Genomic DNA, 57,259 nt, shown 5'->3' on the forward strand with positions numbered 1-57,259 from the left:
GGAGCGAAGCTTTCTGGGGTGGGGTGGGTTGCCCCCCGCTTGGTTTTTGCTCCCCCCCCCGCTCCCGCACTTGCGTAGAGTGCTCGCAGCCGGATTGGCGACCGAGTTTCCCGGGAGGGAGAGCCAGGGATGAGTTCGACAGGCGGGACCGAAGGGGAGAAGGAGCACATCGACTTCGTGTCAGCGGAGGCGAAGTCCCTGTATCTCCAGGTCATTGCCGCCGGCGGGAGTATCGAGGTCGACGAGGCGGACCGCACTGGCCCCTACACGGAACTCGCCGAACTCGGTCTATTGGTTCTCAACCAAGGAAAACCGTCGATCGTGACGGCCACCGATCCGCACCGGCTGGCCAAGCGGCTTAGTTCCGCATGGCAGAAGCAGGCCCTTTCACTGCTGACTCAGGCAGTGTCCATGCCCACCGCTATACAGGAACTGAGTCACGCCTATCAGTCGCTGGATCAGCAATCCCACCCAGGTGGGCCGGTGGAGCACATCCATGGCGTGGTGGAGATCAGCCAGCGGGTAGGGATGCTGGTCGAGGGCGCCCAGCTGGAGATCCTGACCGCACAACCGGGCGGCAGCCGACGCCAGATACACGTCAACGATGCCGCCCTGCAGAGTGATCTGTCACTCCTGCGCCGAGGCGTCTCCCGCCGGATCGTCTACCACCCGAGCTCACGGTACTCCGCGCCCGCGAGGCATTATGTGGAGCAGATAACCGAAAAGGGCGGCGAGGTCCGGACGTTGGAGGAGCCGTTCACCCGGCTGTTCATCATCGACCGGCGAATCGCCGTGATACCTGTCCAGGGAGACCTGGAGAAGGCCGCTTTCATCAGCGACAAAGCCATCGTGGCCTACATGCTGGATTCATACGAGCGGCTCTGGGAGCGGTCCAGCCCGTTCCTCGGCGTCACCGAGGTACCGCCGGAGGTCATCTCCCGCATGCGCGCCAACATCCTGCGCATGATGATCCAGGGCATCGGGCACCGAGTCATCGCCCGTAACCTCGGTATCAGCGAACGGACACTGGCCCGGCACATCGCCGACTTCCGCGAGGAGTACGGCTCCGAGACGCTCTTCCAGCTCGGCTGGCGGATGGCGCTGAACGCCCCCAGCGGCCTCTACCACGAGGAAGGTGAGACCCCGTTCGGGGAGGAGCACCCGCTGCCCCCCGACGCGTCCGCGCACTGAACGACACCGCCGGCACCGGTACGTGACTCGGCTTGGCTCATGCGCAGTTCACTGCGTCACATGACGGCGCCGTTGTGCCAGATAGTGTCAGCAGGCGAGGCGACGGACTTCCCCTGCGCGTTCCATATGGTGTCATTGGGGCTTGAGACCGTGTGAGTCAAAGCAACACCTGGCACCAGCAGAGCTGCGCCGACAGCGACAGCTGTCACCAGCGCGCGGATCCCGGATCGGGGTGCACGACGCATGTGGTGCCTCCTTGTCATGAACCTGATATATCGTCCATTTGCACTCTCGTGCCCGCACTGCCACTAGCGGGCAGGTCCGAACAAGTGTTTATCAAAGCCTCATTCCGACTCCGGAGCAAGCGCGTACAGCCGACGGCGCCTGTCATCGTGCTGCCAGGCAGGAATATGACACCTCTTTGTCAGGGCGCCGACATGCGCTTCCTGCACCGTGTCATCCGAATGCCAGTCAGGGAGATGACACCCCGACTCGGTGGACGCCTCGTGCTGTGAGCAGTGACGATCAATGGGCATGGTCGGTTCCCAAATCCCCGACCCGCTTCTCGCCGGCAGGCATCACACCTTCTACCGGACGCGAAGTCGGTCTTCAGCAACTGACCAGCACCGCAGTGTGCTTGACCAGCAGAGACACCACACTCCGCTGGACCGACCCCTTCCCCGGAGCCATCGACATGAGTGAGCCCTACATGCGCCAGCACGCAGCCCAGGCCCCCGAAGGTCGCCGGGCCCGTGTCTTCCTCGCCGCACCGCTCATGCGGCTGACCGGGCCGGCTGACAGCGTGGTCACGCTGGCAAGCCGGACCCGGCTGACCGCACTGCGCAGTTCGCTGCTGCGCAGCGGCGCCGCCGTCTTCAGCGCGCACCACAGCGACGCCTGGACGGTGGACGGCCGGGCTCCCGAGCCGCGGGTGCCGTCCGACTTCCGCGCGATGCAGACCGCCGACCTGGTCTTCGCGTACGTCGGCTCGCCGCTCTCGGCCGGAGTCTCGCTGGAGCTCGGCTGGGGCTCCGCGCTGCGCAAGCCGATCGTGCTGCTGGTCGACGAGGCGATCACGCACAACCCGCTGATAGCCACGATCGAGCAGGTCGCGCCGGTGCTGCCGCTGGTCTACGACGACAGCTGGTCGCAGGAGAGCCTGCGGCACATCGTGGAGACCGCGCTGGACTGGGCCGGCATGGCGCTCTCGCTGCGCGAGGGCTTCTGGACCGCGCCCGGCGAGCAGTTCAAGTCCTCCGCGCCGCGGGTCGCGCACGCCGAGCCGTACAGCGCCTGGCCGAACACCGGCGCGGCCACCGGCTGACCGGCCGACCGCTGCCGCCGGGCCCCCGACCGGCGGCAGCCCCTTGACCGACGGGCCGTCCGACCGACGGACCGTCCCGGCTGACCGGCAGTTCCCCCGCTGCCGGTCAGCCGTCCCCTCATTCCGCACTTGATCGGCGGACCGCGGTCGACCGGCAGACCACAGTCGATCAGTCACGTGCGGCCGCCTGGAGCTGCCAGCCCAGCTGGAACAGCGTCTGCGCGTCGTAGCGCTCGCGGAGCGCGGCGATCTGCGCCGCGACCGTGCGTTCGCTCAGGCCCAGCCGCGCCGCGATCGAACGCTGGGTCAGGCCCTGCACCAGCAGCGCGAGGAGCAGGCTGTCCGGCTCGCCAGACGGTGCGTCCCAGCGCACCCGCTCGGCGCGCTCCCACGCCCGCTCGAACCCGTTCACCAGGACGTCCACCAGCACCGGGTCCTCGACGAACGCCGCATCCCGGTCGCGGGTGTCGGCGGCCACCACCGCGACCTCGCGGTCGAAGACCATCATCCGACGGAAGTCCTCGTCCAGGACCCGGAGCCGCACACCGAGGCCGGTCGCGTAGGCCGCGTAGGCCGCCGTCCCAGGATCGGCGCGGGCGTCGCTGTGGTAGATCACGCGCTGCGCGACTCCGCGCTGCACCAGATTGCGGACGTACGGATACGCCTGCGCCAGGGAGCGCTCCGGACGGGCGCCGCCCGGCTGCATGACCAGTACCTCCGTCGTGCAGTCCTGGGACAGCTGTTGCACCCGCTGCTGGATCTCGATACCCGCGATACTCGCGTCAGCCCGCTCGATCGCCCGGCGGCCCCGCGGTGCGGGCTGCCGGTCGAAGGCGTCCGCCAGCTCCGCCAGTTCGGCCACCGGCTGTGCCGCGCGCTCGAACATCGCCAGACCCGCAGCTCGCAAATCGGCCGTCAACCGCTCAGCCGCCGTACGCGGGTTCACCACCGTCCACAGCCCGCCATCGATCCAGGTGACCAGACCGGCCGCCTGCAACTGCTCGACGCCTGGAAGGTCGGCGGGATCCAGATCGGTGAGGCGGAACACGCCGCCCTCCCGCAGCAACGCCAGGTACAACTCACGCGCCCGGCCGTCCAATACGACGTCGGGTGTCACGCCTGCCGCTCCTCGCCCGCCGCTGCCCGCATCAGCCAGCCCAGCTGGAACTGCGTCTGCGCGTCGTAACGCTCGCGGAGCGCGGCTATCTGCGCCGCGACCGTGCGCTCGCTCAGGCCCAGCCGCGCCGCGATCGAACGCTGGGTCAGGCCCTGCGAGAGAAGCGCGAGGAGCAGGCCGTCCGGCTCAGCCGAGGGCGCGTCCCAGCGAACCCGCTCGGCCCGCTCCCAGGCACGCTCGAAGGTGTTCAGCACGACGTCCACCAGCACCGGATCCTCGACGAACGACGCCTCCAGGTCACCCGAGTAGCCGGCCACCACCGCGACCTCGCGGTCGAAGACCAGCATCCGCCGGAAGTCCTCGCCCAACACCCGGATCCGCGCACCGAGGCCGGTCGCGTAGGCCGCGTAGGCCGCCGTCCCATGATCGGCGCGGGCGTCGCTGTGGTAGATCACACGCTGCGCGACGCCGCGCTCCGCCAACTTGTGGACATACGGATACGCCTTCGCCAGGGCGAGCTCCGAACGTGCGCCGCCCGGCTGCATCATCAGAATCTCCGTCGTGCAGTCCTGGACCAGCTGTTGCACCCGCTGCAGGATCTGGACACTCGCCTCCGACTGTTCGATTGCCCGGCGGCCCCGCGGTGCGGGCTGCCGATCGAAGGCGGTCGCCAGCTCGGCCAGTTCGGCCACCGGCTGCTGCGCCCGCTCGAACATCGCCAGCCCCGCCGACCGCAGCTCGGCAGTCAACCGCTCGGCAGCCGTACGTGGATTCGCCACCGTCCACAGCCCGCCACCGATCCGGGTGATCAGGCCGGCCGCCTGCAACTGCTCGACCTGTAAGAGGTCGGCCGGGTCCAGATCGGTGAGGCGGAACAGGCCGCCCTCGCGCAGCAGTGCCAGGTACAACTCACGCGCCCGGCCGTCCGGTATGACGGCCGATGTGACGACACCTGTCACCCCTGGCGCCCCTCTCCCGCCGCGGCCCGCATCAGCCAGCCCAGCTGGAACAGCGTCTGTGCGTCGTACAGCTCGCGCAGCCGCGAGATGTGGCCGGCGACCGTGCGCTCGCTCAGACCCAGCCGGGCCGCGATCGAACGCTGGGTCAGACCCTGCGAGAGCATCCGGCCGACCTGGGCGTGCACCGGGAGGGCGGCGGTGTCCGGGGTGGTGGTGGTCCACGGGACGGGCTCGGCGCGCTGCCAGTCGCGTTCGAACATGCCGACCAGGAAGGAGACCACGGCCGGGTCCTCGACGAAGGCCGCACTGCTGTAGTTGCCGCCGGGGATCACCACCACGCGCCGGTCGATGATCGTCATCCGCTTGAAGGACTCGCCGAGCACCCGGAACCGGGCGCCGAGTTCGGTGGCGGCGAGCACGTACTCGGCGGTCGGGGCGTCCGAGCGGGCGGCCGGTTCGAAGAGCATCCGGCCGGCGCCGCCGCGTTGCAGGAAGGTCCGGGTCCGCTTGGCCGACTCCTCCAGCAGGGCTCCCGGGAAGGAGCTGCCGGGCTGGGCGGAGAGGATCTCGTCGACGGCCTCGGCGAACAGCGTGTCCAGGCGGCGGCGGATCTCGACGCCGCCCTGCACGTGCTGCACCTCGCCGGAACAGTCGACCTTGCGGGGTGTCTGGTCGTACGCCCTGGTCAGGTCCTCCAGCAGGGCGGGCATCTCCTGGGCCTGGACCAGCAGCCGGGTGCCGGCCGAGCGCAGCTCCTCGCTGATCCGGCCGCCGACGGCACGCGGGTTGACGGTGGTGTACACGCCCTCGCCGGGGTCGAGCACGAGCAGGCCGATCTCGACCAGTTCGGCGACGGTGTCCTGCTCGCCGGGCGCGATCTCGGACGGGTGCAGCCGGCCGCCGTCCCCGAGCACGGCGAGGTAGAACGCCCGTCCCCGCTCGCCGGGCAGCGGCAGCGCGCCGCCGTCCGCGAAGCCGTGCTCCACAGCGCCCTGAGCTGCAGCGCTCTGAGCTGGCGCGCCTTGGACGACACCGCTCTGGCCTGTAGCGCCTGGAACCATGCTGCCTTGACCCGCAGCTCCCTGATCCGGCCCGTCCACCTCGGTCACCGCACGCTCTCCCCGTACTCGTCGTCCGCCCGCTCGGCCACCGGATCGGGCTCGGCACCGCGCATCAGCCAGCCCAGTTGGAAGAGTGTCCGCGCACCGTAGCGGTTCCGCAGCCGGGCGATGTGCCCCGCCACCGTACGCTCACTCAGGCCGAGCCGTCGGGCCACACCCTGCTGGGTGAGACCGTGGGCGAGCAGTGAGCCGACCCGCGCGCCCGCCGGGGCCGAGCCCTCGCCGGTGCGGATGTCGCCCCAGCGCACGCTCTCGGCCCGTTCCCAGTCCCGCTCGAAGACCCGAACCAGGTGGCCGACCACCGCCGGGTCGTCGATGACGACCGCGACGGCGGGGTCCTCCGGGTCCGGGATCACGGCGATCCTGCGGTCCAGGATGAAGGTGCGCTGGAACGGCTCGTCGAGGATCCGGACGCAGCCGCCTGCCTTGGTCACCTCGGCGGCGTAACAGACCGTCGCTGGAGCCGCGAGTGCGCAGGGCTGGTAGATCGTGCGCAGGGTGCCGCCGCGTTGCAGGAACGGGATGTCGCGACCCAGTGCGGTGTCCAGCAGCTCCGCGGGCCGGTGACCCGGCTGGATGCAGAACAGTTCGTCGCGGCTCTCGGCGAGCAGTTGCCGGATCCGCGTGCGGACGTTCTCCGGGCCGTGTATCCGCTCCGCCGTCGGCAATCCCGCCGGCGGCACCGGAGACTCCAGCTCCGGCACGGACGGCGTCACCTGTATCGGCAGCGGCGCCGGCATCAGCGTCGGCTCACCGGACGGGATCGCACGGCGGTAGGCAGTGGCCAGGTCCTCGTACTCGGTGTCCACCTGCTCGGAGCCGAGCAGCAAGCGGACCGCCTCGGCCCGCATCTCGGCGCCGATCCGCCGGGTGACCGTGCTCGGGCTCGCGGCGGCGTAGTGCGCGCCGTCCGGCTGCGGCACCAGCAGGCCGAGCTGCACGAGTTCGTCGAATGCCGGCCGGCGGGCCGCGTCCACCCCTGCGGCCGTGACCCGGCCGCCGGTGTGCAGCACCGCCAGGTACAGCTCACGGGCGGCCCAGCCGAGCGCCGTCGGGCGAGAACCCGTCGGATCGACGCGGTCCGCACCTTCGGCGCCGGCCGGCGCCCTTCCCCCGGTGTCGGCCGCCACCTCATCCCCAGTGTCGGCCAACACCTCACCCCCCAGCACCGGGCTGCGGCCACCGTCCCCACGGCGGCCACTTCATGCCGTCCATAACTACCGCATGGTCCTGGGGCAGCGGATCCGGCCCGGAGGCAGGGACGAGACGTCACCTGCGCCCCGGGCGGATCCACCTACTGACGCCAAATCCAAGGTGCTTCCAGCGAGGCGGAGCAGCAACGCCTCGCTGGTACCGGGCCCGGTCGCCATCACCACATATGGCAGACCACCCGACGTCCGCCGGTTCGTCGCACAGATACTTCTGCCCCTGTGCGACGAGGGAGGACGAGTCACCACCATCGGGCTGCGGTTGCCCGGGCGGCTTGGCGTAACCCAAGCCTCACAGCGCGCGGACGGCCGGACAAGGGCACCCCTCCTTCAAGTTCCCGCAACTGCACGAACTTGCAGAATGCCCGTCCAGAAGCTCCGTTTACACACGGGTTGAGCTGGGACAATGACAGAACGTTCGGTCTTGGTAGCGGCACTGCGGGGGAACCGGATCCGCTTGTGCAGGGGCTGCGAAGGGCGCTCGCGGCGACATCGTCCTACCGGCCACCGACCTGCGCCGTCAACCGTCAGGGGGCTGATGACAGGCGGGGGATGACAGCTGACAGATTTCATCATCTGTCAGCTGTCATCTGTCAGCGGTCATCCCTCGCGGCCGCAGTCGCGGCCGCGCCCCCGGATCAGCCAGCCGAGCTGGAAGAGCGTCTCCGCCTCGTACTCCTCGCGCAGCCGCGCGATGTGCCCGGCGACCGTGCGCTCGCTCAGCCCGAGCCGACCGGCGACCACCCGCTGGGTCAGCCCGCCGGCGAGCAGCCGGGCCACCGCCTCGCGCACCGCTCCGGACTCGCCACCACCGTCCGCACCGTCCACCCCGTCCGCGCCGTCCAAGCCGGTCACGGCGGCCAGCGCCTCCCACTGCACCCGCTCGGCCCGGCGCCAGTCCCGTTCGAAGAGGCCGACCAGGACCGCGACCGCCGCCGGGTCCTCGACGAACGCCGCCGAGCGGTTGTCACCGGCGGCCGGGATCACCGCGACCGAACGGTCGAAGATCAGCAGCCGCTGGAAGTCCTCGTCCAGCACCCGGAACCGCGCCCCGACGGCCGTCATCGCGGCGCAGTAGCCGGCGGTTGCGGCATCGGTGCGTGCGCCCGGCTGGTAGAGCGTGCGGCGGACGCCGCCGCGGGCCGTGAAGGCCAGGTCGGCTTCGAGGCCGGCGGCCAGGATCTCGGCCGGGCGGGCCCCGCCGGGCTGCGCGGCCAGCACCTCGTGGGTCGTCTCGGCGGCCAGCTGGAGCATCCGGTGCCGGATCTGCTCCAGGCCGTGCACGTGCTGCACCCGGCTGGGGCGGCTGACCGGGTGCTGCGTCTCGTCGTAGGCGCGGGCCAACTCGTCGAAACCGCTCTGCACCTGCCGGGCCCGGCGCAGCGCAGCGTTCGCCTCGGTCCGCAGCGCGGCGGCCGCGGTGCCGACGGCGGCGCGCGGGTTCACTGCGCTGTACGAGGCGTCCGGGGGGTTCGAGACGACCAGGCCGAGTGCGACCAGCCGATCCAGCGGGTCGCGCAGGTCGGATTCGACCTGGTCCGCAGGCAGCCGACCGCCCTGGCGCAGGATCGCCAGGTAGAGCTCGCGCGCACGGTCGTCGAGCGGCAGCACAGCGAGCCTCCAGTCATCGGTCCGACTGGAGGCCACTCTGTCACGCGCGGACCGCTCACCGCGCTACGGCTGCCGCCCGCTCGGCCGGGCGTCCCAACTGCCGGACGTCCCGGCGCACCGGCCGATGGCATCCGCTCAGCGCATCGACTCCGCGCCCCGATTCAGTCCACCGGCTCCGCGCACCGGCTCAGTGCATCGCCACCCGGCCGTTCGAGCCGCGGACCGCACCGTCCAGCGCCTCGATCCCCTTCACCCGCACGTACGGCGACAGCCTGGTGGCCGCCAGCGCCCGGTGGGTGAGCGAGTAGTCGTCCGCCCAGACCTCGGAGCCCAGCTCGACGAGTCTGGCCAGCTCGGGTATCGCGTCCGAGACGGCCGCGAAGACGCCGTCCTCGACCAGGTAGAGGATCACCCGGTCACCGGCCTCGGCCAGCGTGACGGCCTCCCGCAGGAACCGGTCCGCCTCCGGCTTCCCCCAGACCGCCTGACTCTCCACCAGGACATGCGAACGTCCCGTCATGGTCCACTCCTCCCCGTAGTGCCCGCCGGGAAGGCCGCGTGTTGTTCGCTTGCCCCCGATTCGCCGCCCCGGCAGGTGAGATGACCAACCATCAGATTGACTCAGGCACGGGCGCGCGACAAGGACCCTGCCGCTGCACCTTCGCGCAACTGCGGGTTCGCGCAGCGTTCTTGCTACGCCCCGGGGTCAACTCGGTCGTCTCTCAGCTCGGTCGGCCGCCCCCGCTCCTGCTCCCGTTCCCACTCCGCCCCTGACCCTGACCTTGGCCCTGATCCTGGCTCTGACCAGTGCCGGTGCCAGTGCCGATGCCAGAGCCGGTGCCGGTGCCAGTGCCGGCGCTCTCGCCCTGGCTGCGCATCACCCAGCCGAGCTGGAAGAGCGTCTCCGCCTCGTACTCGGCCCGCAGCCGCGCGATGTGTCCGGCCACCGTCCGCTCGCTCAGGCCCAGCCGGGCCGCGATCCCGCGCCGGCTGTGCCCGCAGGCCAGCATCCGGGCGACCCGGTCGGCGACCGCGCCCGCGTCGGGCACGGTGTGTGCCGAGCCCCACGGCACCCGCTCGGCCCGCCGCCAGTCACGGTCGAACAGCTCGACCAGCAGCTCGACCGCCGTCTGGTCCTCGACGAACGCGGCGCTGCCCATGTCCGCCGAGGCCGGGATCACCGCGACCGAGCGGTCGAAGATCAGCATCCGCTGGAAGTCCTCGTCCAGCACCCGGATCCGCGCGCCGTACGGGGTGACGGCGGCCGCGTACGAGCTGGTCGCCGGATCGGTACGGGCCACCGGCTGGTAGAGCGTGCGCATCGCGCCGCCGGCCCGCAGGAACGGGATGTCCTGGGCCAGCGCCCAGGCCAGGTGGTCCGGCGGGCGGTCGCCACCGGGCTGGGCGGTGAGGATCTCGTGCTCGGTGTCGGCCACCAGCTGGGCGATCCGGTGCCTGATGCTGTCCCGGTCCCGGACGGTCTGCACCGCTCCGGTGCGGTCGAACCGGCGCGGAGCGCTGTCCCACGCCTGGGCCAGCTCCTCCAGCGCGGGGTGCACCTCGTCGGCCGCCCGGAGCAGTCCGGTGGCCCGGGCCCGCAGCGCACCGGCCGCCCGGCCGAGGAAGGCCCGCGGGCTGACCGCGGAGTAGAACGTGCCGCCGGGCAGGCCGCGCACCAGACCCAGCTCCAGCAGCCGGGCCAGCGCGGCGGCGTCGGCGGGTCGCAGCTCGGCGGACTTCACCCAGCCGCCACCGCTCACCACATCCAGGTAGAAGCGCTGGGTGGCCGGGTCGAGGGCGAGGTCCTGCGGCAGACCGCCGGGCTCCCCGTGCACCATCAACGCCCCCTGACCGCGCCCCGAGTTGACTGCTCGCGGCCATCCTGCCAGCCGGGCCCGGCCCGCGCGAGACCGGGTGACGCCCCGTCAAGCACAAGGGCCTGTCGTCAGAACCCCTTCGTCGCCCGCAGGGCGGCTCGGCGGCGTCAGGTGCGCTCCCCCAGCCTTCGGCCGGGAGGTGCCCCCATTCGGCGTGCCGGGCGCAGACCCTCGTACTGGACGTACTTGGGCCTGTGCCCGGTACGGCGAGAGTGCGTGCATGGCGTCGCCGAGCAGAAGGGGGTCTGACGACAGGCCCTGGGGCCCGCTGAGCTCGGCGAACGTGAGCTCAGCGGGCCCGGAAGGCTCGGCAGCAGCAGGCCCAGCAGCCTCAGCAAGCCCGACAGGCGCAGCAGCAGCCTCAGCGGGCCGCCCGGAGCAGCTGCCCGCCCATCAGCGCGGCCACCGTGCGCAGGCTCGCCACACCCCAGGCGGCGAGCAGCAGCACGTACAGCGCCACCGAGAGCCACCCGAAGCCGGCGAAGCCGGTGTGCCGCTCCAGCCCGGCCGCGCCGGTCACGCAGGTCCCGACCGGGAAGGTGAACGCCCACCAGGTCAGCGCGAACGGCATCCCCTCGCGCAGCTTCGCCCGCAGGTTGGCGGCCAGCGCGATCAGCAGCCACAGCACCGCGAACCCGATCGCCGCCACGCCGTACAGCACCGCGAACCCGAACGCCGGGCCGGCCAGCACCGGGGCCACCGACTTCGCGGCGTCCGCGAGCTGGTTGACGGCGGTGGTGGACTGCCCGAGCGGCCCGAGCACCAGGAAGAGCGAGGGGGTCAGCACGACCGCGGGCAGCTTGCTGTGCACCAGGCCGGCGAAGACCACCGGCATGATCACCGCCACCGCCAGCAGGCTGGCCCCGAAGAGCCCGTAGCAGCCGTAGAAGAGCGCCGGGCGCTGCGCGGCCGGCAGGTGCGGGATCAGCGCCGGGCCGAGCGCGGCGGCCACCATCGGCGCGACGACCGGCAGCAGCCAGGTCGGGTTGGCGCGCAGCACCGAGAGCTCGTGCCGGGTGATCATCAGGTAGGGGATGCCGGCCGCGACCAGCACCGCGTACAGCGTGCCGACGCCCCACAGCACCCAGTCGATGGTGACCGCCGGACCGGTGCCGATCAGCCGGGAGCCGATCACCAGCGTCCCGTAGCCGACCGCGAGCAGCGCCATCGGCGGGCAGCCGTAGAACACCGCGGTCGCCGGGTTCTCCAGCAGCTGTTCGCGGGCCTGCGCCCGGTGCCGGGTCAGGTGCACCGCCCGGGCGGCCAGCAGTGTCAGCAGCGTGGCCAGGCCGAGCGCCCAGACCACCTCGGCGAAGACCAGCTGCCCCGGCACCCGGTACGGCAGCGCGGCCGCGCCGTTCGCGACGATCGCGGTGCCCATCACGGCGGCGTACCAGTTGGGCCCCAGCTGCCCGAGGTCGAAGCGCGCGGCGCGCAACTGCTCGGTCAGCTGGGGGCTGGGCGAGGTGGAGAGAGTGGTCATGCCTCCACCCTCCGTCCCGGGCCCCCGCACCGGTAGCCACCGGCGCCCTATGAGGGCATAACCTGGACCTATGGCTCTCTCTCCACGCGTACCCGAGCTCGGCGCCCTCGAACTGCTGCTCGCGGTCGCCAGACACGGCAGTGTCAGCCGGGCCGCCGCCGAGCTGGGGATCAGCCAGCCGGCCGCCAGCGCGCGGGTCAAGGGCATGGAGCAGCAGCTCGGCGTCGCGCTGCTGGACCGCTCGCCGCAGGGCTCCCGGCCGACCGCGGCGGGCCTGCTGGTCGTCGAGTGGGCCCGGCAGGTGGTCGAGGCCGCCCAGGCGCTGGACGCCGGCATCGACGCGCTGCGCGAGCGCCGGGACGCCCGGCTGCGGGTGGTGGCGAGCCTGACCGTGGCCGAGTACCTGATGCCCGGCTGGCTGCTCGCGCTGGCCGCCGCCCGCCCGGGCACCGCGGTGACACTGCGCACCGCGAACTCCGCCGCCGTCGCCGAGCAGGTGCTGACCGGTCAGGCGGATCTCGGCTTCGTCGAGGGCGCCCGCACCCCGCCCGGCCTGGCCGGCGTCGTGGTGGCGGCCGACCGGCTGGTCGTCGTGGTGGCCCCGAGCCACCGCTGGGCCCGGCGCACCGCGCCGCTGACCGCCGGCGAGCTGGCCGCCACCCCGCTGGTGCTGCGCGAGCCCGGCTCGGGCACCCGGGAGATCCTGGACCGCGCGCTGGCCGCGCACGGCGGCACCGCCACCCCGCTGCTGGAGCTGGCCTCCACCACCGCGCTGAAGGCCGCCGCGATGACCGGCGCCGGTCCGGTCTGCCTGAGCGAGCTCGCGGTCGCCGACGAGCTCGGCACCGGCCGGCTGGTCGAGGTCGCGGTGCGCGGCCTGGACCTGCGCCGACCGCTGCGCGCCGTCTGGCCGGCGGGGCAGCGCCCGGCCGGACCGGCCCGGGAACTGCTGGCTTTCACCCGGAAAGCTCGCACAAACCGAACTTGAGCGTAGTAAGCTCAACTTAGCTACGAAGACGGCATCAACTCTGGAGGAGTACCAAGCAGTGGACGCGAGCAAGTTCACCACCAAGACCCAGGACGCCCTGTCGGCCGCGATCCGGCAGGCCGGCGGCGCGGGGAATCCCGACGTCAGGCCGGTGCACATCCTGCTCGCGCTGCTGGAGCAGCCCGAGGGGATCGCCCGGCCGCTGCTGGAGGCGGTCGGCGCGGACGTCGCGCAGACCACCGCCGCCGCCCGCCGGCAGCTGGCCGCCCTGCCCAGCGCGCAGGGCTCCACGGTGGCCGCCCCGCAGCTCGGCCGGGACACCCTGGCCGTGCTGACCGAGGCCGCCAAGCAGGCCGAGAAGCTGGACGACGCGTACGTCTCGACCGAGCACCTGCTGGTCGGCCTCGCCGCCGAGGGCGGCGCCGTCGCCGAGCTGCTGACCCGCGAGGGCGCGACGCCCAAGGCGCTGCTCGCCGCGTTCAAGGACGTCCGGGGCAGCGGCCGGGTCACCTCGCCGGACCCGGAGGGCACCTACAAGGCGCTGGAGAAGTACGGCACCGACCTGACCCAGGCCGCCCGGGACGGCAAGCTCGACCCGGTGATCGGCCGCGACCAGGAGATCCGCCGGGTGGTCCAGGTGCTCTCCCGGCGCACCAAGAACAACCCCGTGCTGATCGGCGAGCCCGGCGTCGGCAAGACCGCCGTGGTCGAGGGCCTGGCGCAGCGGATCGTCGCGGGCGACGTGCCCGAGTCGCTGCGCGGCAAGCGGCTGGTCTCGCTGGACCTGAGCGCGATGGTGGCCGGCGCGAAGTTCCGCGGCGAGTTCGAGGAGCGGCTGAAGGCCGTCCTGAACGACATCAAGCAGAGCGACGGCCAGGTCGTCACCTTCATCGACGAGCTGCACACCATGGTCGGCGCGGGCGCCGGCGGCGACTCCGCGATGGACGCCGGCAACATGCTCAAGCCGATGCTGGCCCGCGGCGAGCTGCGGATGGTCGGCGCCACCACGCTGGACGAGTACCGCGAGCGGATCGAGAAGGACCCGGCGCTGGAGCGGCGGTTCCAGCAGGTGCTGGTCGGCGAGCCGAGCGTGGAGGACTCGATCGCGATCCTGCGCGGTCTGAAGGGCCGCTACGAGGCGCACCACAAGGTGCAGATCGCGGACGCCGCGCTGGTCGCCGCCGCGACGCTCTCCAACCGGTACATCACCTCGCGGTTCCTGCCCGACAAGGCGATCGACCTGATCGACGAGGCGGCCTCCCGGCTGCGGATGGAGATCGACTCCTCCCCGGTCGAGATCGACGAACTCCAGCGCGCCGTGGACCGGTTGCGGATGGAGGAGCTCGCGCTGGAGAAGGAGTCGGACCCGGCCTCAGTGGAGCGGCTGAGCCGGCTGCGCCGCGATCTGGCCGACAAGCAGGAGCAGTTGAGCGGTCTGACGGCCCGCTGGGAGCAGGAGAAGAAGAGCCTGAACCGGGTCGGCGAGCTCAAGGAGCGGCTCGACAACCTGCAGAGCTCCCTCGAACGCGCCCAGCGGGACGGCGAGTTCGAGCTCGCCTCGAAGCTGATGTACGCCGAGATCCCGGCCGCCGAGCAGGAGCTGGCCGAGGCCCAGCAGAAGGCCGCGGACGAGGACGCCTCGGCCTCGATGGTCAAGGAGGAGGTCGGCCCGGACGACGTGGCCGACGTGGTCGCCTCCTGGACCGGCATCCCGGCCGGCCGGCTGCTGGAGGGCGAGAGCGCCAAGCTGCTGCGGATGGAGGAGGAGCTCGGCCGGCGGCTGATCGGCCAGAAGGCCGCCGTGCAGGCCGTCTCGGACGCCGTGCGGCGCACCCGCGCGGGCATCGCCGACCCGGACCGCCCGACCGGCTCGTTCCTCTTCCTCGGCCCGACCGGCGTCGGCAAGACCGAGCTGGCGAAGGCGCTCGCCGACTTCCTCTTCGACGACGAGCACGCCATGGTCCGGATCGACATGAGCGAGTACGGCGAGAAGCACTCGGTCTCCCGGCTGGTCGGCGCCCCGCCCGGGTACATCGGCTACGAGGAGGGCGGCCAGCTGACCGAGGCGGTGCGCCGCCGGCCGTACAGCGTGGTGCTGCTCGACGAGGTCGAGAAGGCCCACCCGGAGGTCTTCGACGTGCTGCTCCAGGTGCTCGACGACGGTCGGCTCACCGACGGCCAGGGCCGCACGGTGGACTTCCGCAACGCGATCCTGATCCTCACCTCGAACCTGGGCTCGCAGTACCTGGTGGATCCGGCGATCGCGGAGGAGGCGAAGAAGGAGCTGGTGCTGGAGACCGTCCGGTCGGCCTTCAAGCCCGAGTTCCTCAACCGGCTGGACGACATCGTGGTCTTCGACCCGCTCGGCTCGGCCGAGCTGAGCCGGATCGTCGACCTCCAGGTGGCCAAGCTGGCCGAGCGGCTGCGCGACCGCCGGCTCACCCTGGACGTCACCCCGGCCGCCCGCGACTGGCTCTCGCTGACCGGCTACGACCCGGCGTACGGCGCGCGCCCGCTGCGCCGCCTGGTGCAGTCGGCCGTCGGCGACCAGCTGGCGAAGGCGATCCTGTCCGGGCAGGTGCACGACGGCGACACCGTCCGGGTCGAGCGGGACGAGGCGGGCGACCGCCTGCTGGTCACCCGCGCCTGAGCCGCATGTGGGCCGCGTCCGGGCCAGGGCACCGGGACTCCCAGGAGTACCTGTGCCCTGGCCCCTCGATGAGGCAGGATGGAGTCATGGAAGGGCGGCCCCGCATCGCAGCCACCCTCGTGCACTGTGAAGGGACCCCCCGTGAGCATTGACCCGTCGTCGATCCCGTCCTTCGGCCTGCCGCAGCAGCCCCCGCCGGGTGGGCAGCCGGCTGGTCCGCCGCCGATCGTGATGCCGAACCAGGACCTGGTGAAGCAGCTCCTGGAGCGCATGGAGCTCAAGCACGTGGTGGACGAGGAGGGCGACCTCACCGCCCCCTGGGAGGGCTTCCGGGTCTACTACATGTTCCGCGGCGAGCAGAAGGAGCTCTTCGCGGTGCGGTCCTTCTACGACCGCTCCTACCCGCTGGAGCGCAAGGGCGAGATCCTCGACCTGATCGACGAGTGGAACCGCGAGACGCTCTGGCCCAAGGTCTACACGCACACGCACGAGGACGGCGTGGTCCGGCTGATCGGCGAGTGCCAGATGATCCTGGGCAACGGGATCAACCTGGACTACTTCGTCACCACCACCGCCAACTGGACCCAGGCGGCGGTCGGCTTCGAGCAGTGGATCGTCGAGCGCCTCGGCCTGCAGCAGGAGGTCGAGGGCGAGGCCCCGGCCGCCGACGACAAGGACGAGGAGGAGGGCGAGGAGGGCTGAGCCCACTCCCCCGCCGTCCCCGGACGTGATTCGGCCCGGCTCGCCAGTGGCGAGCCGGGCCGAGTCACGTCCGCATTGCTCCGCGGTCCCCCGCGGTGGCCGGGTCAGACCGGCGGCAGCGCGTACACCTTGGAGCCCTGGGCGGCGACCAGCGTCTTGCCGTCGGTGTCGAAGAGCCAGGCGGTGCCGGCCAGCGCGGTGCCGGGCAGGAACCGCCAGAGGATCTTCTTCGCCTTGATGTCGACCGCGAGGATCCCGTTGTTGTCGGTGGAGATGAACAGCGTGTTCTGCACCAGGCACGGGTTGGAGTCCATCGACACCTCGTACGGCAGCTGCAGCCGCCACTGCTCCTGGCCGTTCGAGGCCTGGTACGCGATCAGGGTCGGCGGCGCGCTGGGCGTCGCGGTGCCCAGGGTCGTCGACTCCAGCGTCATGCCGCCGAGGACCGTGTAGAGCACACCGTCGGCGACGGTCGGCCCGGCGTACCAGAGGTCGTGGCTGCCGGCCGGCGGCGTCTTCTGCCAGGCCTGCGAGTGGTCGCTCAGGTTGACCGCCTGGAGGCCGCGCCCGGTGGTCGAGCAGTAGATCCGGTCGCTGTCCGCGACGACCTGGTAGAGCGCCGCCTCGTCGGTGTTGACGAACCAGAGCTGCTCGCCGGTGGTGGTGCTGCGGGCGACCAGGTTCTTGTTGCTGTCGGTGTAGATCAGCAGGTTCTTGGCCAGCAGCGCGGTCATGCTGAGGCCGGTGTCCGCGCCCTGCGCACGGTGCTGGCTCCAGATCACCGAGCCGTCCTTCTGCGAGAGGGCCCACAGACCGGGGACGTTCGGCTTGCTCATGTCGATGAAACCGTCGGAGCCGAGCGCCGCGAAGCTGCACTGCGCGTAAATCGCGTGGTCGTCGGCGGCCAGCACGTCGCCCGGCAGGACCTGCTCCGTCGCACCGGGCTTGGTCTGCTGGTTGGTGTCGTACTTCCAGATGGTGTTGCCGGTGCCCTGGTCAACACTGACGAAGTCGCCGCCCTTGTAGGCGATCGTGGTGCCGTCCGCCACCATCCGGTTCGTCGAGTCGCTGGCCGCGTTCCAGACAGCGGAGCCGTCGGTCAGCTTCACCGCGTTGATGCCGCCGCTGCTGTACAGGAACACCCTGCCGTTGACGACGAGCGGGTTGACCGTGCCGACGAAGCCCGGCGGGTTGCTCGTCCAGATCGGCTGCGGTGCCACGCCGGGGGCGTGGGTCGCGGGCGCCGAGGCACTGGCACTGGCCGAGCCGGCGGCGGACGGCGAGGCGGAGCCGCTCGCCAGCGGCTTGCTCGGCTGCGGGGGCGGCTTGGGTGTCTTCTTGTCGCGGGTCAGCGCCCAGGTCGCACCGCCGCCGAGCGCGACGACCAGCGCCGCACCGCCGCCGGCCAGCAGCCCGCGCCGCGAGGGCTTCGCGGGCTGCGGCAGGGCGTTCAGCTCGGTCGTCCCCACACCCACCGGAGGGCCGAAGCTCGCACCCGCACCACCGAGCTGCATGGTCCGCTCCACGGTCGGCGCCTGGGCCGGCGCCACCCGCGGGTCGGTCGGCGCGGCGGCGTTGCCGCGGGCCGGCGTCTCCATGTCCATCACGCTCGCCGCGTGCGAGGCGATGTCGGAGGCGACCGGCGCCGGCAGCCAGCGGCCGCGCAGCAGCGCCTCCTTGCCGCCGAGCAGCGCGGACAGCTCGGCGGGCGTCGGGCGGTCGGCCGGCTCCTTCGCCAGGCAGGCCGCGATCACCGGCCAGAGCTCCTCCGGCACCCGGCTCAGGTCCGGCTCGTCGTGGATCACCCGGTAGAGCAGTGCGGCCGCCGAGTCGCTGTGCTGGCTGAACGGCCCGGCGCCGCTGGCCGCGAAGGCCAGCACCGAGCCGAGCGAGAAGACGTCACCGGGCGGGCCCATCGGCGCGCCGCTGGCCTGCTCCGGGCACATGAAGCCGGGCGAGCCGACCACCAGGCCGGTGCTGGTCAGCTTGTCGCCCTCCAGCGCCCTGGCGATACCGAAGTCGATCACCCGCGGCCCGTCGGCCGCGAGCAGCACGTTCGACGGCTTGAGGTCGCGGTGCACCAGACCGGCCCCGTGGATCACCGACAGCGCGTCGGCCAGGCCGGCGCCGAGCGCCCGTACCGTGTCCACCGGCAGCGCCCCGTGCGCGGCCACCGCCTCGGTCAGCGAGGGACCGAGCACGTACGCGGTGGCCAGCCAGGCCACCGGCCCGTCCGGATCGGCCTCCACCACCGGCGCGGTGTACGCGCCGCTGACCGCCTGCGCGGCCGCGACCTCGCGCCGGAAACGCTCGCGGAACTCCTGGTCCTCGGCGAGCTCCGCACGCACCACCTTGACCGCCACCGTGCGCCCGCCGGAGGAGCGGGCCAGATAGACCCGCCCCATCCCACCGGCGCCGAGCCGGCCGAGCAGCCGGTACGGTCCGACTGCCTCGGGATCACTGCTCTCGAGCGGCTGAATCGGCATAAGGTCTACTCTCCCCGTCCTCGACTGACCGGGTGATCGTAGAACCTCTCTTCCGCTTGTCTCCAGCTGGCTCCTCGTCACGTGCGCCCGGGCGGCGGGGAGCTCACCCGTAGGGATGTCAGCCGGCGCTCCAGCAGTGCGCGTTCGGCGGCGTTCCGGGTGCGGGCGAGCGCCGCCCGGAGGGCGTCGGCGGCTTCGTCGTACCGGCCCGACTTCGCCAGCAGGTCGGCCCGCAAGGCGTGGAACAGGTGGTACCCGTCCAGGTCGAGGCGGTCGACGAGAGCCAGCGCCGCGCTCGGTCCCGCGACCTCGGCCACCGCGACCGCGCGGTGCAGGGCGACCACCGGGGTGGGCGCCAGCTCCATCTGCCGGTCGTACAGTCGCACGATCTGCCGCCAGTCGGTGGCGGCGGCGGTCGGCGCGTCACTGTGCACGGCGTTGATCGCCGCCTGGATCTGGTACGGACCCGGCCGGTCGCGCCGAAGGCACCACCGGACGATCGCCTGCCCCTCGGCGATGAGTTCGCGGTCCCACCGCCCGCGGTCCTGGTCGGCCAGCAGCACCAGCGCGCCGTCCGTGGTGGTGCGGGCCGGCCGGCGGGCTTCGATCAGCAGCATCAGCGCGAGCAGGCCCAGGACTTCGGGTTCGTCCGGCATCAGCTCGGCGAGCAGGCGACCCAGCCGGATCGCCTCCGCGCAGAGCTCGGCGCGCAGCGGTTCGTCGCCCCCGCCGGTGAGATAGCCCTCGTTGAAGACCAAGTAGACCACGGCGAGCACCGGGCGCAGACGCCCCGGCAGGTCGGCGCCGGCGGGCACCCGGTACGGGATCCGCGCGTCGCGGATCTTGCCCTTCGCCCGGACGATCCGCTGGGCCATGGTCGACTCGCTCACCAGGAACGCGCGCGCGATCTCGGCGGTGCTCAGCCCGCCCAGCAGCCGCAGGGTCAGCGCCACTTGGGCGGTGTCGGCGAGCGCCGGGTGGCAGCAGGTGAAGATCAGCCGCAGCCGGTCGTCGTGCACGGGTCCCTCCTCCCCCGGTTCGTCCCGCTCGTAGAGCCGGGTCGCCTCGACCTGGCGGCCGTGCCGGGACGCCTCCCGGCGCTGCCGGTCGATCGCCTTGTTCCTGGCCGTGGTGATGATCCAGCCCGCCGCGCTGGGCGGCAGTCCCTCGGCCGGCCAGCGCCGCACCGCCGCCGTGAACGCGTCCTGGACCGCCTCCTCGGCGGCGTCGATGTCACCGGTGAGGCGGACCAGGACGGCGACGGCCCGTCCGTACTCCTGACGGAAGACCCGCTCGATCTCCGCGGCGGGCAGCGGCTGCGGTCCGGCCACCGGCTCAGTCCTGCGCCTCGCCGCGCAGCGGCCGCACCTCGACCGGCAGCGTGGTGGCCAGTGCGTACCGGCGGCCCCACTCCAACGCGGCGTCCAGGTCGGGGGCCCTGATGACGGTGATCCCGCCGAGGTACTCCTTGCCCTCGGCGAACGGCCCGTCGGTGATCAGCACCTCGCCCTCGCGCGGCCGCAGCACCGTGGCCGTGCTCGGATCGTGCAGGCCCTGCCCGAAGACCCACGAGCCGGTGGACTCCAGCTCCCGGCGCAGCACGCCGAGCTCGGCCATCACCTGCTCCAGGAACTCCGGCGCCGGGACCCCGCCCTGCGGCTGGTACATGCTGAGCAGATACTGCTTCACTGCCGTCACCCTCTCTCTCCGCCCGCGTCCTCTCGGCCCGCGTCCACCGCGTCATAGGTCGCGATCACGACGCCGGTGCCGGTCACCGCGCTGTCCACCAGCCGCAGCCCGGCGGGCGGACCGTCATCGGGGAAGAGCCGCCGCCCGGTCCCCAGCACCAGCGGGTGGACCGACAGCACGAGCCGGTCGACGAGCCCGGCCGCGAGCAGCGCCCGGACCAGCTCACCGCTGCCGAGCACCGCGATGTCGCGGTCCAGCTCCTCCTTGAGCAGCCGCACGGCGCCGGCCGGTCCCTCGGCCGGCCCGCCGACCAGCAGGCTGGAATTCTGCCAGCGCAGCGGCTGCGTCAGCGTCCGGGACGCGACGTACTTGGGCGTGTCGTTCAGCTTCGCCGTGAACGGGTTGCCGTCGGTGCGCTCGGCCCAGGCCGCGTGGAAGTCCTGGTACGTCCGGCGGCCGAAGAGCAGCGCTCCGGTGCCCGCCATCCCCTTGCCCATCACCTCCATCATCGTCCGGTCCAGGTACGGCGTCCCCCAGCCGCCGTGCCGGAACCCGCCCCGGGTGTCCTCGTCCGCCCGGCCCGGTCCCTGCATCACCCCGTCCAGCGTCACGCTCTCGGTCACCACGATCCTGGCCATCACCGGCTCCTCTCGGTTCGATCGCTGTCACCTCCTACACGAACGGGCCGGCGCGATATCGACACCGGGCGCCGGGGAGCGGGCTTGTCGTCGCTCACCGCAGCCCGGAGGATGGTCCCCACGACGAGGCGTGAGGAGCCGACATGGGTGCGAGGCCACTGCTGAACCGCCAGCTCGCGGGGATGGGGACGACGATCTTCGCCGAGATGTCGGCACTCGCCACCGCGACCGGCTCGATCAACCTCGGCCAGGGCTTCCCCGACACCGACGGGCCCGCCTCGATCGCCCAGGCCGCCGCCGACGCGGTGCTGAACGGGCGCGGCAACCAGTACCCGCCCGGCCCGGGCATCCCCGAGCTGCGCACCGCGATCGCCGAGCACCAGCAACGCTTCTACGGCCTGGAGTACGACCCCGCCACCGAGGTCCTGGTCACCGCCGGCGCCACCGAGGCGATCGCCGCCTCGCTCCTCGCGCTCCTCGAACCGGGCGACGAGGTGATCGCCTTCGAGCCGTTCTACGACTCCTACGCCGCCTGCATCGCGATGGCCGGCGCGAAGCGCGTCCCGCTCACGCTGCGCGCGCCGGGCTTTCGCCCCGACCTCGACGAACTGCGCGCGCTGATCACCCGCCGCACCCGCCTGCTGCTGATCAACACCCCGCACAACCCCACCGGTACCGTCCTGCACCCGGACGAGCTGCGCGCCATCGCCGAACTCGCCGTCGAGCACGACCTGCTGGTCATCACCGACGAGGTCTACGAACACCTCGTCTTCGGCGGCGCCCACCACCCGATCGCCGCCCTGCCCGGCATGCGCGAGCGCACCGTCTCGATCTCCTCGGCGGGCAAGACCTTCTCCTTCACCGGCTGGAAGGTCGGCTGGGTGACCGCGAGCCCCGAACTGGTCGCGGCCGTGCGCACCGCCAAGCAGTACCTCACGTACGTCAGCGCCGGCCCGTTCCAGTACGCCGTCGCCGAGGCGCTGCGGCTGCCGGACGACTACTTCGACACCTTCCGCGCCGACCTGCTGCGCAAGCGCGACCTGCTCGCCGACGGCCTGAACGCCGCCGGATTCAAGGTCTTCGACCCCGAGGGCACGTACTTCATCACCACCGACATCACCCCGCTCGGCGAGAAGGACGGCATCGAGTTCTGCCGCTCCCTCCCCGAGCGGTGCGGCGTGGTCGCGATCCCCAACGTCGTCTTCTACGACAACGCCGACGCGGGGCGCAGCCTCGTCCGGTTCACGTTCTGCAAGCAGGATTCCGTTCTGGTCGAGGCCGCCGCCCGCCTCCAGCGGCTCTGACCACCGGCTGACGGGCACCGGGCCGGTCCGGGCCGGTGCCACGGGCGGTGGTGGGCACCTCGCGTAGTATCAGCCGCTCCTGTCACAAGAGTTGGTTGTCGCCGGGACAGGCAACAGCTGTTTCAGGGCGCACCCCCGACGGCCGCACTATGAGCGTGACGGTTCGTCAGTGAACCGGCACGCACAGCACCGGACAGCCGACGACAGAGTCGATCAAACGATCAACGGGTCGTCAGCCGGACGCCGGCGCACGCCGCGACAGCGCAGGGGGAACGCACCGTGACGACAGGCTCGCAGCTCCCCCGGCTGATCTCCTTCTGGCTGCTGGCCGCGGTGCTCGGGATGCTGCTCTTCGCCTCGGCGGCGCCCTCCCCGCTGTACGTGCTCTACCAACAGCAGTGGCACTTCTCGCCGCTCGCGATCACCGAGGTGTACGCGGCGAACGCGCTCGCCCTGCTGGTCGCGCTGCTCTTCGTCGGTTCGCTCTCCGACCACGTCGGGCGGCGGCCGGTGCTGATCGCCGCGGTCGCACTGGAGTTGCTGTCGATGGTGCTGTTCGCCGAGGCGGGCGGGCTGGCCTGGCTGCTGGCCGGCCGGGTCGTGCAGGGGATCGCGACCGGCGCGGGCACCGGGGCGCTGAGCGCCGCGCTGATCGACCTGCAGCCGCACGGCACCCGGCTCGGCGCGCTGCTGACCAACGTGGCCGCGGCCGGCGGGCTGGCGCTCGGCGCGCTGATCACCGGGCTGCTGGTGGAGTACGGGCCCGACCCGACCCGGCTGGTGTACTGGCTGCTCGCGACGGCCTGCACGGCGGCGCTGCCGGTGCTCACCATGCTGCCGGAGACGGTCCGGCCGGACGGCGCCTGGCGCAGCTCGCTGCGGCCGCGGGTCGCGGTGCCGGCGCCGGTGCGCACCGCGTTCGCCGCGCTGCTGCCCTCGATCACGGCGACCTGGGCACTGGCCGGGCTCTACCTCTGCCTGGCCGGCTCGGTCTGCCACTCGGTGCTCGGGGTCTCCAGCCGGATGGCGGGCGCGCTGGTGATCGTCGCGTTGCAGGGCAGTGCGGCGGTGACGGCGGTGCTGACCAGGAACTGGTCGGTGCGACGTGCCACGCTCGCCGGCCCGACGCTGCTGATAGCCGGGGTGGTGCTGGCGCTGCTCGCGCTGCACGAGCGATCGGTCTGGCTCTTCGCGGCGGCGAGCGCGGTCGCCGGCATCGGCTTCGGCCCGTCGTTCTCGGGCGCGCTGCGCACGCTGACCGGTCTCTCCCCGGCCAACCGGCGGGCCGAAGTGGTCACCGCCATCTATGTGTTGTCGTATCTCGCGGTCAGCCTGCCGGCGCTGGCCGCCGGGCTGGCGGCCGACCGCTACGGGCTGACCCGCACCGCCGCGGTGTACGGGCTCACCGTCGGCGTGCTGGAGGGCGTCGCACTGGCCGGCTCGCTGCTGCGCCAGCGCGGTGCGAACGGCGCGGCGGGCGCGTTCGGCACCGGTCCGCTCGGCATCGGCGGCCCTGGCACCGTCGCGCCCTGCCCGCGCACCCTGGCCGCCCAGGCCGGCTGAGCCGGTCCCGGGCCGGTAGCCGGGCCGGTCGCCGGCTGCGCCCCTCCCCCACCCCCGCGCGCCACCCCTGGCCGCGCCCGCGCCACGGGCGCGCACCACCCCGGCGCGCCCCACTCACCGCGCGCAGGCGCCCGCCCGGCGCGCGGCCGCCGTGTGGGGCGCACGCACGGCTCCGAACGGCGCACAGCGAGCAATCTCGTTCACCGGGCCGGTCAGACCTGGCCAGGCACTACGCCCAGAACGGTGAATGTGCAACAAGAATGGGTAAATCCCTGACGGACCCGGAGAATTCGTGCTTCTCTGCTGCTGAATCTCCAGCCGGAATCCTTCCTTCCACGGTCGGCCGCGTCCTGGACCGCACAGCCACGAACCTCCTCGCCCTTCGGCCGAGTCGGACGCTGCACGGCGGGTGGGCGCGTACGGAGCTGAAATGCGGAGCCCAGCATGCTCACCACACTGCAGACCTCCTATTCCGACACCCGCGCCGGTGACCTGGCCTGGTGTCTCGGCGGCGGACCGCTGCCCGCCCTCGCGGTGCGCGACCTGCCGCTGCCGGGTGCGACCGGCGACGGCGCGGCCGGCGGCCCGGCGGGCAGCGACGGCAGCGGTCACCTGGCGCAGTGGAGACCCCAGGGCAGCACGAACGCGCGCGGCTCGAACACCGGCAGCACGAACACCGGCGGCGCGAGCACGGGCAGCGCGGTCACGGGCCGCACCGGCACCGGCACGGCCACCGTCAGCCTGCGCGCCGGCACCCTCCAGCTGCGGCTGCTCGGTGCCTCGCACCAGGTGGTGATCGCGGCCGGGCCGGGCGAGTGCCTGGAGACGGTGGCCTGCATGCCCGGCCGGCGGACCCCGCTGCCGGCCCGGGTGGCCGAGCAAGTCGCGGGCTGGGAGTACGAGTTCGCGGCCCGGATCGAATCGCTGCCGCCGCACGTCTTCGCCGCCCGGGCGCAGGAGATCCTGGCCCTGGTGGACGAGCACCCGCGTGGCCTGGCCGGGGTCTTCCCCGGCGATCCGAGCGCCTTCACCGCCCTGGTCGCCCAGGGCTGCGCGGAGCGGGTGCTGTGGCGGACCTGGCACGCCTACCCGCAGGAGGGCCGGCTGGTCTGCACCCGCTCCTCGCTCGTGGTCACCGGCCCGGCGGGCAGCGCCGGACCGCTCCCGGTCTGCACACTGGACCACCGGTCGGACTGATGATCCATCAGATCGCCAACTGCCCGAACAGGCAGCCGATTCGTCAACGCGGACGAGAGCGCTATCCCCCTTACGAGTGCGACTATCCGCTGCATCCGTCGCCTAGCGTTTCTTCGTGATCAACCAGCCGGCGGGCCCGCCCGCGCAGCCCGGCCTTGACCGCGACGGTCCTCCCCCCGCCACCGGCCGGGCGGGCACCGCCCGGCGCGGGGCACGTGGCCGCGGGCAGGCCCGCAGTCAGTCCGACGGCGGCGCGCAGGCAGCGGCGGTTCCGGCCCGAAGCCCCCGCGCCCGCGCCTACCTGCGCCTGCGCATCCGGCCCCGGGACCGCTCGGACGGGCGCAGCCGTCCGAAGGGCGGCATTCGCCCGAACGGACGCACCCGAACGGAGGGTCCTCCGGCCCCACCGCCGGCCCCACCGCCGACCCCCGCGGCCCGCCCGGACGGGCCCGCCCGCCCCGCGGCCGCGCGGTGCCCGCAGACGGCCCGGCGGCTGGTGCTGCTCGCCGCGTTCATCTGCGCGGCCTGCGGTCTGGTGTACGAGCTGGAGCTGGTCGCACTCGGCGGCTACCTGCTCGGCGACTCGGTCACCCAGACCTCCGTGGTGCTCTCGGTGATGGTCTTCGCGATGGGCGTCGGCTCGCTGGCGGCCAAGCGCTTCGCGCACCGCCCGGCCACCGCCTTCGCGCTGGTCGAGTGCGCGCTGGCACTGGTCGGCGGGCTCTCGGCGCTCACGCTCTACGCCTGCTGGGCCTGGCTCGGGCAGTACGAGACCGCGATGATCGGCCTGACCTGCCTGATCGGGCTGCTGATCGGCGCCGAGATCCCGCTGCTGATGACGCTGATCCACCGGATCCGCCGGGAGGAGGCCGGGCGTACCGCCGCCGACCTGTTCGCCGCCGACTACATCGGCGCGCTGATCGGCGGGCTGGCCTTCCCGTTCCTGCTGCTGCCGGCCTTCGGACAGGCCACCGGCGCGCTGCTCACCGGCGCGGTCAACGCACTGGCCGGGGCCGCCGTGGTGCTCTGGCTGTTCCGCGACGAGCCGGGCCCGCGGACCAGGGTGCTGCTCTGGGCCGGCTGCGGCGCGGTGCTGGCCACACTCGCGCTGGCGGCGGCCTGCACCGGCGCGATCGAACGGGCGGCCCGGAACGCGCTGTACGGCGGGCCGCCCCGGCAGGCGGTGCAGAGCCGCTACGGCGAGATCGTGCTGACCGGCTCCGGCGCGCAGCCGCCGCCGTCCGAGGGCGCCACCGCCTCCGCAGCCGTGACCGCGGCCGTGACCACGGCCGCCCGGGTGCCCACGCAGCGCCCGACCCCGGACGGCGCTCCGCTGCGGCTCTACCTGGCCGGTCGGCTCGCCGCCTGCGGCACCGACGAGTACCGCTACCACGAGGCCCTGGTGCACCCGGCGCTGGCCGGCGCCGCGGACTCCCGGGTGCTGCTGCTCGGCGGCGGCGACGGCCTGGCCCTGCGCGAGGTGCTGCGGCACCGCGCGGTGCTCTCGGTCCTGGTCGTCACGCTCGACCCGGCGCTGCCCCGGCTGGCTCGCACCGATCCGGCGCTGGCCGCGCTCTCCGAGCACGCGTTCGCCGATCCCCGGGTCCGGCTGGTCAGCGCCGACCCGCTGGCCTGGTTGCGCCAGGACACCGGCACCGACCGGTTCGACGCCGTCCTCGTCGACCTGCCGGCTCCCGAGCGGGCCGCCCGCAGCGAGTACCACTCGACCGAGTTCTACGGCCTGGCCGCCGCCCGGCTCGCACCCGCCGGCCGGCTCGCCGTGCCGGCCGCCATGCCGGGCAGCGGCCAGGCGGGCGGGGACGTCTGGACGGTCGAGGCCGGGCTGCGCGCCGCCGCGCTCTGGTCGGTCCCGTTCCCGGTGGCCGGCCGCGGTCCGGCCTGCGATCCGGCGGGCAGCGGCGACCGGGCCGCGGTGCTGCTCGCCGCCCGGGACTCCCGCCCGGCTCTGGCGCTCGCCGCGGACGCCCCGCCGCCGCGCTCGCTGACCGACGCCGGGCTCGGCGAGGCCGCGGCCTGCCTGGCCGCCCGGCGTCCCGCCGAGTTGCCGCCGCCGAGCACGCTGCTGCACCCCCGCTGATGTACACCCCGCTGATGTACCCCCCTGATGTACCCCCGCTGAGCCGTTACCGGGTGGCGCCGCGCTTCACCGCCGCGCTCCGCCACCCGCGCTCCGCCACCCGCTGCCTCTCTCCCGGCGTCCGTCACCCGACATCGGCGTCCCCGCGTCCGCTACCGCCGTCCGCGCGTCAACCTGGCGCCGCAGGCCCCCACTCCCAGGGTGGGTCGGTAGGCTCACAGGCATGGAGCATGAGGTTGTCATCCAGCTGCCGGCCGAACTCGTCCAGCGCGCCCTGGAGGATCCCGCGCTGCTCGCCCGCTGCGTCCCCGGCCTGAGCACCGACGCCGCCGAGGCGGCGGACGGGAGCACGCCGGGCGCGTCCGCGAAGGCCGCCGCCGGATCCGCCGCGAAGCGTGCCGGCAACGGCGGCCCGGAGGAGATCGCCGGCCGGCTGCGGCTGCGGATCGGCGGGTCCACCATCACGTATCGGGGCGTCATCTCGCTGATCCGCAGCGGCGGCTCCGGCGTGCTGACGGCCTTCGTCGAGGGCCAGGAGGCGCGCGGCGAGGGCGAGGTGGTCGCCACCGTGCGACTCGGCGTCGAGCCGCAGCGCGCGGGCGACAGCGTGGACGCGGCCACGGGCGCCGGCACGGACGCGGGCGAGCAGCCGACCGGCACCCTGCTCCGGTTCCGCGGCGACCTCACCCCCGGCGGCCGGCTCGCCGACTTCGACGAGGAGACGCTCGCCGTCGCCGGTCGCCGACTGCTGGACCGTTTCGCGGCCGCGCTGGCCACCGCAGCCGCCCCCGAGGGCGCTCCGGCCACCGAGCCCACCTCCCCCGCGACGCTCACCGCCGTCCCGACCCCGCCCGCCGGCGCGGACGAGGAGGGCGACGAGGACTCGGACGAGCTGCCCGACGACCTGTTCGCCGACGACCTCTCCGACCTGATCTCGTTCTCCGACCCCGAGGACTTCGGCCTGACCGCCGAGGCCGCCGACCTGGACGCCGAGGACGTGCCGCCGACGTCCGAGCCCGGAGAGCGCCTCGACGTTCCGTACGGCTACCCCCGCCCGGTCGGCGACCCCGAACCGGCCTTCGGCCGGGACGTTCCGCTCTCGCCGGAGGACGTGCTGGCCGGCCCGGTCCGCCGCAGCATCGTCGGACGCTCCGCCGAGGAGGTGGACCACGCCCCGCCGCGCGGCCGCTACGCCCCCGCGCTGCCCGCCCGCAGCGCCCGGGCCCGCGCCGCCAGCCGCTGGTACGGCGACCACGAGGCCGCCGGCCGTCCGTCCGCCCGGGTCTCCGGCCGGCTCGGCAACCCGTGGGTGATCGGCGGCGGTGTCGCGCTGCTCGGCGGCGCGGTCGTGCTGGCCCGTGCCCTGCGCAAGCGGTGAGCTGATGCGGTCACTGGCAGTCGGTCGGTCTTAGACTGACTGTCCATGAGCAACGACCGCGAAGCGCTGCTGGCGCAGATCAAGACCAAGGCCGTGGTGCACGGCAAGGTCACCCTCTCCTCCGGCCGTGAGGCCGACTACTACGTGGACCTGCGCCGGATCACCCTGGACGCGCAGGCCGCGCCGCTGGTCGGCCGGGTCCTGCTGGACGCCACCGCCGACCTCGACTACGAGGCCGTCGGCGGGCTGACCCTGGGCGCCGACCCGGTCGCCGCCGCGATGCTGCACGCCGCCGCCGCGCGCGGCCGCGAGCTGGACGCCTTCGTGGTCCGCAAGGCGGGCAAGGCGCACGGCCTGCAGCGCCGGATCGAGGGCCCGGACGTCAAGGGCCGCCGGGTGCTCGCCGTCGAGGACACCTCCACCACCGGCGGCTCGGTGCTGACCGCGGTCGAGGCGCTGCGCGAGGCGGGCGCCGAGGTCGTCGGCGTCGCGGTGATCGTCGAGCGCGGTGCGGCTCCGGCCATCGAGGAGGCCGGGCTGCCGTACTACACCGTCTTCACGGCCCAGGACCTCGACCTCGCCTGAGAGCGGGCCACTGTTTCACGTGAAACAAGAGAACCGGCCCTCCCCAGTGGGGAGGGCCGGTTCTCTTGTTCTCTGGTTCTCGACTGGGCTCAGCCGCGGCGGTGCCGACCGCCGACACCCGCGCCCTCGCCGGCCTCGGCCGCCAGCGGCTCGCCGCCGGCCTTGCGCTTGCGGCGGTCGCGCACGACCTCCAGCAGGATCGGCGAGATCGACAGCAGGATGATCAGCGCCATCGCCGGGATCAGGTACTTGTCGATGACCGGAGCCATCGAGTCACCGAAGAAGTAGCCGATGCAGAGCATGATCTCGGTCCACAGCACACCGCCGATCGCGTTCCACACGAAGAACTTCCGCGCGGGCATCTCCAGCGTGCCGGCCACCGGGTTCAGGAAGGTCCGGACGATCGGGATGAACCGGGCCATCACGACGGCCTTCTCGGCGCCGAACTTGTCGAAGTACTCCTCGGCCTTCACCACGTACTCGCGCTTGAAGATCCTCGAGTCCGGCTTCTCGAAGAGCCTGGAGCCGACCTTCGCGCCGAGCAGGTGGCCGAGCTGGGCACCGGCGATCGCGCAGATCGGCGCACCGACCAGCAGCACGCCGATCGGCATCTGCACGCCCGGCCCGAACGCCTTCGCGGCGGCACTGGACGCGGCCACGCCGGCCAGGATCAGCAGCGAGTCACCGGGCAGGAAGAAACCGATCAGCAGACCGGTCTCGGCGAAGATGATCGCCAGCAGGCCGATGGTCCCGACCGAGGCGATCAACGACTTGGCATCAAGGAGATTGACCGCAAGGTCGACGTGGTTAGTCACGGCCGCAGAATAGCGCGGACACCTGTCCTGAGCCTGAACACCGGGCCTGACCTGACCTTTCGTCCTGTCCTGAGTCGGGTTCTGTCCCGACTGGCGGGAGGGGAGGTGAAGCCGGAGGACGCATCTGGGAGGATGACAGCGGCGTCCGGGACGCGACGCACAACTTTTCCCCCGAACAGGAGCGGATTCGTATGCCCATCGCAACTCCCGAGGTCTACAACGAGATGCTCGACCGGGCGAAGGCCGGCAAGTTCGCCTACCCCGCGATCAACGTCACCTCGTCGCAGACGCTGCACGCGGCGCTGCGCGGCTTCGCCGAGGCGGAGAGCGACGGCATCATCCAGATCTCGACCGGCGGTGCCGAGTTCCTGGGCGGCCAGCACAACAAGGACATGGTGACCGGCGCCGTCGCGCTCGCCGAGTTCGCCCACATCGTGGCCGCCAAGTACGACATCACCGTCGCGCTGCACACCGACCACTGCCCCAAGGACAAGCTGGACGGCTACGTCCGTCCGCTGCTCGCGATCTCCGCCGAGCGCGTGGCCAAGGGCCAGAACCCGCTCTTCCAGTCGCACATGTGGGACGGCTCGGCCGAGACCCTGGCCGACAACCTGACCATCGCCCAGGAGCTGCTCGCCCAGGCGCACGCCGCCAAGATCATCCTTGAGGTCGAGATCACCCCGACCGGTGGCGAGGAGGACGGCGTCTCGCACGAGATCAACGACAACCTCTACACCACCGTGCACGACGTCGAGCGCACCGCCGAGGCCCTCGGCCTGGGCGAGAAGGGCCGCTACCTGCTGGCCGCCTCGTTCGGCAACGTGCACGGCGTCTACAAGCCGGGCAACGTCGTGCTCCGCCCCGAGCTGCTGCGCGAGCTGCAGGACGCGATCGGCGCCGAGTCCGGCAAGACGGACCCGTTCGACTTCGTCTTCCACGGCGGCTCCGGCTCGTCCGCCGAGGAGATCAACACCGCGCTGGAGAACGGCGTCGTGAAGATGAACCTCGACACCGACACCCAGTACGCCTTCACCCGCCCGGTCGTGGACCACATGTTCCGCAACTACGACGGTGTGCTGAAGGTCGACGGCGAGGTCGGCAAGAAGAACACCTACGACCCGCGCACCTGGGGCAAGCTCGCCGAGGCGGGCATGGCCGCCCGCGTCGTCGAGGCCACCAAGATGCTGCGCTCGGCGGGCACCCGCCTGAAGTAGTCCGCCAGTCGGACCCCGAACCGGTGCGGTCGCACCGGCTCACGAGCCCCGGTCAGCCATGCTGACCGGGGCTTTTTCCTGACGTGGATCACATCTGCCAAGTGTCCGGACGGCAAAATCTTCCCCTGCTTCTGGTTAGGAATTCGCCGAAGCGCGCCGTTTGTCAGGGTTCTCTCATCGACTACGCTCAGGCTTCAGTCCATGGCTACCAGTGTGCTTCCACTCGCCCCTGAGCTGCCGTCCCGTACCTGGCCGGCCCGTAGAGCCCCCTGGCGATCGCCCGAGGGACAACCCGGTTACGCGCGGCCCCTACTGCTCGGCATCGCAGCGATCGCGGGGGTCCTGTACTTCTGGGGGATCGGTCAGAGTACCTACCACACCTTCTATGCGGATGCCGTGCGCAGCATGACGGAGAGTTGGAAGGCCTTCGTCTTCGGCTCGTACGACCCCGCGAACACCATCACGCTCGACAAGCTGCCCGGGTTCCTCTGGCCGCAGGCGATCTCCGCCCGCGTGTTCGGCTTCCACCCATGGGCGCTGACGTTGCCTCAGGCGATCGAGGGCGTGCTCTCGGTGCTGGTCCTCTACCGGGCCGTCCGGCGCTGGGCCGGCGCCAACGCGGCGTTGCTCGCGACGCTGGCCTTCGCGGCGACCCCGGTGCTGGCCGGGCTGTTCCGCACCGCCGTCGAGGACCCGCTCTTCACGCTGCTGCTGCTGCTCGCCGCCGACGCCACGCAGCGCGCAGCGCAGAACGCGCGCCCGCGCACGCTGATGCTCGCCGGTGTCTGGGTCGGCCTGGCGTTCCAGGCCAAGATGCTGGAGTCCTGGGCGGTCCTGCCCGCGCTCGCCGTGGTCTACCTGCTCTCCGCACCGACCTCGCTGCGCCGCCGGTTCGGGCACGTCGCGCTGGCCGGGCTGGTGACGGTGGCGGTCTCGGCGTCCTGGGTGCTGATGGCCACCGTGGTGCCGGCCAAGGACCGGCCGTACATCGACGGCACGACGGACAACTCGGCGTACAGCATGGTGGTCGGCTACAACTTCCTCAACCGCTTCACCTCGGTCGGGCTGAACGCCGACGAGACCGGCAGCGTGACCTCCGGCCGCGGCGGCCCGATGGGCAGCATGTTCGGCGGCGGCGCCCGCGGCGCGGCGGGTGCCGACGGCACGGGCGCCGCTGGCGCCGGCGCGGCTGGCGCGGCTGGCGCCGGCGGCATCGGCCAGAGCACCGGCCAGGCCGGTGCCCAGTCAGCCGGTGCCCAGTACGCCGGCAGCACCGGACAGGGCCAGGGCGGCAAGGCCGGTCGCGGCGGCCAGGGCGGGCCCGGCGGCAGTGACGGCGGCTGGACGAAGATGTTCGGCTCCCAGTTCGCCCCGCAGACCGGCTGGCTCTACCCGATCGCGGCGATCTCCGTGCTCTGCGCGCTCGCCTGGCGCCGCCGCGAGCCGCGGACCGACCGGCTGCGCGCGGGCTACCTGATGTGGGGCACCTGGCTGACGGTCTTCTTCCTGGTCTTCAGCGCGGGCAGTGTCGGCGGCCACAGCTACTACATGGGCGTGATCGCCACTCCGCTGGCGGCCCTCTTCGGCGCCGGCACGGTCATGCTCTGGCAGGCGTTCCGGGACGGCGGCCGCAAGGCCTGGGCACTGCCCGTCGCGATCGCCGCGACCGCCGGCTGGGCGGCCTACCTGGCCTGGATGTTCCCGAGCTTCCTGCCCTGGCTGGCGCCCGCCACGCTCGCCGTCGGCGCGCTCGCGCTCGTCCTGCTCGGCGCTGCCCGGACCACCCGGTTCGGCGAGCGCCGGCTGGGCCGCCTGCGGATCGCCACCGTCGGCCTGATCGCCGGGCTGGTCGCGATGCTGCTCGCCCCGGGCGCCTGGGCCTCCTCAGTACTCACCTCCTCCTCCGGCGCCTCCTCGGGCATGGGCACGGTCGGCCCGCAGGCCTCGCACGGCTTCGGCGGCGGTGGCGGCGGCCGGCAGGCCTCGGCCGCCGGCGGCCGCACGGGCGGCCGGACCGGTGCGGGCCGCGGTGGCTTCGGCCAGGGCGGTCTCGGGCAGGGTGGCTTCGGCCAGGGCGGCTTCGGCGGTGGCGGCCTGGGCCAGAACACCCCCGGACAGAACACCCCCGGGCAGGGCGCGTTCGGCCAGGGCGGTTTCGCGCAGGGTGGCCAGGGCGCGTTCGGCCAGGGCGGCCAGGGTGGCCAAGGCGGTCAGGGCGGCTGGGGCGGCTTCGGTGGCGACGGCGGCACCAAGCTGACGAAGGCCCAGCAGGACATCCTCGACTACGCGCAGGCCCACGACAACGGCGCCCGCTACCTCTTCGCCACCACCAGCTGGTCGGCCTCCTCTCCGTACATCCTGGCCACCGGCAAGGAGGTGCTGCCGATGGGCGGCTTCACCGGCCAGGTGCCGTCGCCGAGCCTGTCGCAGTTCCAGTCCCTGGTGAACACCGGCCAGCTGCACTACGTGCTGCTCGGCGGCACCGGAATGGGCGGCCGGGGCGGCAGCAGCGGCCCGACCGCGACCATCACCACCTGGGTCCGGCAGAACTGCGCCCCGGTCGCCCCCGGCGACTACGGGCAGTCGGTGAGCAGCGCCAACCCGGAGTTGCTCTACCAGTGCGGTAAGTAACCCGTCCTCGCACCAGTCCGGCCCCGGCGACCGTACGGACTCCCGGCCGCCGGAGCCGGACTGGCAGACTGGGAACCATGACTGAACGGAAGAACTTGCTCTCGGGCCCGGACCCGACGCTGCTCGCCGAGGATCCCGAGCCGTACCGCCGGCTCGCCGAGGAGTCCGCGTCGCCCACCCAGCTCGCGGCGGACTACCCGTGGTTCTCACTCGCCTGGGCGATGCTCGCCGACGACGCCTTCACCGAGGGCCGCGTCGTCGAGTCCTACGCCTACGCCCGCACCGGCTACCACCGCGGCCTCGACGCCCTGCGCCGAGCCGGCTGGAAGGGCCACGGGCCGGTCCCCTGGGAGCACCGCGCCAACCGCGGCTTCCTGCGCTGCCTGGCCGGCCTCGCCCGCGCCGCCGACGCCATCAAGGAGACCGAAGAGGCCGACCGCTGCTGGAAGTTCCTCAACGACAGCAGCCCCGAGGCCTACGCCGAACTGAAGCAGTAACAGTACAACTAGACGGCACCCAGCCCCTGGCCACACGTCAGGAGCCGGGTGCCGTCGGCCTTTTCCCGCTCACCACGCAGAGCCCCGCGTTACGCCGGAACCCCGCGCCCCCACAACTCCTCGGCATGCTCGGCGAACCGGTCGAACATCCCGCCCTCGTGCCCGCGCCGCAGGTGCATCATCGGCGAGTCGTGCCCGACGACCCGGGCCAGATGCGGCGTGACCAGCGCACTCTGGTCGAAGCGGAAGACCGAGAGGCTCACATGGTTCGGCCCGTCCTCCGGCGCACTGAACCGAGCCTCGACACCCGCCACTCCGACCAGCTTGGCCACGTTCTCCAGGGTGATCCTGATCCGGGTCGAGACCGTCAGCGCCACGTCCTCGACCCGCTCACGCTGGCGGGTGGTCTCCGAGTCCGGATCCCCCAGCAGGAACCGCACCCGGCAGCCGCTCTCGGCCTTGCGCCGCAGCGTCTGGTGCAGGGCAGGCTGCTCCAGCCAGACGAAGTAGTCGGTGTATCCCGCCAGGAAGATCTCGGACTTCGCATCGCCGATCAGCTGCGACCAGACGGACGTCGGACAGGCCGACCTGTAGGGGTAGACGGCGAACACCTCCCGGTCATGCCCGGTCTTGACGTTCGCTCTGACTGAATCGGGCCACAGCATCCGTTCTTGACTTCCTCTCCATCTTGGCGACGGGGATTCCAGCTGCGCCAGACACTCGGGGACTTCGCCCCATACGTGTTCGTGCCACTGGTGGTTGGCGCTTCACTGACCGGCTGCTGCCGAGGTCTCCACGCCCTGACACCGCATGCCCTGCGGCGCTGAGGATGTTCTTTGCAGCGTTCACATCGGCGTGCGCGGTGTGTCCGCAGGCGGTGCACCGGAAGTCGGCTTGGCTCTCGCGCGACTTCGGATCCACTTGCCCGCACTCGTTGCACGTCTGGGAGGTGTACGCCGGATTGACCAGGACCACAGTGGTGCCGGTCATTCGCGCGGTGCTGCGGATCGCGAGTTCGAGTCGGTGCCATCCCTTATCCAGGATGGACCGGTTCAGGCCCCGCTTCTGGGCGACGTTCCGTCCGGCCAGCGCCATGTCGCCGCGTCCGCTCGCGGCCATTTGGCTGATACGCAGATCCTCCAGCGCCACAACCGCATTCGCTCTCGCCAACCGATTGCCGACCCACGCACAGAAGTCTCCGCGCCGATCGCGGACCCGCCCTGTGACGACGTTGATCTTGGCGACCGTAGCGGCACGACGCCGGCTCCCACGCTTCTGTCGCGCCAACTTCTGCTGCAACCGGCGCAGCCGCGCCGCTTCTCCTGGCGTCACGTAAGGCCGGTCATGGAACCGCCCGTCACTGGTCGTCGCGGCGACCTTCACGCCCCGATCCACACCAACAGCAGCAGACGGCATCACGTGCCGATCGGGGGTGGCTTTGCCGTCCTCGACCAGGAACGAGATGAACCAGCCCCTTCCCCGCCGAGCCACGGTCGCCGAGCGAACCTCACCGCCAAGCGGCTTGGACCAGCGAAACCGGACCCATCCAAGCTTAGGGAGCTTCGCCCGGCCCCACTTCCGGCCCAGCCGCTCCACGATGATCGCCTTTCCCACCGGGAACCGGAACGACGGTGGCCACCGTGCTTTGGAGCGCCACCGCACCTTGCACGCCCCGTGATCGCGGCAGGCCCGGTCGAGGTCGCGGAGGGTCTGTTGCAACACGTGCGACGGAGCCTCGGCCAGCCAGGGAAAGTCGCGCTTGGCCTCCGCCAGTTCAGCGGCCTGCGGCAGGTAGTTCATCCATGCCCCACGCCTGCGGTACTCGCGGCGCTGCTCCAGAGCGGTGTTCCACACCACCCGACACACATCGCCGAACATCTCGCACAACTCGGACTGAGCCGCAGACAGTTCAAGCCGATACCTACGCCCGGACAGGATAGGAACACCCCTCTCGTACCGGATCAGTTCTGCCCGGGCGGTACGCCATGGAACCTCCGATTGGTCTCCCGTACCTGACCCCGCAAGCGGGCCATGGTGGGCGTGTCGGCGGCATCAAGTGCCTCAGAGGCACTGACGGGCTCCGCCGGAGCCTCCTTTCCGCCAGCAATCTCGACAGTGCAGCGCAGACACCGGCAGTCCGGCCACACGCTGCTGGAAGGAAGGCTGTTCGGCAGCTGCGGCGGTACTTCGCTACACGACAGTTCGATCCCGAGCGGGCCACAGGTGTTCGCCGCAGCTGCCGCGCTGACCGAGATGGCCGGGTGGATGGCACACGACTCCGGGCTGGACGAGGTCGCGGGAAGACACTTTGCTCGGGCGCTTCCGCTCGCCCGTATCTCAGGCGACCTTCCCTTGGCCGCGCATGTTGCCGCCAGCAGCAGCCATCTCTCACTGGAGGGAGGCGATGCGGCACAAGCCGTACATTGGGCCGAGGTCGGGATCGACCTGGCGCGAGGTGGTCCCCACCTGCCGAGCCTGCTGGCTCGCCTGCACACCATGCAAGCCCGGGCACTGGCAACAGCGCAGCAAGCGGGCCCGGCAATCCGTGCTCTCGAACTGGCCCGTACGGCGCTGGAGACGGCTGCCGGCGATTCGCACCCATGGCTGAGCCCGTTCGACGACGCGACGCTCGCCGGCGAGTCTGCGTTGGCCTTCACCGACCTCGGCCGATACGTTGACGCGCTCAGACACGCGGAACGGGCAGTCGCCCTGCGGGATGACCGGCGAGCTCGGTCACTGGCGCTCAGTCGGATCACTCTGGCCTGCGTCCATGCCCACCATGGCAACCTCGACTCGGCTGTAGCCGTAGGCGATGAGCTACTCGCGACAAGCCCGATGCTCGGCTCGGTTCGGGTACTCCATCAGCTCGATGACCTGCGTCGTCTTCTTCAGCGGCACCATGACTACCAGCCCGTGCACGAGTACCTGGCACGATTCGATGATGCGCGACGAGCGCGGATGCTGCTGCTTGCCGACGTTGTCCCACAGCATCGGGGAGGAAAATCGTGAGGCCGACACCTGCTGATCCTGTCGCCTGGAACGCCTACCTGGCGGAAGGGAATGCCAAACAAGCGCGTAAGAGGGTCGCAGCCGACGTGATCCTGCGAGATCAGGAAGGCCGAGTCCTTGTCGTGAATCCCATCTACAAGGAAGGTTGGGACCTTCCCGGTGGGATGGCGGAAGCAAACGAGGCCCCGCACGACGCGGCAACGCGAGAGCTACGGGAAGAACTCGGCCTCGACATAGAGCTGCGTGGCTTGTTGGTCGTGGAGTGGGTACCGCCGCATGGTCCGTGGGATGACCAAATCGCCTTCATCTTCGACGCCGGCGTCATCAGCACTGAGGACGCCGGCCGACTCCGGCCGCATGATGACGAGCTCTCCGAGGCAGCGCTGCTCCCGGTGACGGACGTGCGCCGCCTGCTGCGCGTACGACTCCAGCACCGCTTCGATGCTGCCCTGATGGCCTTGGCGGACGGGCGCACGCGCTACCTGAACGACGGCCGGGAGCTCTCGTAGCGCGGCAGGAGTCAACCCGCGCTCCGGCGGATGCCGGAGCGCGGGAGCTACCGATTACCAGTCCTCACCCCCCGGTCAGCCGGTTCAGCAGGAGTGTCAGGCGCTGCTCCCCCAGCCCCGGGCGGAGTCGCCCCCCGCGCTCCAGGAGGACCAGGCCGTGCAGGGCGGCCCAGGCGGCCTCGACGAAGGTCTCCGGGTCGTCGGTGCCCGCATGGGTGACGAGGACGTCCACCAGGGCCTTGAAGGCGGCCTTGAGTGCGGGTGGGGTGTCCTCCGTGCCGAAGGAGAGGCCGCTGTTCAGGCTGAACATCGCCTCGTAGAGCGCCGGGTTCGCCGCCGCGAAGTCCAGGTACGCCTGGGCGACGGCTGCGAGTTCGCCGTTCGGGCGGCCGAGGCCCGTTGCGCGGGCGTCGGTGAGGGCGGTGGCGAGGTCGGCGAAGCCCTCCAGGGCGACGGCGTCCGCGATCGCGCCCTTGCCGGCGAAGTGGCTGTAGAGGACCGGCTGGCTGTAGCCGATGCGCTCGGCCAGGCGGCGGGTGGTGACCGCGTCCCAGCCTTCGGCTTCGGCCAACTCCCGTGCCGAGGTGACGATCAGGCGGTGGCGCTCGGCGCGTTCGCGCTCCTTGCGCTGCTGGCTCGCGGTACTTCGCATGGGTGTCGTCATAGCTCGACTCTAGCAGCGCTAGAAATCCGAGCAATGGCCGTGCTAGCGTCGGCATCAGTCCTAGCGCTGCTAGAAAAACGAGCGGGGCTCTCAACAGCTCCTGGGGGAAACGATGACTCTCAAGCGGATCAACACCACGCTCGCCATGCTGATCTCGGCGTTCATCATCTTCGTCGGCGTGCGGTTCATCCTGGACCCGCTGGGCGCCGCAGCCGGCTTCGGGATCGCCGGCCCGCACGGGACGGGCAGCGGGTTCTACGACGTCAAGGGCGTCCGGGACATCACGTCCGGGCTCGTGCCGCTGATCCTGCTGCTCACCGGCCAGCGCCGGGCGCTCGGCTGGGCGGTGCTGGCCGAGGCGTTCACGCCGCTCGGCGACGCGACGATCGTGCTGTCCCACGGCGGCCCGCTCGCCACCGCGCTCGGCGTGCACGCGGCCACCGCCGCGATGGTGATCCTCACCGGCGTGCTGCTGCTGCGCGAGACCCGGACGGCGAAGGCCGCGGCGAGCGCCGCAGCAGTGCGACCCGCGGTCAGCACGCCTGCCTATCCGTTCGGGTGACGATCCGCCAGCGAACGACGGTCAGCGCATGACCGGGAGGAACCCGCTCAGGTCGCTCCGCTCGCCGCTCGCGCTCAGCCGGGCGTCATCCTCCGCCACTGCCCAGTCCAACCGGCCGGTGGCGAGCCGGATCCAGCTGAGCGGGTCGGTCTCCACCACGTTCGGCGGGGTGCCCCGGGTGTGCCGCGGCCCGGGGACCGCCTGCACGACGGCGAACGGCGGGATCCGCAACTCGACTGCTCCGCCCGGCTGTTGATCGGCGAGAGCATCGGCGAGCAGTCGACAGACCGAGGCCAGTGCGAAGCGGTCGTGGGCGAAGTCGGGCCACTCCAGCGCGGCCGCCAGGTCGTCGGCGTGCAGCACGGTCTCGACCAGCCGGGTGACGAGCATGTCGGTCAGCGTCATCGAGCCGAGCCGGATCTCGAACCTCCGCTGCTCGTCCCGGACTTCGGGACCGGCCAGGAGCGCGAGCAGTTCGCCGGCCGCCGCGTCGAACTCCGCGGCCACCGACGCCGGCGCGCCCGCGAAGGTGCTCGCCGCGTACTCCTTGGTACCGACGGCCAGCGGTTCCGCCAGCGAGCCGACGCCGGCCACCCAGGCGGTCAGCCCGAGCGCCGCCCGGCCCGTCGGCAGGTCGTTCGGCAGGTCGTTCAAGTGCCGTGGCACCCAGGCGATCTGCAGCGCGAGATGGGCGAGCAGCTCGCGCACCCGCCAGTCCCCCAGCCGGGTCGGCCGCTCCAGCAGCCGCTCGGCCTCGGGGTCCTCGCAGAGCCGGTGCACGGCGGCCCGCAGCGCCTCGGTCTGCGCGGTCAGCGCGGCCCGCACCTTGGCCGGGTCGTAGCTGCGCGCCTTGCGGGTCGCCGTTCTCGTCGCCATGCCCCAAATCTACCCAACGACAGCCGAACGGCCCGCTCCTCAAGGGAGGAGCGGGCCGTTCCGGTACAGCGCGACGGCGTCAGCCGAGCAGCGCCTCGATCACGCCGGTGTGCGCCTCGGTCAGCTCCGCCAGCGAGACGGTGAACTGGCCCTGGACCTCCAGCGCGTCCCCGTCCACCACGCCGATCCGGGTGGCCGGCAGGCCCCGCGCACCGCACATGTCGTTGAACCGCAGCTCCTCGCTGCGCGGCACGGCGACGACCGCGCGGCCCGCAGACTCGGAGAACAGGAAGACGAACGGGTCCAGCTCGGCCGGCACGATCACCCGGGCGCCGAGGCCGCCGCGCAGGCAGCTCTCCACCAGCGCCTGGGCCAGGCCGCCGTCCGAGAGGTCGTGCGCCGCGTCGATCATGCCGTCGCGCGAGGCGGCGATCAGGATCTCGGCGAGCAGCCGCTCGCGCTCCAGGTCCACCTTCGGCGGCAGCCCGCCGAGGTGGTTGTGCGCGACCTGCGACCAGGCGGAGCCGCCCAGCTCGTCGGCGGTGTCGCCGAGCAGGTAGAGGTGCTGACCCTCCTCGGCGAAGCCGATCGGGGTGCGGCGGTTGACGTCGTCGATCACGCCGAGCACCGCGACCACCGGGGTCGGGTGGATGGCGACCTCGCCGGTCTGGTTGTAGAGCGAGACGTTGCCGCCGGTCACCGGGGTGCCGAGCACCAGGCAGGCGTCGGCCAGACCACGGGTGGCCTCGGCGAACTGCCACATCACGTCCGGGTCCTCGGGGGAGCCGAAGTTGAGGCAGTCGGAGACGGCCAGCGGCTTGGCGCCACCGGCGGCCACGTTGCGGTACGCCTCGGCCAGCGCGAGCTGGGCACCGGTGTACGGGTCCAGCTTGGCGAAGCGGCCGTTGCCGTCGGTCGCCACCGAGACGCCGAGGTTGGTCTCCTCGTCGATCCGGATCATGCCGGAGTCCTCGGGGGTGGCCAGCACGGTGTTGCCGATCACGAACCGGTCGTACTGGTCGGTGATCCACGCCTTCGACGCCTGGTTCGGCGAGCCGGCGACGGCCAGCAGGGCCGCCTTCAGCTCCTCGCCATCGGCCGGGCGAGCGAGCCGCTCGGCCGTCGGCGCGTCCGCCTGGAGCGCGTCCTGCCAGGACGGGCGGGCGAACGGCCGGTTGTAGACCGGGCCGTCGTGCGCGACGGTGCGCGGCGGCACGTCCACGACCTGCTCGCCGTGCCAGAAGATCTCCAGCCGCTCGCCGTCGGTCACCTCACCGATCACGGTGGCGATGACGTCCCACTTCTCGCAGATCTCGAGGAAGCGCTCGACCTTGCCGGGCTCGACGATCGCGCACATCCGCTCCTGCGACTCGCTCATGAGGATCTCCTCCGGCGAGAGCGTGGCGTCGCGCAGCGGCACGGTGTCCAGCTCGATCCGCATGCCGCCGGAGCCGGCCGAGGCCAACTCCGAGGTGGCGCAGGAGAGTCCGGCGCCGCCGAGGTCCTGGATGCCGAGCACCAGCTTCTCGGCGAAGACCTCGAGCGTGCACTCGATGAGCAGCTTCTCCTGGAACGGGTCACCGACCTGGACGGCGGGCCGCTTGGTCGGCTTGCTGTCGTCGAAGGTCTCCGAGGCGAGCACCGAGACGCCGCCGATGCCGTCGCCGCCGGTCCGGGCTCCGTAGAGGATGACCTTGTTGCCGGCGCCGGAGGCCTGCGCGAGGTGGATGTCCTCGTGCTTCATGACGCCCACGCAGAGCGCGTTGACCAGCGGGTTGCCCTGGTAGCAGGAGTCGAAGACGACCTCGCCACCGATGTTCGGCAGGCCCAGGCAGTTGCCGTAGCCGCCGATGCCGGCGACGATCCCGGGCAGCACCCGGCGGGTGTCCGGGTGATCGGCCGCACCGAACCGCAGCGGGTCCATCACCGCGACCGGGCGGGCGCCCATCGCCAGGATGTCGCGGACGATGCCGCCGATCCCGGTGGCCGCGCCCTGGTACGGCTCGATGTACGACGGGTGGTTGTGCGACTCCACCTTGAAGGTGACCGCGTAGCCCTGGCCGACGTCCACGACGCCCGCGTTCTCGCCGATGCCGACCAGCATCGCGTCGGACTGCGGGGCCTTCTCACCGAACTGCTTGAGGTGCACCTTGGAGCTCTTGTACGAGCAGTGCTCCGACCACATCACCGAGTACATCGCGAGCTCGGCGCCGGTGGGGCGACGGCCGAGAATGCTCCGGATCCGGGTGTACTCGTCTTCCTTCAGGCCGAGTTCGGCCCAGGGCTGCGCGGCGTCCGGAGTCTGCTCGGCGTTCTTGACAGTGTCCAGCGACATCAGGCACTCACCAACTGCTTGAGGACGGACGTGAAGAAGCCCAGACCGTCGGTCTTGCCGGTGCCGACCAGCGGCTCGACCGCGTGCTCGGGATGCGGCATCAGGCCCACGACGTTGCCGGCCGCGTTCGTGATCCCGGCAATGTCATTCAGCGACCCGTTCGGGTTAGCCGGCCCGACACCGGAGGGCAGGTAGCGGAAAACCACCCGTCCCTCGGACTCCAGCTCGTCGATCGTGCGCGCGTCCGCCGTGTAGCGGCCGTCCATGTTCTTCAGCGGGATGTAAATCTCCTGGCCCGCCTCGTAATCGACGGTCCAGGCGGTGTTCGCATTCTCCACCCGCAGCTTCTGCTCGCGGCAGATGAAGTGCAGGTGGTTGTTGCGCAGCATCGCGCCGGGCAGCAGGTGCGACTCGGTGAGCACCTGGAAGCCGTTGCAGATACCGAGCACCGGCATTCCGAGCCTGGCCTGCTCGATGATGCTCTCCATCACCGGCGAGAAGCGCGAGATCGCACCGGCCCGGAGATAGTCGCCGTAGCTGAAACCGCCGGGCAGGACGACCGCGTCGACCTGGTGGAGATCCTTGTCACGGTGCCAGAGGGCGACCGGCTCGGCGCCGGCCAGCCGGATCGCGCGCTGTGCGTCGCGGTCGTCCAGCGAGCCGGGGAAAGTGACAACGCCAACGCGGGTGGTCACTTGCCGTCCTCCACCCGAACGGTGAAGTCCTCGATGACGGTGTTGGCCAGGAAGGTCTCGGCTGCTTCCCGGATCCGGTCGAGCGCGGCCTCATCGACCGGGCCGTCCAGTTCCAGCTCGAATCGCTTGCCCTGGCGGACGTCGGCGATCCCGGTGAATCCGAGACGGGGCAGTGCGCGCTGCACCGCCTGTCCCTGGGGGTCGAGGATCTCCGGCTTGAGCATGACGTCGACTACGACGCGTGCCACTGGCACTCCCAAAGGTGTGGTGCGTGAAGGCGGGGGACCTTCAGACTACCGGGGTTCGTGGGCTGTTCGACGGCCGCCGCCTGGCGACGCGCGTAGACCCGCACCCCTTACTGGGCAAGGGATCCGGCACTCCGGACCGTCCGATTCCTCCCCCTTTAAAGAACCTCCCAGGATCACCACGACTGCCCGTTCGGGACGCCCGAATACCGGCAACACCGGACAGAACGGCCACGGATACCCGGCGGTATCCAGTCGGAAGTAACGGTGCGGAGGCGAAGCGAGGTGAATATCCGGAAAAAGAATGCAACGCCCATCGATTTCCCGGTGCCGCGGGTGCAGAATAGGGCCACCGGCAGTGGCAGGAGCTGCGCAGTAGGTGGACACCGGTCTACCCGTATGCCCTTGGACGGGCCGGTGCACAGGGCTCCCGCGGCACACCGCGCCCGGTGGGCCAATTGCCGAGAGGATTGACACCCATGGCTCAGCGTGTAGTTGTCACGCTCTCCGACGACCTGGACGGCGGCGCCGCCGCCGAAACCGTTCACTTCGGTGTCGACGGGAAGTCGTACGAGATCGACCTGTCCCTGGACAACGCCGAAAAGCTGCGTGAGGCGCTCGCTCCGTTCGTCGCGGCCGGCCGCCGCCAGAGCCGCACCGGAAAGTCGTTCCGCCGCACCGCGCTCGCCCCCGATCCCGCCGCGGTGCGCGCCTGGGCGCAGTCCCGCGGCATGGAGCTGCCCGCTCGCGGCCGCATCCCCAAGCACGTCTACGAAGCGTTCTCCGAGGCCAACTGACCGGTCTCAGCGGTCCCTTCCGCCGTTCTGCGGTGCCCTGCCGGGCACCCGCGGCGGCCCCCGGCGGAAGGGATGCATGACCACTGCCGCGGATGCGGTAGAGTTCTTTCTGTCGCCGCAACCGGGGAAGCCCGGGAGCAGGCGATCGGTGTCAACAGACACCGTGCGGACGTGGCTCAGTTGGTAGAGCATCACCTTGCCAAGGTGAGGGTCGCGAGTTCGAATCTCGTCGTCCGCTCGGAGATCGCAACACTGGATCTCGGTAGTAACCGCAGTACAGCAGTACAAGTGAAGATCGTGCGGACGTGGCTCAGTTGGTAGAGCATCACCTTGCCAAGGTGAGGGTCGCGAGTTCGAATCTCGTCGTCCGCTCCATAGCGAAAAGGGTCTCCTACGGGGGCCCTTTTCGCGTATTCGCGACCGCCCCGGCGGACCGCCCTGGCCGAGCGGGACACACGAGCCGGACACAATCGGGGCGCGGCAGCTACGGCCATGACATATGTCACCGCCGACCCGTGGATCCGCACCGGGATCCGGTGCGCCCGCGCACTGCCCCGAGGCACCGCGCGGCACCAGGCTTACGGTCATGACCAGCACTTCTCCCGCCATCGAGGCGCACGGCCTGCTGCGGCGCTACGGCGGCGACCGACACGGTTTCACCGCCGTCCGCGGCCTGGACCTCAGCGTCCGGCGCGGCGAGCTGTTCGCGCTGCTCGGCACGAACGGCGCCGGCAAGACCTCCACCATGGAGCTGATCGAGGGCCTGGCCCGGCCGACCGCCGGCCGGGTCCGGGTGCTCGGCCGTGACCCGTACCGCGAGCGGGCGGCGCTGCGGCCGCGGATCGGCATCATGCTCCAGGAGGGCGGCTTCCCCGGTGACCTGACGGCGGCCGAGACCGTCCGCGGCTGGGCCCGCACGATGGCCGCGCCACGGCCGGTGGCGGAGGCGCTCGAGCTGGTCGGCCTGCACGACCGGGCCGCAGTACGGGTCAAGCAGCTCTCCGGCGGTGAGAAGCGCCGCCTCGACCTCGCGGTGGCCCTGCTCGGCCGTCCCGAGGTGCTCTTCCTCGACGAGCCGAGCACCGGCCTGGACCCACAGGCCCGGGCGGCCGTCTGGCGGCTGGCCCGTGAGCTGCGCGCGGCGGGCACCACCGTGCTGCTCACCACGCATTACCTGGAGGAGGCCGAGGAACTGGCCGACCGGCTGGCGATCATGCACCACGGCCGGGTGGTGGCGGGCGGCACGGTCGCCGAGGTGATCGCGCAGCGGCCGGCCCGGATCGGCTTCCGGCTGCCCGAGCAGCCGGCCGCCTCGCTGCCGCGGCTGGCCGGAGCCGAGGTCTCGTTCAGCGAGCGCCAGGTCACCGTGCGGACCCACCAGCTGCAGCGCACGCTCGGCGAGCTGCTCGCCTGGGCCGACCGCGAGCGCGTGACGCTGCACGGGCTGGACGCGCGCAGCGCCTCGCTGGAGGAGGCCTTCCTCGCCATCGCCGCCGAGCAGCCCGGCCGGGCTGACGGGCCGGCGGCGCCGGAGGAAGCTGCCGAGCACCCCACCGCCGTGACCGCACCCGTGACCGCCGCCATCCCGACCGGAGCCGTCCGATGAGCACCGCCCAGCCCACCCTTGCCCCTGGCCTCGACCCTGCCCCCGAACGGCGGGCGCCCGCCCAGCCGTCCGCCGCCCGGTCCACGCCGCTCCGCGCCGTCCTGGCCCGCACCGCCGGCCTCGGCCGCACCGAGGCGCTGCTGCTCCTGCGCAGCCGCACCGCGCTCGTCATGGCGGCCGTGATGCCGCTCTGCATGGTCGGCGGCATCCACTCGGCCCTCAAGGCCCAGCGCGCCCAGCTGGCGGGGGTCAACCTGCCCGCGGCGCTGCTGGTCTGCCTCACGGCCGTCTCGCTGCTCTTCGGCGTCTACGTCAACCTGACCACGGCCTACGTCGCCCGGCGCAACGAGCTGGTGCTGAAGCGGCTGCGCACCGGCGAGCTGACCGACGCCGAGATCCTCGGCGGCACGGCGCTGCCGACCGCGGCCCTGGTGCTGTTCCAGATCGCGCTGACGGCGGGCGCCATCGCGGCGCTGTTCGGCCTGGCCGCGCCGGTCAACCCGGTGCTGGTGCTGCTCGGCCTGGCGCTGGCGATCGGCCTGCTGATCCCGCTGGCCGCGCTGTGGAGCGCCTTCACCCGGACCGTGGAGACCTCCGGGCTCACCACGCTGCCCGTGGTGCTGCTGGCGATGGCCGGCTCGGGCCTGCTGATCCCGTTCAGCGTCCTGCCCGACTGGCTGTGCACGCTCTGCCGGCTGCTCCCCACCACCTCGGCGCTGGCGCTGCTGCGGATCGGCTGGCTCGGTACCGACGGCTCCGGAGCGGCCACCGGCTTCGGCGGCAGCTGGGCCACCGCGCTGCCGTACCTGGCGGGGGCGACGGCCTGGGTCGCGCTGGCCTGCTGGAGCGCCCGCCGCTGGTTCCGCTGGGAGCCGCGCCGCTAGGGCCTGTCTGATAAGAAGACGGCACACGTACGAGCAGCGAGGGGACACACGTGGACATCCGGGGGCCGCTTCGCAGCTGGCAGGGGTTCGGCAAGGCGAAGCGGATCGAGATCTACGTCCGCTGGTCGATGTACGCGATGACGGTCGCGACACCGGTCTTCATGGTGCCGACCCTGCTGAACGGCAGCCGGCACCTCTCGGCCGGGCCGGCCGCAGTGCTGATCGCCACGGTGCTGCTGAACGCGGCGCTCTCCGTCCCGGTGGTCCGCGCCGCATTCGCGAGCCACCTCGGCCGCCGCTCGCGACCCACCGGCCTGCTGGTCGCCCAGGCCGTCGCCGTCCAGGCGGGTCTCTGGGCGACGCTCCTGCTCGGCCCGCACGGCGAGAAGCCGCCGTTCCCGATCGGCTTCACGATTCTCACGATCATCTTCTGGTCGGTCGGCCCGAGCCTGGCGCTGCCACCACGCAAGCTGGCGCCGTGTGCGCTCGGGATGCTGCTGCTGGCGCTGCCGCCCCTCGCGATCGCCCTCGGCTCCGCCTCGACCGCCGCCGGAGCGCTGGTGGGCGGCAGCCTCGGGCTGGTCGGCGCGGCGAGCTCCCGGTGCTCCGCCTGGATGGTCAAGGTCACCTGGGAGCTGGACGCGGCCCGGGAGACCCAGGCCCGGCTCGCCGTCGCCGAGGAGCGGCTGCGCTTCTCCCGCGACCTGCACGACGTGCTCGGCCGCAACCTCACCACGATGGCGCTGAAGAGCGAGCTCGCCGTCCAGCTGGCCCGGCGCGGCCGGCCGGACGCGGCCGACCAGATGGTGGAGGTGCAGCGGATCGCCCAGGAGTCCCACCGCGAAGTGCGCGAGGTGGTGCGCGGCTACCGGACCGCCGATCTCGCGGGCGAGGTGACCGGCGCCCGCTCGGTGCTGCGCTCGGCCGGCATCGAGTGCCGGGTGGACCTCGGCCCTGACCCGACCGCGCTGCCGCCGCTGGCCCAGTCGGTGCTCGGCTGGGTGGTGCGCGAGGCCGCCACCAACGTGCTGCGGCACAGTGAGGCCCAGCAGGTCTCGGTCCGGCTCCGGCTGCGGGACGGGCAGGCAGTGCTGGAGCTGGTGAACGACGGCGTCCGGCCCACACCCGAGCCCGGGCCCGCCGGCAACGGCGGCACGGGCGGCAGCGGTGGCACGGGCGGCAGCGGCCTGGCCGGACTGCGCGAGCGGCTGGCCGCCCACGGCGGGGAGCTGACGACCCACCGGTCCACGGCCGAGTTCACGCTGCGGGCCACCCTCCCGCTGACCCGCACCGCCCACGACCAGGAGCTCGCCGCATGAACGCCACACCGGTCCGCCTGCTGCTCGCCGACGACGAGCACCTGATCCGCGGCGCGATGGCCGCCCTGCTCGCGCTGGAGGACGACCTGACCGTGGTCGCCCAGGCCGCCTCCGGGCCCGAGGCGCTCGCGATGGCCAAGGCGCACCGGCCGGACGTCGCCGTCCTCGATCTCCAGATGCCCGGACTGGACGGGCTGGAGGTGGCCGCCGAGCTGCGCCGGCTGCTGCCGGACTGCCAGACCATGATCGTCACCGGCCACGGCCGGCCCGGCTACCTCAAGCGGGCGCTGGAGGTCGGCGTCCGCGGTTTCCTGCCGAAGACCGTCTCGGCCGCCGACCTGGCCGGCATCATCCGCACCGTCCGGGGCGGCGGCCGCTACGTGGATCCGGAGCTCGCCGCCGACGCGATCAGCGCCGGTGAGAGCCCGTTGACGCCGCGCGAGACGGACGTGCTGGAGCTCGCCGCCGACGGCACCACCGTGGCCGAGATCGCGCAGCGCGCCGGACTGTCGCCCGGCACGGTGCGCAACTACCTCTCCGCGGCCGCCACCAAGCTGGGCGCCGAGAACCGGCACGCGGCCGTCCGGCTGGCCCGCGAGCACGGCTGGATCTGACCGGGGCCGCGCCGCCTGCGACGGGCCGGCCCGGTCAGGCCCAGGTGGTGCCGGTCAGGCCCAGGTGGTGCCGGTCAGGCCCAGGTGGTGCCGGTCAGGCCCAGGTGGTGCCGGTCAGCCGCTCGTAGGCCTCGACGTACTTGGCCCGGGTCCGCTCGGCGATCTCGGCGGGCAGCGCCGGCGGCGGCTGCTCGCTGTGACGGTCCCAGCCGGAGTCCGGCGAGACCAGCCAGTCCCGGATGAACTGCTTGTCGAACGAGGGCTGCGCGCCGCCCGGCTTCCAGAGGTCGGCCGGCCAGAACCGCGAGGAGTCCGGGGTCAGCACCTCGTCGGCGATGACCAGCGTGCCGTCCTCGCGCTGCCCGAACTCGAACTTGGTGTCGGCCAGGATCAGGCCGCGCTCGCGGGCGATGTCCCGGGCCCGGCCGTAGACCGCGAGCGTGGTCTGGCGCAGCTCGGCGGCCCGGTCGGCGCCGATCCGCCGCGCCGTCTCCTCGTACGGCACGTTCTCGTCGTGCTCGCCGACCTCGGCCTTGAGCGCCGGGGTGTAGATCGGCGACGGCAGCTCGGAGCCGTCCACCAGGCCCGCGGGCAGCGCGACACCGCAGGCCGTGCCGCTCTCCTGGTACTCCAGCAGGCCGGAGCCGGTGAGGTAGCCACGGGCCACGCACTCGACCGGGAACATCTCCAGGCTCTCGCAGATCATGGTCCGCCCGGCCCAGTCGGCGGGCGCACCCTCGGGAACCTCGGTGGAGATCACGTGGTTGGGCACCAGGTCGGCGATCCGGTCGAACCACCAGAGCGAGAGCTGGGTGAGCACCCGCCCCTTGTCCGGGATGTCGTTGGGCAGCACCCAGTCGAAGGCGGAGGTGCGGTCGCTGGCCACCATGACCAGCCGGCCGGCCTGGTCGCGGTAGAGGTCGCGCACCTTGCCGGTGTGCAGGTGGACCAGGCCGGGAACCTGGACCGGCTCGGGCTTGATGACAAATCCGCTCAAGGTGGTTCAGTCCTCAGGAGTGGGGGTCGCTGGGCCCCACGATCCTTTCACGGGGCCTGTCAGCCGTCCTTGCAGACCTGGTCCAGCAGGTTCGCGGTGGCCTTCTGGATCCGTTCGTCGGTGTGCCCGGGCCGGTCCAGCGCCGGTGACCAGGCGAAGGTGCCGGACGCGAAGACGTACGCGCCGCTGGGCGCCCGGTAGATCGAGGTCTCCTGGTAGCGCGGCCGGCCGGCCTCGTCCCGGTACGGCGAGTGCGCGAGCAGCGTGCGCTCGGTGTGCGTGGGCAGCGCGACTTTCGGGAAGTACCGGTCGGCCTCGCCCGCCACCAGGTTCTCCACCGGGTCGCCGTCGCGCAGACCGGTGCCGGCCCAGAGCCAGTGCCCGGTGTTGCCGGCCCGCAGCGGCACCGGTTCGGCGACCCGGCCCGCGTACTGCACGCCCAGCAGGTGCTGTTCCGGCTCGCCGGCGTCACGCCACAGCGCGCTGGCCGCCCCCGGCACCCCGGCGGCCGGCGCACCGGCCGGGACCCGCTGGCGCTTGCGGCAGTTGAGCAGCCGGTTCGGCTCGCCGGCGGCCGACGGGCTCAGGTCCACCCGCCAGTACATGGTGTTCGCCGACAGGAAGACCAGCGAGGTGCCGCCGTCCCTCGCCCGCTCGGCCGCCCGGCGCATCGCCACCGACCAGTACTCGTCGTGCCCGGGGAAGATCAGCGCCCGGTGCCGGGACGGCTCGACCAGGCCCGCGTGCAGGTCGGAAGCGGTCGCGTAGGCCAGCTCGTAGCCGTACCGCTCGGCCCAGCGGATGAAGTCGTACGCGTGGCCGACGTGCAGCGGCAGCCCGGCGCCGGCGTGCGGACGGTCGAAGGAGACGGTGACCGCCGCGTCCTCCTCCCCCACCAGGCCGCCCGCGCCGTCCCAGGCGTGGTAGAGGCTGGCGCCGCTGTTGCCGTCCTCCGGGAACAGGTTGTACGCCTGCCAGGTGACGTCCGGCAGCACCAGCAGCAGCTCCGGGCCCGGGCCGAGCTGGGCCCGGTCGCGCACGGTGAACGGGATGTGGCTGCGGTGCCGCTGGTCCGCGGTGGTGAGCACCGCGACGTACGCCCCCGGCCGCCAGTGCAGCGGAATCTGCAACCGCCAGGAGTGCCACCAGTGGTGGCAGCTGACGGTCCGCCCGACCACCAGCGGGGCCGGCTGGCGCAGGCCGGCGATCAGCGGCGAGGCGGTCATGTGCTGGGCGCCGGCGCCCGCGTAGTGGCCGATCCGGTAGACGTCCACCACGAACTCGCGCGGCGGGTTGACGGTGACCCGCAGGTCCACCGCGCCGCCGGGCAGCACCACGCCGGCCGAGGCGAAGCCCTTGATCTGCTTCACCACGTCGTCGGAGTTACGCGGGGCACCGACCAGCGGCGGCGGCGCCGCGGAGGGGAGCGGCTGCTGGCCGGGCGCGTCGGTGCTGACGTACCACGGCACCGTGCCGCCGCCGCCCGCGACGTACTGGTCGGGGCTGCGCAGCCAGGGCAGCGGCCCCTGCCCGAACGGATCCGAGACGCCGTGCGCGTGCGTCCCGGACTCCCATCTCCGATCCGACTCCCTGTCCACGGGCCCCTCCCACGATGCACTTGTCCCCCGTGGCATGTGCCACGGAAAATTGCGTGTGGTCCAGCAGACCACAGAGTTCCGACGCCGCGTCACCCAAGCGGACAAAGAGTCGCAACCGTCTTTTCCGAAACCGTTCCTGACGATTCGTCATCAAGGTTGGCTGCGACTTCACCCTCCGATGCGCCATGGCCTAAGTACCAGGGCCTGTGTACCAGTGCCTAACCGAGCCGGACCGGTTTCTCCGATCGCACGCCGGCCGCCGCCAGCCAGAGCCGCAGCGGCCCCGGATCGCCCAGCTCGACGGCCTCCACCACCGGGTCGGCCAGGTCGCCGCGGCGCACCCCGCCGAGCAGCAGCACCGGCCCGTCCAGCCAGTCCAGCCCGGGGCGGGCGCCGGCGGTGTCCACGGCGGCGCAGCAGACCATCGCCGTCACGCAGTCCGCGAGCAGCTCCCGCCCGCCGCGCTCGGCGTTGCCGGGCACCGCGGGCGGCGGGGTGGCGGCCAGGCTCCGGGCCAGCTCGTCGCCGCCGCCGGCCGCCAGCTCGGCCAGCAGCCGGGCCAGCGTGGCGCTCTGGTGGCGGCCGGGCTCGACCGGCGCGACGGCGTCCAGCGCCTCCTGGAGCGCCATCGCCTGCAGCCGCCAGCCGCGGTCCACCACCTGCTCCGGGTAGTCCTCCCAGGGCAGTTCGGCCCGGCCGCCCGGGACCGGGCCGTGGAACAGCTCGGCCGCCAGCAGCGAGACCGCGGCGTCGGTCTCGCCGGGCTCCTCCAGCAGGTCGCAGGCGGGCCGGTCGCCCAGCCGGCTCTCGTAGCCCTCGGCGAGCCGGTCCCGGCGGGAGAGCTCGGTCAGCGCGGAGACCACACCGGCGTTCAACTGGGCCGGGCAGCGGCCGAGCCGCCAGGCCGGCAGCGCCACCCGGGTGAGCAGCCGGTCCCAGCCGGCGTAGGCGAGGCCGACCTGGCCCTGCGCGGCGATCCGCAGGCCGTAGTCGACGGCCTTGGCCCGCTCGGAGGCAGCGGCGGCGGCCGCCCGCTCCAGCTCGGCGACGTGCTCCCGGCAGGCCCGCAGCAGGGCCCGGGTGATCCGGTCCAGCAGCCGGCTCAGCGGGGTGCGCCGGCCGGAGCCGAGCGCGGCGTCCAGCCCGCGGACGAACCGGCGGGCGGCGGCGATCTCCGGGTCGGCGGCGGCCGCGGTGCCGGCCACCACCGGGGCCAGCAGCGCACGCAGCTCGCCGACCCGCATCCACCACAGGAACGGGGAGCCGATCACCAGCACCGGGGCCGGCTCGGCCGGCACCCGGCCGAACAGCGCCCGCAGCGGGCCGGCGTCGGTCACCCGCCGGTCGGGGAGCTCCTCCAGCCAGCTGTCGCAGTCCGGGGTGAGCGCGATCGCCGACGGCTCGGGCACGCCGAGCTTCTCGGCCAGCTCACGGATCAGCCGGTGCAGCTCCGGTGCCCGCGCCGCCGGGACGGGCACCGCCGGGGTGCTCGGCGGCACCGCCCGGGTGTGCCGGCGGATCGCGGCCAGGGCCATCGCCAGGCAGACCACGGCTATCCCGGACACCACCCAGCGGACGGTGTCCCAACCCGCCGCGTCCGGTGCGCCGGGGGCCCCGATCCGGCCGGTGAACCGCCCGGCCAGCAGCACCACGGCGACGGCGGCGGGCAGCACGGCGGCGGCCCGGGCCAGGCCGCGGATCCGCAGCACGGCGTGGGCCCGGGCGCGCGCGGCGTCGAGAGCGGCCATCCGGCGCTGCACCCCCATTCTTGGCTTGGGTGACTTCTTGGCTTGGGTGACTTCTTGGCTTGGGTGACTTCTTGGCTTCTTGGCTTGGGCGACTTCGTGGCTCGGGCGATCGGACTTCCAGGCTTGGGTGACCGAACTCGGAAGTCGGGTGGTGCGGGACGGCGGCTGGCAACCGGCAGCACGGACGGTGCGTAACCGAAGCCAGGTGCCCACTGCCAGTTCTGACGCACGCGCCCGGGCCGGTGTTCCAGTTCGGCCTGGTTTCCACTCGTCCCGGTGACGGTGCGCGCCTTGCGGACTGCCGACGCCGGTTCGCATGCCTTCCGGCGCCCTGTACCTTGCAGCTTCCCCCCACACGGGCTGGCGCACCCGGCGGCGACCGCGAGCGCGCCGACCGGCGGCACCGCGATTCAGCGCACCATACGACCGCCGGCGGCTCCCCGTCAGCCGGATGCCACGGCATTCACTCGAAGGACTGGAATCGCCCGCCCGTTCGCGAAGGCGGCGCCGGGCCCCGGAATGCCGCGGGGCGCTGCGCCCATGGGGTTGTCCCCTGGTCGCAGCGCCCCGCGGGTGCGCCGAAGTACCTGTCAGACGCCGGGCTCGGCGTGCCGCGCCTGCTCGGCGTCCTGCGCCGCCTTCAGCGCGATGTCGGTGCGGTGCTGCGAGCCGGCCAGCTTGATCTCGGCGACGCCGACGTAGGCCCGCTCCCGCGCCTGGCCCAGGCTCGCGCCGGTCGCGGTGACCGAGAGCACCCGGCCGCCGGCGCTGAGCACCCGGCCGTCCTCGTCCAGCTTGGTCCCCGCGTGCAGCACCCAGACCGTGCCGTCGGCGGCCTCGGCCTGCTCCAGACCCTCGATCGGGTCGCCCGAGCGCGGCGCGGCCGGGTAGCCCTCGGCGGCGACCACGACGGTCACCGCCGCGTCCTCCTCCCAGCGCAGCGGCTCCACGTCGGCGAGCGTGCCGTTCGCGGCGGCCAGCAGCAGGCCGGCCAGCGGGGTGCGCAGCCGGGCCAGCACGACCTGGGTCTCCGGGTCACCGAAGCGCGCGTTGAACTCGATCACCCGGGTGCCGCGCGAGGTGAGCGCGAGGCCCGCGTAGAGCAGCCCGGAGAACGGCGTGCCACGGCGGCGCAGCTCGTCCACGGTCGGCTGCAGGACGGTCTCCAGCACCTCCTGCACCAGGCCCGCGGGGGCCCAGGGCAGCGGCGAGTAGGCACCCATGCCGCCGGTGTTCGGACCGGCGTCGCCGTCCAGGGCGCGCTTGAAGTCCTGCGCCGGCTGCAGCGGCAGCACCGTGGTGCCGTCGGTGATCGCGAAGAGCGAGACCTCAGGACCGTCCAGGTACTCCTCGATCACGACGCTGCCGCGGCCCTCACGGCCGGGGACCGTCCCCATGCAGGAGGCGGCGTGGGCGAGCGCGGCGGTGCGGTCCGCGGTGACCACGACGCCCTTGCCGGCCGCCAGGCCGTCGTCCTTGACGACGTACGGCGCGCCGAAGGCGTCCAGCGCCTCGGCGGCCTCTTCGGGGGTGGTGCACACGTAGGAGCGGGCGGTCGGCACCGCGGCGCCGGCCATCACGTCCTTCGCGAAAGCCTTGGAGCCCTCCAGTTGGGCGGCCTCGGCGGACGGGCCGAAGACCGGGATGCCGGCCGCCCGCAGCGGGTCGGCGACGCCGGCCACCAGCGGGGCCTCCGGGCCGACCACGACCAGGTCGGCGGCCAACCGCCGGGCGAGCGCGAGGACCTGCGCACCGTCCAGCTGATCGACCGGGTGGACCGTCGCGACCTGCGCGATCCCGGCGTTACCCGGGGCGCAGTGCAGCTCGCTGACGGCGGGATCTTGGGACAGGGAGCGGCACAGGGCGTGTTCGCGGGCGCCGCCGCCGATGACGAGGACCTTCACGCTTGGCAAGGGTAGTCGGTGGCTGGTTCCGGCCGGTCGACCGGGTTGTCGAAAGCTCCACACTTGTCGCCTCGAACAGCGCCAGCCACTGTGTTTTCCGACGAACCGGCAGCCGGGTCAGGTTCACGGCGCGCGGCGCACTCGCTCGGAAGAGTGAAATCGCGCCGACTTCCGCAACCGCTTGACCATGGGTTCCTGACGCTTTCCGGGTAACGATCAGGAGGGAAGCCGCACCATGGTCAGCCATTTGGCGGTAAGAAGTGCTGTTGGATACCCAGAAGTGCCGCAGCAGTGCCCCAGCAGAGACCCGTCTAGGGAGCCCCACAGGTGAGCCAGCCCGAAATGCAGCCCGAGGAGAGTCCCTGGGGCAAGGACGTCGGTGAGGAGGACCCGCCCACCACGACGGCCGCAGCCGGCCGGGAGCGCGCCGCCACCCGCCGCCGCACGGATCTGAGTGCCCGCCAGTTCCCCCTCGGCGACTGGGGGGAGCCGGCCGAACGGCTGGAGGAGCTCTACCGCTGGTCCGAGGAGCGGGCCGTCGAGGCGATCGACTGGTACCGCCGGGACCGGCTCTGGAAACGCCGCTGGGCGCGGGTGCTGCGCTTCGGCGCGGCGGTGCTCGGGATCAGCGGTGCGGCCCTGCCGCTCGTCCAGCTGACCGGCCGCTGGTCGCACGCCGCCGCCTGGGGCTACGTCGCGCTCGCGCTGGCGGTCGGCTGCCTGGCCGCCGACCGCGCCTTCGGCCTCAGCTCCGGCTGGATGCGCGACGTCAGCACCGCGCAGGCGCTGCAGCGGCGGCTGGAGGCGTTCCAGTTCGACTGGGCCTCGGAGTGCGTGCGCGAGGTGCTCGGCCCCACCGAGGGCACCGCCGGCGAGGCGGCCGAGCGCTGCCTCGGGGTGCTGCGCCGGTTCTGCGAGGACATCTCGGAGCTGGTCCGCAGCGAGACCTCGGAGTGGATGCTGGAGTTCCGGGCCCGGATGACCCAGCTGCCGACCCAGGCACCGGGCAGCTGGGGCGGCCGCGGCGAGAGCTCCGGCGGCGCCCAGGTCCGGGTACTGCCGCCGCCGGGCACCCGGCCGACCATGCCGCGCCAGCGCCCGCCGGAGGGGCCCCTCAGGTAAGGCTCGCTCGCCTCCGGGCGCTCGAGCCCGGTGCTGACGGTCGTCCCCTTCGATAGGGCTCAGGCGAAGACGATCATCGAGCCCTGGGTCAGACTGCGGGTCGCCGCCGCGTACAGGCCGGCCCAGGCGTGCCGCTCCCGGGCGTACGGGTGCACGTCGTCCAGCGGCGGGGCGAAGGGCTGTTCCAGGCCGGTCGGGCCGAGCGGCCGGGTCGGCCGGGGCGGCGAGAGCGGGTCGATGCCGAGTGCCGGGGCGATCGCCTGGAGCTCGCGCAGCAGCCCGTAGGAGGAGCCGAGCGGTCCCCCGGAGGAGAGCAGCGCCTCGTCCACCAGCGGGGTCTCGAACTCGATCGGCACGTACGCGCCGGCGTGGTCGAAGTGCCAGACCAGGTGCGAGTGCTCGGCGGTGGACTCGAACATCTCCAGCAGCTGCTCGTAGTCCCCGCCCAGCGCGTCCACCGGCGTGAGCCGGAAGCCGGTCAGCTGGAGCAGGTAGGCCCGCCGCAGGAAGTGCAGCGAGTCGTAGTCGAAGGCCGCTATCGGCTCCACCCCGCCGGTGATCCCCGGCGAGAACCGGTACATCGGGACCTCGGGCAGGCCGCGCGCGGCGAGTGCCGCGTTGTAGACCTCGAGGTCCGCACGGAACGGGTTGTCGGGGCTTTGGCTCAGTACGTCAACGAGCGGTACGAGCCAGAGATCGCAGGCCACGGGCCGCTCATCCTCTCCACTGCCAAGCTGGTCCGGGCGCCGACCGGTCGCCCGGCGCCCGAACAACCCTACCGGCCCGGCGTCGCTACCGGAGCGGCCCGCGACGGCGCCCGATCTGCTACGGCGCGAGCACTTCGGGCGGCAGCGGCGCGTCCACCGGCTCCGCGGTGAGCAGCGGCAGCACCGCGACCGACTCCAGCGACTCCCCGGTCAGTTCGGCCAGCAGCCGCACGGTGAACAGGTTGTAGTCGTTGATCGTCCGGTGCGCGGCGCGCACGTCGCGGGAGGCGATCTGCTCCACGAGCTCGGTGTGCTTGTCCCAGCAGACCCCGGCCAGCTCCTGGCGGTCCTGCCGGGCCCGCAGGTAGCGGGCCGCGAACATCCAGGACTGCACCCGCAGCCAGTCCAGGTAGTCGGCGATCCTGCGGTTCTCCAGGAAGCCGGAGACCTCCGCCCAGAACCGCCGGTCGCAGCCGACCATCACGTCCAGCTGCCCGGCGCGGGCGGCCCGCGCGGCCGCCTCGGCCCGGCGGCGCAGCGAGCTGAGCCGGGACCAGTCGTAGCCGCTCACCCGCGCCCCGAGCTGGCGGAACGCGCTGTCGGTGAGCATCGTCCTGGCCTCGAAGATCTCCAGGAAGTCGGCCCAGCCGAGCTCGGGCACGGTGAAGCCGCGGTGGTGCTCGGCACGCAGCAGGCCCTGTGCGGCGAGGTCTACCAGGGCCTCGCGGGCCGGCGTCGCGGA

49 protein-coding genes, 2 tRNA genes and 1 pseudogene (1 of these 52 only partly in view) are annotated in these 57,259 nt (G+C 72.4%); 26 read left to right on the forward strand and 26 right to left on the reverse strand.

Annotated elements, in window-relative coordinates:
• The first annotated feature begins 129 nt into the window (after nucleotides 1-129).
• Complete coding sequence (locus tag AC060L_RS02740; protein WP_483796755.1) at nucleotides 130-1,191, forward strand: helix-turn-helix domain-containing protein; 1,062 nt, start codon at nucleotides 130-132, stop codon at nucleotides 1,189-1,191.
• A 694-nt stretch (nucleotides 1,192-1,885) separates the two neighbouring features.
• Complete coding sequence (locus AC060L_RS02745) at nucleotides 1,886-2,515, forward strand: hypothetical protein (protein WP_483796756.1); 630 nt, start codon at nucleotides 1,886-1,888, stop codon at nucleotides 2,513-2,515.
• A gap of 169 nt (nucleotides 2,516-2,684) precedes the next feature.
• Here AC060L_RS02745 and AC060L_RS02750 read toward each other — a convergent pair whose 3' ends face one another.
• The 8 genes from AC060L_RS02750 to AC060L_RS02785 all read right to left on the reverse strand — a co-directional run bounded on the left by AC060L_RS02750 (nucleotide 2,685) and on the right by AC060L_RS02785 (nucleotide 11,891).
• A complete protein-coding gene (locus AC060L_RS02750; protein ID WP_483796757.1) occupies nucleotides 2,685-3,632 on the reverse strand; it encodes a LuxR C-terminal-related transcriptional regulator in 948 nt (315 codons plus the stop codon).
• Nucleotides 3,629-4,591 carry a LuxR C-terminal-related transcriptional regulator gene (locus AC060L_RS02755; protein WP_483796758.1) on the reverse strand — a complete coding sequence of 321 codons (963 nt, stop codon included), beginning with the start codon at nucleotides 4,589-4,591 and terminating at the stop codon, nucleotides 3,629-3,631. The genes AC060L_RS02750 and AC060L_RS02755 overlap by 4 nt, the downstream gene beginning before the upstream one ends.
• Complete coding sequence (locus tag AC060L_RS02760) at nucleotides 4,588-5,577, reverse strand: LuxR C-terminal-related transcriptional regulator (protein WP_483796759.1); 990 nt, start codon at nucleotides 5,575-5,577, stop codon at nucleotides 4,588-4,590. The genes AC060L_RS02755 and AC060L_RS02760 overlap by 4 nt, the downstream gene beginning before the upstream one ends.
• A gap of 119 nt (nucleotides 5,578-5,696) precedes the next feature.
• On the reverse strand, nucleotides 5,697-6,863 hold the full coding sequence (locus AC060L_RS02765; protein ID WP_483796760.1) for a TrmB family transcriptional regulator: 1,167 nt from the start codon (nucleotides 6,861-6,863) through the stop codon (nucleotides 5,697-5,699).
• Between the two features lie 657 nt (nucleotides 6,864-7,520).
• Nucleotides 7,521-8,531: a LuxR C-terminal-related transcriptional regulator gene (locus tag AC060L_RS02770; protein ID WP_483796761.1), complete on the reverse strand. Its 1,011-nt coding sequence runs from the start codon at nucleotides 8,529-8,531 to the stop codon at nucleotides 7,521-7,523.
• A 187-nt stretch (nucleotides 8,532-8,718) separates the two neighbouring features.
• Complete coding sequence (locus AC060L_RS02775) at nucleotides 8,719-9,051, reverse strand: hypothetical protein (RefSeq protein ID WP_483796762.1); 333 nt, start codon at nucleotides 9,049-9,051, stop codon at nucleotides 8,719-8,721.
• Nucleotides 9,052-9,253: 202 nt separating this feature from the next.
• On the reverse strand, nucleotides 9,254-10,369 hold the full coding sequence (locus AC060L_RS02780) for a LuxR C-terminal-related transcriptional regulator (protein WP_483796763.1): 1,116 nt from the start codon (nucleotides 10,367-10,369) through the stop codon (nucleotides 9,254-9,256).
• A 400-nt stretch (nucleotides 10,370-10,769) separates the two neighbouring features.
• Complete coding sequence (locus AC060L_RS02785; protein ID WP_483796764.1) at nucleotides 10,770-11,891, reverse strand: TDT family transporter; 1,122 nt, start codon at nucleotides 11,889-11,891, stop codon at nucleotides 10,770-10,772.
• A 70-nt stretch (nucleotides 11,892-11,961) separates the two neighbouring features.
• Between AC060L_RS02785 and AC060L_RS02790 the strand changes: the two genes are divergently transcribed.
• The 3 genes from AC060L_RS02790 to AC060L_RS02800 all read left to right on the forward strand — a co-directional run bounded on the left by AC060L_RS02790 (nucleotide 11,962) and on the right by AC060L_RS02800 (nucleotide 16,231).
• Nucleotides 11,962-12,879 (forward strand): LysR family transcriptional regulator, encoded by a 918-nt coding sequence (locus AC060L_RS02790; RefSeq protein ID WP_483796765.1) that lies wholly within the window; start codon nucleotides 11,962-11,964, stop codon nucleotides 12,877-12,879.
• A 58-nt stretch (nucleotides 12,880-12,937) separates the two neighbouring features.
• Complete coding sequence (clpB, locus tag AC060L_RS02795; protein WP_483796766.1) at nucleotides 12,938-15,529, forward strand: ATP-dependent chaperone ClpB; 2,592 nt, start codon at nucleotides 12,938-12,940, stop codon at nucleotides 15,527-15,529.
• A 141-nt stretch (nucleotides 15,530-15,670) separates the two neighbouring features.
• On the forward strand, nucleotides 15,671-16,231 hold the full coding sequence (locus AC060L_RS02800) for a type III secretion system chaperone family protein (RefSeq protein WP_483796767.1): 561 nt from the start codon (nucleotides 15,671-15,673) through the stop codon (nucleotides 16,229-16,231).
• Nucleotides 16,232-16,335: 104 nt separating this feature from the next.
• Here the strand turns inward: AC060L_RS02800 and AC060L_RS02805 are convergent, their stop codons facing one another.
• The 4 genes from AC060L_RS02805 to AC060L_RS02820 form a co-directional block, all read right to left on the reverse strand.
• Complete coding sequence (locus AC060L_RS02805) at nucleotides 16,336-18,717, reverse strand: protein kinase domain-containing protein (protein WP_483796768.1); 2,382 nt, start codon at nucleotides 18,715-18,717, stop codon at nucleotides 16,336-16,338.
• 77 nt (nucleotides 18,718-18,794) lie between these two features.
• Nucleotides 18,795-20,048 (reverse strand): RNA polymerase sigma factor, encoded by a 1,254-nt coding sequence (locus AC060L_RS02810; RefSeq protein WP_483796769.1) that lies wholly within the window; start codon nucleotides 20,046-20,048, stop codon nucleotides 18,795-18,797.
• 4 nt (nucleotides 20,049-20,052) lie between these two features.
• Entirely contained in the window at nucleotides 20,053-20,406 is a 354-nt protein-coding gene (locus AC060L_RS02815) for a YciI family protein (RefSeq protein WP_483796770.1), read from the reverse strand.
• Between the two features lie 5 nt (nucleotides 20,407-20,411).
• Nucleotides 20,412-21,044, reverse strand: a complete 633-nt coding sequence (locus tag AC060L_RS02820) for a dihydrofolate reductase family protein (RefSeq protein ID WP_483796771.1) — start codon at nucleotides 21,042-21,044, stop codon at nucleotides 20,412-20,414.
• A gap of 143 nt (nucleotides 21,045-21,187) precedes the next feature.
• Here AC060L_RS02820 and AC060L_RS02825 point away from each other — a divergent pair, with 143 nt between their 5' ends.
• The 7 genes and pseudogenes from AC060L_RS02825 (at nucleotide 21,188) to pyrE (ending at nucleotide 29,169) form a co-directional block, all read left to right on the forward strand.
• Complete coding sequence (locus AC060L_RS02825) at nucleotides 21,188-22,348, forward strand: pyridoxal phosphate-dependent aminotransferase (protein ID WP_483796772.1); 1,161 nt, start codon at nucleotides 21,188-21,190, stop codon at nucleotides 22,346-22,348.
• 279 nt (nucleotides 22,349-22,627) lie between these two features.
• Complete coding sequence (locus AC060L_RS02830) at nucleotides 22,628-23,911, forward strand: MFS transporter (protein ID WP_483796773.1); 1,284 nt, start codon at nucleotides 22,628-22,630, stop codon at nucleotides 23,909-23,911.
• A gap of 444 nt (nucleotides 23,912-24,355) precedes the next feature.
• Nucleotides 24,356-24,472: pseudogene (locus AC060L_RS02835) on the forward strand (DUF2617 family protein); the annotation flags it as partial.
• Between the two features lie 51 nt (nucleotides 24,473-24,523).
• Nucleotides 24,524-25,108: a DUF2617 family protein gene (locus AC060L_RS02840; RefSeq protein ID WP_483797050.1), complete on the forward strand. Its 585-nt coding sequence runs from the start codon at nucleotides 24,524-24,526 to the stop codon at nucleotides 25,106-25,108.
• A 496-nt stretch (nucleotides 25,109-25,604) separates the two neighbouring features.
• Nucleotides 25,605-27,206, forward strand: a complete 1,602-nt coding sequence (locus AC060L_RS02845) for a spermine/spermidine synthase domain-containing protein (protein WP_483797052.1) — start codon at nucleotides 25,605-25,607, stop codon at nucleotides 27,204-27,206.
• 223 nt (nucleotides 27,207-27,429) lie between these two features.
• On the forward strand, nucleotides 27,430-28,584 hold the full coding sequence (locus AC060L_RS02850) for an SRPBCC family protein (RefSeq protein ID WP_483796774.1): 1,155 nt from the start codon (nucleotides 27,430-27,432) through the stop codon (nucleotides 28,582-28,584).
• 45 nt (nucleotides 28,585-28,629) lie between these two features.
• Nucleotides 28,630-29,169, forward strand: a complete 540-nt coding sequence (pyrE, locus tag AC060L_RS02855; protein ID WP_483796775.1) for an orotate phosphoribosyltransferase — start codon at nucleotides 28,630-28,632, stop codon at nucleotides 29,167-29,169.
• 89 nt (nucleotides 29,170-29,258) lie between these two features.
• Here the strand turns inward: pyrE and AC060L_RS02860 are convergent, their stop codons facing one another.
• Nucleotides 29,259-29,984, reverse strand: coding sequence for a DedA family protein (locus tag AC060L_RS02860; protein ID WP_483796776.1), 726 nt, complete (start codon nucleotides 29,982-29,984; stop codon nucleotides 29,259-29,261).
• 191 nt (nucleotides 29,985-30,175) lie between these two features.
• Between AC060L_RS02860 and fbaA the strand changes: the two genes are divergently transcribed.
• From fbaA to AC060L_RS02875, 3 genes are all read left to right on the forward strand, one after another.
• Nucleotides 30,176-31,198: a class II fructose-bisphosphate aldolase gene (fbaA, locus tag AC060L_RS02865; RefSeq protein WP_483796777.1), complete on the forward strand. Its 1,023-nt coding sequence runs from the start codon at nucleotides 30,176-30,178 to the stop codon at nucleotides 31,196-31,198.
• Nucleotides 31,199-31,603: 405 nt separating this feature from the next.
• On the forward strand, nucleotides 31,604-33,829 hold the full coding sequence (locus tag AC060L_RS02870) for an ArnT family glycosyltransferase (protein WP_483796778.1): 2,226 nt from the start codon (nucleotides 31,604-31,606) through the stop codon (nucleotides 33,827-33,829).
• 77 nt (nucleotides 33,830-33,906) lie between these two features.
• Nucleotides 33,907-34,326 (forward strand): DUF3151 domain-containing protein, encoded by a 420-nt coding sequence (locus tag AC060L_RS02875; RefSeq protein ID WP_483796779.1) that lies wholly within the window; start codon nucleotides 33,907-33,909, stop codon nucleotides 34,324-34,326.
• A gap of 89 nt (nucleotides 34,327-34,415) precedes the next feature.
• Here AC060L_RS02875 and AC060L_RS02880 read toward each other — a convergent pair whose 3' ends face one another.
• Nucleotides 34,416-34,937 (reverse strand): DUF5919 domain-containing protein, encoded by a 522-nt coding sequence (locus tag AC060L_RS02880; RefSeq protein WP_483796780.1) that lies wholly within the window; start codon nucleotides 34,935-34,937, stop codon nucleotides 34,416-34,418.
• 7 nt (nucleotides 34,938-34,944) lie between these two features.
• Nucleotides 34,945-36,291 (reverse strand): RNA-guided endonuclease InsQ/TnpB family protein, encoded by a 1,347-nt coding sequence (locus AC060L_RS02885; protein ID WP_483797053.1) that lies wholly within the window; start codon nucleotides 36,289-36,291, stop codon nucleotides 34,945-34,947.
• A gap of 150 nt (nucleotides 36,292-36,441) precedes the next feature.
• On the opposite strand from AC060L_RS02885, the gene AC060L_RS02890 reads away from it, so the two are divergent.
• Both AC060L_RS02890 and AC060L_RS02895 read left to right on the forward strand, forming a co-directional pair.
• A complete protein-coding gene (locus AC060L_RS02890) occupies nucleotides 36,442-37,335 on the forward strand; it encodes an NsdA family TPR-like regulatory protein (RefSeq protein WP_483796781.1) in 894 nt (297 codons plus the stop codon).
• Complete coding sequence (locus AC060L_RS02895; protein ID WP_483796782.1) at nucleotides 37,332-37,844, forward strand: NUDIX domain-containing protein; 513 nt, start codon at nucleotides 37,332-37,334, stop codon at nucleotides 37,842-37,844. Before AC060L_RS02890 ends, AC060L_RS02895 begins: the two co-directional genes overlap by 4 nt.
• Nucleotides 37,845-37,908: 64 nt before the next feature.
• On the opposite strand, the gene AC060L_RS02900 is transcribed toward AC060L_RS02895, so the two are convergent.
• Nucleotides 37,909-38,508 carry a TetR/AcrR family transcriptional regulator gene (locus AC060L_RS02900; protein ID WP_483796783.1) on the reverse strand — a complete coding sequence of 200 codons (600 nt, stop codon included), beginning with the start codon at nucleotides 38,506-38,508 and terminating at the stop codon, nucleotides 37,909-37,911.
• A gap of 112 nt (nucleotides 38,509-38,620) precedes the next feature.
• Between AC060L_RS02900 and AC060L_RS02905 the strand changes: the two genes are divergently transcribed.
• Nucleotides 38,621-39,070 (forward strand): DUF4267 domain-containing protein, encoded by a 450-nt coding sequence (locus tag AC060L_RS02905; protein WP_483796784.1) that lies wholly within the window; start codon nucleotides 38,621-38,623, stop codon nucleotides 39,068-39,070.
• Between the two features lie 21 nt (nucleotides 39,071-39,091).
• Here AC060L_RS02905 and AC060L_RS02910 read toward each other — a convergent pair whose 3' ends face one another.
• From AC060L_RS02910 to purS, 4 genes are all read right to left on the reverse strand, one after another.
• Entirely contained in the window at nucleotides 39,092-39,946 is an 855-nt protein-coding gene (locus AC060L_RS02910; protein WP_483796785.1) for a sterol carrier family protein, read from the reverse strand.
• Nucleotides 39,947-40,025: 79 nt separating this feature from the next.
• Complete coding sequence (gene purL / locus AC060L_RS02915) at nucleotides 40,026-42,281, reverse strand: phosphoribosylformylglycinamidine synthase subunit PurL (RefSeq protein WP_483796786.1); 2,256 nt, start codon at nucleotides 42,279-42,281, stop codon at nucleotides 40,026-40,028.
• Nucleotides 42,281-42,976, reverse strand: coding sequence for a phosphoribosylformylglycinamidine synthase subunit PurQ (purQ, locus tag AC060L_RS02920; RefSeq protein ID WP_483796787.1), 696 nt, complete (start codon nucleotides 42,974-42,976; stop codon nucleotides 42,281-42,283). The genes purL and purQ overlap by 1 nt, the downstream gene beginning before the upstream one ends.
• A complete protein-coding gene (gene purS, locus AC060L_RS02925) occupies nucleotides 42,973-43,230 on the reverse strand; it encodes a phosphoribosylformylglycinamidine synthase subunit PurS (protein WP_483796788.1) in 258 nt (85 codons plus the stop codon). Before purS ends, purQ begins: the two co-directional genes overlap by 4 nt.
• Before the next feature lie 470 nt (nucleotides 43,231-43,700).
• Between purS and AC060L_RS02930 the strand changes: the two genes are divergently transcribed.
• The 7 genes from AC060L_RS02930 (at nucleotide 43,701) to AC060L_RS02960 (ending at nucleotide 48,441) form a co-directional block, all read left to right on the forward strand.
• A complete protein-coding gene (locus AC060L_RS02930) occupies nucleotides 43,701-44,018 on the forward strand; it encodes a histone-like nucleoid-structuring protein Lsr2 (RefSeq protein ID WP_035847257.1) in 318 nt (105 codons plus the stop codon).
• 165 nt (nucleotides 44,019-44,183) lie between these two features.
• A tRNA-Gly gene (locus AC060L_RS02935) sits at nucleotides 44,184-44,256 on the forward strand.
• Between the two features lie 61 nt (nucleotides 44,257-44,317).
• Nucleotides 44,318-44,393 (forward strand) — tRNA-Gly (locus AC060L_RS02940).
• A gap of 211 nt (nucleotides 44,394-44,604) precedes the next feature.
• Complete coding sequence (locus tag AC060L_RS02945; RefSeq protein ID WP_483796789.1) at nucleotides 44,605-45,624, forward strand: ABC transporter ATP-binding protein; 1,020 nt, start codon at nucleotides 44,605-44,607, stop codon at nucleotides 45,622-45,624.
• Nucleotides 45,621-46,508 carry an ABC transporter permease gene (locus tag AC060L_RS02950; protein ID WP_483796790.1) on the forward strand — a complete coding sequence of 296 codons (888 nt, stop codon included), beginning with the start codon at nucleotides 45,621-45,623 and terminating at the stop codon, nucleotides 46,506-46,508. The genes AC060L_RS02945 and AC060L_RS02950 overlap by 4 nt, the downstream gene beginning before the upstream one ends.
• Before the next feature lie 50 nt (nucleotides 46,509-46,558).
• Nucleotides 46,559-47,827 (forward strand): sensor histidine kinase, encoded by a 1,269-nt coding sequence (locus AC060L_RS02955; RefSeq protein ID WP_483796791.1) that lies wholly within the window; start codon nucleotides 46,559-46,561, stop codon nucleotides 47,825-47,827.
• Complete coding sequence (locus tag AC060L_RS02960; protein WP_483796792.1) at nucleotides 47,824-48,441, forward strand: response regulator; 618 nt, start codon at nucleotides 47,824-47,826, stop codon at nucleotides 48,439-48,441. Before AC060L_RS02955 ends, AC060L_RS02960 begins: the two co-directional genes overlap by 4 nt.
• Nucleotides 48,442-48,535: 94 nt before the next feature.
• Here AC060L_RS02960 and AC060L_RS02965 read toward each other — a convergent pair whose 3' ends face one another.
• From AC060L_RS02965 to purD, 4 genes are all read right to left on the reverse strand, one after another.
• Entirely contained in the window at nucleotides 48,536-49,438 is a 903-nt protein-coding gene (locus tag AC060L_RS02965) for a phosphoribosylaminoimidazolesuccinocarboxamide synthase (RefSeq protein ID WP_483796793.1), read from the reverse strand.
• A gap of 59 nt (nucleotides 49,439-49,497) precedes the next feature.
• On the reverse strand, nucleotides 49,498-51,072 hold the full coding sequence (locus AC060L_RS02970) for a N,N-dimethylformamidase beta subunit family domain-containing protein (RefSeq protein WP_483796794.1): 1,575 nt from the start codon (nucleotides 51,070-51,072) through the stop codon (nucleotides 49,498-49,500).
• A 182-nt stretch (nucleotides 51,073-51,254) separates the two neighbouring features.
• On the reverse strand, nucleotides 51,255-52,784 hold the full coding sequence (locus tag AC060L_RS02975; RefSeq protein WP_483796795.1) for a hypothetical protein: 1,530 nt from the start codon (nucleotides 52,782-52,784) through the stop codon (nucleotides 51,255-51,257).
• Between the two features lie 590 nt (nucleotides 52,785-53,374).
• Entirely contained in the window at nucleotides 53,375-54,688 is a 1,314-nt protein-coding gene (purD, locus tag AC060L_RS02980; protein ID WP_483796796.1) for a phosphoribosylamine--glycine ligase, read from the reverse strand.
• A gap of 327 nt (nucleotides 54,689-55,015) precedes the next feature.
• On the opposite strand from purD, the gene AC060L_RS02985 reads away from it, so the two are divergent.
• Nucleotides 55,016-55,810 (forward strand): SLATT domain-containing protein, encoded by a 795-nt coding sequence (locus tag AC060L_RS02985; protein WP_483796797.1) that lies wholly within the window; start codon nucleotides 55,016-55,018, stop codon nucleotides 55,808-55,810.
• Nucleotides 55,811-55,869: 59 nt separating this feature from the next.
• Here the strand turns inward: AC060L_RS02985 and AC060L_RS02990 are convergent, their stop codons facing one another.
• Together AC060L_RS02990 and AC060L_RS02995 are read right to left on the reverse strand one after the other, a co-directional pair.
• Nucleotides 55,870-56,517: a hypothetical protein gene (locus tag AC060L_RS02990; RefSeq protein WP_483796798.1), complete on the reverse strand. Its 648-nt coding sequence runs from the start codon at nucleotides 56,515-56,517 to the stop codon at nucleotides 55,870-55,872.
• 118 nt (nucleotides 56,518-56,635) lie between these two features.
• Nucleotides 56,636-57,259, reverse strand: the 3' portion of a protein-coding gene (locus tag AC060L_RS02995; RefSeq protein WP_483796799.1) for a GntR family transcriptional regulator. Its footprint extends 150 nt past the window's final position; 624 of the gene's 774 nt are visible here — the last part of the coding sequence; its start codon lies beyond the right edge, outside the window; its stop codon occupies nucleotides 56,636-56,638.

The organism is Kitasatospora sp. NEAU-69 (assembly GCF_057158765.1).

What these genes read in the sequence shown, in the direction of transcription:
- AC060L_RS02870 (WP_483796778.1), top strand. Translation starts at nt 31,604, where the DNA reads ATGACGGAGAGTTGGAAGGCCTTCGTCTTCGGCTCGTACGACCCCGCG.
- AC060L_RS02825 (WP_483796772.1), top strand. Translation starts at nt 21,188, where the DNA reads ATGGGTGCGAGGCCACTGCTGAACCGCCAGCTCGCGGGGATGGGGACG.
- AC060L_RS02875 (WP_483796779.1), top strand. Translation starts at nt 33,907, where the DNA reads ATGACTGAACGGAAGAACTTGCTCTCGGGCCCGGACCCGACGCTGCTC.
- AC060L_RS02745 (WP_483796756.1), top strand. Translation starts at nt 1,886, where the DNA reads ATGAGTGAGCCCTACATGCGCCAGCACGCAGCCCAGGCCCCCGAAGGT.
- AC060L_RS02790 (WP_483796765.1), top strand. Translation starts at nt 11,962, where the DNA reads ATGGCTCTCTCTCCACGCGTACCCGAGCTCGGCGCCCTCGAACTGCTG.
- AC060L_RS02820 (WP_483796771.1), bottom strand. Translation starts at nt 21,044, where the DNA reads ATGGCCAGGATCGTGGTGACCGAGAGCGTGACGCTGGACGGGGTGATG.
- AC060L_RS02930 (WP_035847257.1), top strand. Translation starts at nt 43,701, where the DNA reads ATGGCTCAGCGTGTAGTTGTCACGCTCTCCGACGACCTGGACGGCGGC.
- fbaA (WP_483796777.1), top strand. Translation starts at nt 30,176, where the DNA reads ATGCCCATCGCAACTCCCGAGGTCTACAACGAGATGCTCGACCGGGCG.
- AC060L_RS02975 (WP_483796795.1), bottom strand. Translation starts at nt 52,784, where the DNA reads ATGGCCGCTCTCGACGCCGCGCGCGCCCGGGCCCACGCCGTGCTGCGG.
- AC060L_RS02785 (WP_483796764.1), bottom strand. Translation starts at nt 11,891, where the DNA reads ATGACCACTCTCTCCACCTCGCCCAGCCCCCAGCTGACCGAGCAGTTG.
- AC060L_RS02780 (WP_483796763.1), bottom strand. Translation starts at nt 10,369, where the DNA reads ATGGTGCACGGGGAGCCCGGCGGTCTGCCGCAGGACCTCGCCCTCGAC.
- AC060L_RS02805 (WP_483796768.1), bottom strand. Translation starts at nt 18,717, where the DNA reads ATGCCGATTCAGCCGCTCGAGAGCAGTGATCCCGAGGCAGTCGGACCG.
- purL (WP_483796786.1), bottom strand. Translation starts at nt 42,281, where the DNA reads ATGTCGCTGGACACTGTCAAGAACGCCGAGCAGACTCCGGACGCCGCG.
- AC060L_RS02775 (WP_483796762.1), bottom strand. Translation starts at nt 9,051, where the DNA reads ATGACGGGACGTTCGCATGTCCTGGTGGAGAGTCAGGCGGTCTGGGGG.
- AC060L_RS02910 (WP_483796785.1), bottom strand. Translation starts at nt 39,946, where the DNA reads ATGGCGACGAGAACGGCGACCCGCAAGGCGCGCAGCTACGACCCGGCC.
- AC060L_RS02900 (WP_483796783.1), bottom strand. Translation starts at nt 38,508, where the DNA reads ATGACGACACCCATGCGAAGTACCGCGAGCCAGCAGCGCAAGGAGCGC.
- AC060L_RS02950 (WP_483796790.1), top strand. Translation starts at nt 45,621, where the DNA reads ATGAGCACCGCCCAGCCCACCCTTGCCCCTGGCCTCGACCCTGCCCCC.
- pyrE (WP_483796775.1), top strand. Translation starts at nt 28,630, where the DNA reads ATGAGCAACGACCGCGAAGCGCTGCTGGCGCAGATCAAGACCAAGGCC.
- AC060L_RS02905 (WP_483796784.1), top strand. Translation starts at nt 38,621, where the DNA reads ATGACTCTCAAGCGGATCAACACCACGCTCGCCATGCTGATCTCGGCG.
- AC060L_RS02850 (WP_483796774.1), top strand. Translation starts at nt 27,430, where the DNA reads ATGGAGCATGAGGTTGTCATCCAGCTGCCGGCCGAACTCGTCCAGCGC.
- AC060L_RS02960 (WP_483796792.1), top strand. Translation starts at nt 47,824, where the DNA reads ATGAACGCCACACCGGTCCGCCTGCTGCTCGCCGACGACGAGCACCTG.
- AC060L_RS02970 (WP_483796794.1), bottom strand. Translation starts at nt 51,072, where the DNA reads ATGCCACGGGGGACAAGTGCATCGTGGGAGGGGCCCGTGGACAGGGAG.
- AC060L_RS02740 (WP_483796755.1), top strand. Translation starts at nt 130, where the DNA reads ATGAGTTCGACAGGCGGGACCGAAGGGGAGAAGGAGCACATCGACTTC.
- AC060L_RS02945 (WP_483796789.1), top strand. Translation starts at nt 44,605, where the DNA reads ATGACCAGCACTTCTCCCGCCATCGAGGCGCACGGCCTGCTGCGGCGC.